Annotated in this window: 51 protein-coding genes (2 of these 51 running past the window's edge); 44 read left to right on the top strand and 7 right to left on the bottom strand. The window is 68.9% G+C overall.

From position 1 onward, the window contains the following. Positions 1 to 349, top strand: the 3' end of a protein-coding gene (locus tag F4Y45_10570; protein ID MXY24952.1) for a hypothetical protein. It extends 881 nt beyond the left edge of the window; 349 of the gene's 1,230 nt are visible here — the last part of the coding sequence; its start codon lies beyond the left edge, outside the window; the stop codon is at positions 347 to 349. Positions 350 to 383: 34 nt separating this feature from the next. Here the strand turns inward: F4Y45_10570 and F4Y45_10565 are convergent, their stop codons facing one another. Genes F4Y45_10565 through F4Y45_10555 form a run of 3 tightly spaced genes read right to left on the bottom strand, consistent with a single transcriptional unit; the run spans position 384 to position 5,090 of the window. After that, positions 384 to 1,709 carry a class I SAM-dependent methyltransferase gene (locus tag F4Y45_10565; GenBank protein MXY24951.1) on the bottom strand — a complete coding sequence of 442 codons (1,326 nt, stop codon included), beginning with the start codon at positions 1,707 to 1,709 and terminating at the stop codon, positions 384 to 386. Between the two features lie 44 nt (positions 1,710 to 1,753). Continuing rightward, positions 1,754 to 3,235, bottom strand: a complete 1,482-nt coding sequence (locus tag F4Y45_10560; GenBank protein MXY24950.1) for a mucin-5B — start codon at positions 3,233 to 3,235, stop codon at positions 1,754 to 1,756. 7 nt (positions 3,236 to 3,242) lie between these two features. Next, complete coding sequence (locus tag F4Y45_10555) at positions 3,243 to 5,090, bottom strand: PQQ-binding-like beta-propeller repeat protein (GenBank protein MXY24949.1); 1,848 nt, start codon at positions 5,088 to 5,090, stop codon at positions 3,243 to 3,245. Between the two features lie 105 nt (positions 5,091 to 5,195). Here F4Y45_10555 and lpdA point away from each other — a divergent pair, with 105 nt between their 5' ends. Then, positions 5,196 to 6,647 (top strand): dihydrolipoyl dehydrogenase, encoded by a 1,452-nt coding sequence (gene lpdA, locus F4Y45_10550; protein ID MXY24948.1) that lies wholly within the window; start codon positions 5,196 to 5,198, stop codon positions 6,645 to 6,647. Between the two features lie 73 nt (positions 6,648 to 6,720). Here the strand turns inward: lpdA and lipA are convergent, their stop codons facing one another. After that, positions 6,721 to 7,641, bottom strand: coding sequence for a lipoyl synthase (gene lipA / locus F4Y45_10545; GenBank protein ID MXY24947.1), 921 nt, complete (start codon positions 7,639 to 7,641; stop codon positions 6,721 to 6,723). 131 nt (positions 7,642 to 7,772) lie between these two features. Here lipA and pckA point away from each other — a divergent pair, with 131 nt between their 5' ends. The 33 genes from pckA to holA all read left to right on the top strand — a co-directional run bounded on the left by pckA (position 7,773) and on the right by holA (position 44,086). Next, positions 7,773 to 9,362 (top strand): phosphoenolpyruvate carboxykinase (ATP), encoded by a 1,590-nt coding sequence (gene pckA / locus F4Y45_10540; GenBank protein MXY24946.1) that lies wholly within the window; start codon positions 7,773 to 7,775, stop codon positions 9,360 to 9,362. 71 nt (positions 9,363 to 9,433) lie between these two features. Next, positions 9,434 to 10,873 carry an Asp-tRNA(Asn)/Glu-tRNA(Gln) amidotransferase subunit GatB gene (gene gatB, locus F4Y45_10535; protein MXY24945.1) on the top strand — a complete coding sequence of 480 codons (1,440 nt, stop codon included), beginning with the start codon at positions 9,434 to 9,436 and terminating at the stop codon, positions 10,871 to 10,873. A gap of 138 nt (positions 10,874 to 11,011) precedes the next feature. After that, the gene (locus F4Y45_10530; protein MXY24944.1) at positions 11,012 to 11,257 is read left to right on the top strand and encodes a hypothetical protein; all 246 of its coding nucleotides are present in this window, start codon (positions 11,012 to 11,014) and stop codon (positions 11,255 to 11,257) included. Then, complete coding sequence (locus tag F4Y45_10525) at positions 11,208 to 12,656, top strand: DUF4147 domain-containing protein (protein ID MXY24943.1); 1,449 nt, start codon at positions 11,208 to 11,210, stop codon at positions 12,654 to 12,656. The genes F4Y45_10530 and F4Y45_10525 overlap by 50 nt, the downstream gene beginning before the upstream one ends. Before the next feature lie 19 nt (positions 12,657 to 12,675). Continuing rightward, the gene (gene rnr, locus F4Y45_10520; protein MXY24942.1) at positions 12,676 to 14,490 is read left to right on the top strand and encodes a ribonuclease R; all 1,815 of its coding nucleotides are present in this window, start codon (positions 12,676 to 12,678) and stop codon (positions 14,488 to 14,490) included. Beyond that, entirely contained in the window at positions 14,256 to 16,493 is a 2,238-nt protein-coding gene (gene selB, locus F4Y45_10515) for a selenocysteine-specific translation elongation factor (GenBank protein ID MXY24941.1), read from the top strand. The genes rnr and selB overlap by 235 nt, the downstream gene beginning before the upstream one ends. A gap of 35 nt (positions 16,494 to 16,528) precedes the next feature. Next, a complete protein-coding gene (gene lpxA / locus F4Y45_10510; protein ID MXY24940.1) occupies positions 16,529 to 17,779 on the top strand; it encodes an acyl-ACP--UDP-N-acetylglucosamine O-acyltransferase in 1,251 nt (416 codons plus the stop codon). 17 nt (positions 17,780 to 17,796) lie between these two features. Continuing rightward, on the top strand, positions 17,797 to 18,645 hold the full coding sequence (locus F4Y45_10505; GenBank protein ID MXY24939.1) for an LpxI family protein: 849 nt from the start codon (positions 17,797 to 17,799) through the stop codon (positions 18,643 to 18,645). A gap of 4 nt (positions 18,646 to 18,649) precedes the next feature. Continuing rightward, the gene (locus tag F4Y45_10500) at positions 18,650 to 19,618 is read left to right on the top strand and encodes a Gfo/Idh/MocA family oxidoreductase (GenBank protein ID MXY24938.1); all 969 of its coding nucleotides are present in this window, start codon (positions 18,650 to 18,652) and stop codon (positions 19,616 to 19,618) included. A 550-nt stretch (positions 19,619 to 20,168) separates the two neighbouring features. Next, entirely contained in the window at positions 20,169 to 21,311 is a 1,143-nt protein-coding gene (locus F4Y45_10495) for a menaquinone biosynthesis protein (protein MXY24937.1), read from the top strand. Then, complete coding sequence (mqnC, locus tag F4Y45_10490; protein ID MXY24936.1) at positions 21,308 to 22,555, top strand: dehypoxanthine futalosine cyclase; 1,248 nt, start codon at positions 21,308 to 21,310, stop codon at positions 22,553 to 22,555. Before F4Y45_10495 ends, mqnC begins: the two co-directional genes overlap by 4 nt. Next, positions 22,552 to 23,790, top strand: a complete 1,239-nt coding sequence (locus F4Y45_10485; protein ID MXY24935.1) for an amidohydrolase family protein — start codon at positions 22,552 to 22,554, stop codon at positions 23,788 to 23,790. The genes mqnC and F4Y45_10485 overlap by 4 nt, the downstream gene beginning before the upstream one ends. Then, complete coding sequence (locus F4Y45_10480; GenBank protein MXY24934.1) at positions 23,784 to 24,641, top strand: 4-hydroxybenzoate octaprenyltransferase; 858 nt, start codon at positions 23,784 to 23,786, stop codon at positions 24,639 to 24,641. Before F4Y45_10485 ends, F4Y45_10480 begins: the two co-directional genes overlap by 7 nt. A gap of 22 nt (positions 24,642 to 24,663) precedes the next feature. Beyond that, positions 24,664 to 25,263 (top strand): UbiX family flavin prenyltransferase, encoded by a 600-nt coding sequence (locus F4Y45_10475; protein MXY24933.1) that lies wholly within the window; start codon positions 24,664 to 24,666, stop codon positions 25,261 to 25,263. Then, positions 25,260 to 26,039, top strand: a complete 780-nt coding sequence (ubiE, locus tag F4Y45_10470) for a bifunctional demethylmenaquinone methyltransferase/2-methoxy-6-polyprenyl-1,4-benzoquinol methylase UbiE (protein ID MXY24932.1) — start codon at positions 25,260 to 25,262, stop codon at positions 26,037 to 26,039. The genes F4Y45_10475 and ubiE overlap by 4 nt, the downstream gene beginning before the upstream one ends. Positions 26,040 to 26,063: 24 nt before the next feature. Beyond that, entirely contained in the window at positions 26,064 to 27,302 is a 1,239-nt protein-coding gene (locus F4Y45_10465) for a hypothetical protein (protein MXY24931.1), read from the top strand. A gap of 108 nt (positions 27,303 to 27,410) precedes the next feature. Next, positions 27,411 to 28,397, top strand: a complete 987-nt coding sequence (gene miaA / locus F4Y45_10460) for a tRNA (adenosine(37)-N6)-dimethylallyltransferase MiaA (GenBank protein ID MXY24930.1) — start codon at positions 27,411 to 27,413, stop codon at positions 28,395 to 28,397. Further along, entirely contained in the window at positions 28,394 to 29,470 is a 1,077-nt protein-coding gene (locus F4Y45_10455; GenBank protein MXY24929.1) for a deoxyguanosinetriphosphate triphosphohydrolase, read from the top strand. The genes miaA and F4Y45_10455 overlap by 4 nt, the downstream gene beginning before the upstream one ends. Before the next feature lie 97 nt (positions 29,471 to 29,567). Next, positions 29,568 to 30,170 (top strand): DUF177 domain-containing protein, encoded by a 603-nt coding sequence (locus tag F4Y45_10450; GenBank protein ID MXY24928.1) that lies wholly within the window; start codon positions 29,568 to 29,570, stop codon positions 30,168 to 30,170. 5 nt (positions 30,171 to 30,175) lie between these two features. Then, a complete protein-coding gene (locus F4Y45_10445; GenBank protein ID MXY24927.1) occupies positions 30,176 to 30,358 on the top strand; it encodes a 50S ribosomal protein L32 in 183 nt (60 codons plus the stop codon). A gap of 28 nt (positions 30,359 to 30,386) precedes the next feature. Then, entirely contained in the window at positions 30,387 to 31,403 is a 1,017-nt protein-coding gene (gene plsX, locus F4Y45_10440) for a phosphate acyltransferase PlsX (GenBank protein ID MXY24926.1), read from the top strand. A gap of 41 nt (positions 31,404 to 31,444) precedes the next feature. Beyond that, positions 31,445 to 32,350 (top strand): ACP S-malonyltransferase, encoded by a 906-nt coding sequence (gene fabD, locus F4Y45_10435; protein MXY24925.1) that lies wholly within the window; start codon positions 31,445 to 31,447, stop codon positions 32,348 to 32,350. Further along, the gene (fabG, locus tag F4Y45_10430) at positions 32,347 to 33,087 is read left to right on the top strand and encodes a 3-oxoacyl-ACP reductase FabG (protein ID MXY24924.1); all 741 of its coding nucleotides are present in this window, start codon (positions 32,347 to 32,349) and stop codon (positions 33,085 to 33,087) included. The genes fabD and fabG overlap by 4 nt, the downstream gene beginning before the upstream one ends. Positions 33,088 to 33,101: 14 nt before the next feature. Further along, positions 33,102 to 33,344, top strand: coding sequence for an acyl carrier protein (gene acpP / locus F4Y45_10425; protein MXY24923.1), 243 nt, complete (start codon positions 33,102 to 33,104; stop codon positions 33,342 to 33,344). Positions 33,345 to 33,376: 32 nt separating this feature from the next. Continuing rightward, positions 33,377 to 34,618: a beta-ketoacyl-ACP synthase II gene (gene fabF, locus F4Y45_10420; protein ID MXY24922.1), complete on the top strand. Its 1,242-nt coding sequence runs from the start codon at positions 33,377 to 33,379 to the stop codon at positions 34,616 to 34,618. Positions 34,619 to 34,632: 14 nt separating this feature from the next. Further along, positions 34,633 to 35,406, top strand: a complete 774-nt coding sequence (locus F4Y45_10415) for an electron transfer flavoprotein subunit beta/FixA family protein (GenBank protein MXY24921.1) — start codon at positions 34,633 to 34,635, stop codon at positions 35,404 to 35,406. Beyond that, positions 35,406 to 36,407, top strand: a complete 1,002-nt coding sequence (locus F4Y45_10410) for an electron transfer flavoprotein subunit alpha/FixB family protein (protein MXY24920.1) — start codon at positions 35,406 to 35,408, stop codon at positions 36,405 to 36,407. Before F4Y45_10415 ends, F4Y45_10410 begins: the two co-directional genes overlap by 1 nt. Beyond that, positions 36,404 to 38,083, top strand: coding sequence for an electron transfer flavoprotein-ubiquinone oxidoreductase (locus tag F4Y45_10405; protein MXY24919.1), 1,680 nt, complete (start codon positions 36,404 to 36,406; stop codon positions 38,081 to 38,083). The genes F4Y45_10410 and F4Y45_10405 overlap by 4 nt, the downstream gene beginning before the upstream one ends. Then, positions 38,080 to 38,796: a lysophospholipid acyltransferase family protein gene (locus F4Y45_10400; protein MXY24918.1), complete on the top strand. Its 717-nt coding sequence runs from the start codon at positions 38,080 to 38,082 to the stop codon at positions 38,794 to 38,796. The genes F4Y45_10405 and F4Y45_10400 overlap by 4 nt, the downstream gene beginning before the upstream one ends. Positions 38,797 to 38,798: 2 nt before the next feature. Beyond that, a complete protein-coding gene (locus tag F4Y45_10395; protein ID MXY24917.1) occupies positions 38,799 to 39,839 on the top strand; it encodes a histone deacetylase in 1,041 nt (346 codons plus the stop codon). 105 nt (positions 39,840 to 39,944) lie between these two features. After that, on the top strand, positions 39,945 to 42,503 hold the full coding sequence (locus F4Y45_10390; protein MXY24916.1) for a leucine--tRNA ligase: 2,559 nt from the start codon (positions 39,945 to 39,947) through the stop codon (positions 42,501 to 42,503). Positions 42,504 to 42,531: 28 nt separating this feature from the next. Then, entirely contained in the window at positions 42,532 to 43,107 is a 576-nt protein-coding gene (locus F4Y45_10385; GenBank protein ID MXY24915.1) for a hypothetical protein, read from the top strand. Then, a complete protein-coding gene (gene holA / locus F4Y45_10380; GenBank protein MXY24914.1) occupies positions 42,983 to 44,086 on the top strand; it encodes a DNA polymerase III subunit delta in 1,104 nt (367 codons plus the stop codon). Before F4Y45_10385 ends, holA begins: the two co-directional genes overlap by 125 nt. On the opposite strand, the gene rpsT is transcribed toward holA, so the two are convergent. Both rpsT and F4Y45_10370 read right to left on the bottom strand, forming a co-directional pair. Then, complete coding sequence (gene rpsT, locus F4Y45_10375; GenBank protein ID MXY24913.1) at positions 44,083 to 44,355, bottom strand: 30S ribosomal protein S20; 273 nt, start codon at positions 44,353 to 44,355, stop codon at positions 44,083 to 44,085. The genes holA and rpsT overlap by 4 nt on opposite strands. 36 nt (positions 44,356 to 44,391) lie before the next feature. Next, positions 44,392 to 44,862 carry a DUF411 domain-containing protein gene (locus tag F4Y45_10370; protein ID MXY24912.1) on the bottom strand — a complete coding sequence of 157 codons (471 nt, stop codon included), beginning with the start codon at positions 44,860 to 44,862 and terminating at the stop codon, positions 44,392 to 44,394. Between F4Y45_10370 and F4Y45_10365 the strand changes: the two genes are divergently transcribed. The 9 genes from F4Y45_10365 to F4Y45_10325 all read left to right on the top strand — a co-directional run bounded on the left by F4Y45_10365 (position 44,745) and on the right by F4Y45_10325 (position 56,313). Continuing rightward, positions 44,745 to 46,520, top strand: coding sequence for an NAD(P)/FAD-dependent oxidoreductase (locus F4Y45_10365; GenBank protein ID MXY24911.1), 1,776 nt, complete (start codon positions 44,745 to 44,747; stop codon positions 46,518 to 46,520). The two genes, F4Y45_10370 and F4Y45_10365, sit on opposite strands and share 118 nt — an antisense overlap. A gap of 7 nt (positions 46,521 to 46,527) precedes the next feature. Beyond that, on the top strand, positions 46,528 to 48,324 hold the full coding sequence (gene peaA, locus F4Y45_10360; protein MXY24910.1) for a quinohemoprotein amine dehydrogenase subunit alpha: 1,797 nt from the start codon (positions 46,528 to 46,530) through the stop codon (positions 48,322 to 48,324). Beyond that, positions 48,321 to 49,871, top strand: coding sequence for a quinohemoprotein amine dehydrogenase maturation protein (peaB, locus tag F4Y45_10355; GenBank protein ID MXY24909.1), 1,551 nt, complete (start codon positions 48,321 to 48,323; stop codon positions 49,869 to 49,871). Before peaA ends, peaB begins: the two co-directional genes overlap by 4 nt. After that, a complete protein-coding gene (locus tag F4Y45_10350; protein MXY24908.1) occupies positions 49,849 to 50,244 on the top strand; it encodes a quinohemoprotein amine dehydrogenase in 396 nt (131 codons plus the stop codon). The genes peaB and F4Y45_10350 overlap by 23 nt, the downstream gene beginning before the upstream one ends. A gap of 43 nt (positions 50,245 to 50,287) precedes the next feature. Continuing rightward, entirely contained in the window at positions 50,288 to 51,382 is a 1,095-nt protein-coding gene (locus tag F4Y45_10345) for a hypothetical protein (GenBank protein MXY24907.1), read from the top strand. A 22-nt stretch (positions 51,383 to 51,404) separates the two neighbouring features. Continuing rightward, on the top strand, positions 51,405 to 53,150 hold the full coding sequence (locus F4Y45_10340; GenBank protein MXY24906.1) for an ABC transporter ATP-binding protein: 1,746 nt from the start codon (positions 51,405 to 51,407) through the stop codon (positions 53,148 to 53,150). 147 nt (positions 53,151 to 53,297) lie between these two features. Further along, a complete protein-coding gene (locus F4Y45_10335) occupies positions 53,298 to 54,023 on the top strand; it encodes a hypothetical protein (GenBank protein ID MXY24905.1) in 726 nt (241 codons plus the stop codon). A 334-nt stretch (positions 54,024 to 54,357) separates the two neighbouring features. Further along, complete coding sequence (locus F4Y45_10330; GenBank protein MXY24904.1) at positions 54,358 to 55,053, top strand: S8 family serine peptidase; 696 nt, start codon at positions 54,358 to 54,360, stop codon at positions 55,051 to 55,053. Positions 55,054 to 55,173: 120 nt separating this feature from the next. Next, positions 55,174 to 56,313 carry a hypothetical protein gene (locus F4Y45_10325; protein MXY24903.1) on the top strand — a complete coding sequence of 380 codons (1,140 nt, stop codon included), beginning with the start codon at positions 55,174 to 55,176 and terminating at the stop codon, positions 56,311 to 56,313. Positions 56,314 to 56,327: 14 nt separating this feature from the next. Here F4Y45_10325 and F4Y45_10320 read toward each other — a convergent pair whose 3' ends face one another. Then, positions 56,328 to 57,671, bottom strand: the 3' portion of a protein-coding gene (locus F4Y45_10320) for a DEAD/DEAH box helicase (GenBank protein MXY24902.1). It continues 1,716 nt past the right edge of the window; the window shows 1,344 of its 3,060 coding nt (coding positions 1,717-3,060); its start codon lies off the right edge, out of view; its stop codon occupies positions 56,328 to 56,330.

The raw sequence follows: 57,671 nt of genomic DNA, 5'->3' as shown, positions 1-57,671 counted from the left end.
TCCCTGCTACGAACCCCTGTCGTTCCTGCCGGTGCCGCGGGGGGAGCCCATCGACTGGTCGCGTCCCGACGAGAGGGAGCGGGCGGCGCGTATCGCGACGCGGCAGATCGACGAGACGCTCGTCTGGGCGCTGGAACTACAGACCGATCCCTGGCTCACGGACGCCGGACAGGGTTTCCTCCTGGTGTTCCTGTGCTCGTTCAACGAATGGCATGAGGGCCACCAGTTCGAGCCGATGAAGGACGCGGCCGACCTCACGCCGGGTGAACGGGCGGTCGGCTACCACAACCCCGAGGACGGCGCCTACCGGCTGCGTCACCTCGCCGATCGCCTGGCGCGCGTCGTGTAGGCCGTCGCGGGTGGCGCCCCGCGTGTCGCCCGGGTCAGAGGACGGTCAGGGGCACTTCGGCCGTCGGCGACCCGCGCTCGCCGAACCAGCAGACGTGTTCGGCGATGACGTCGAGGACGATCCGGTATTCCCCGGGCGTTTCGATAGCGGGCAGGACGAGGTTCAGCGTCACCTGCCCGCCCGGCGCGACATCGTGGGGCAGTGGTGTGCGGGACCAATCCGCGTCGATGCCGGCGCGGGCGGCGGCGTGGTGGAGCTGCGCGCCAAGCTGGGTGGCGCCGCGGCGGTCGGGCGCACCCGACAGCCAGCGCGTATCGCCGGTGTTGGTCAGCCCCACGCGAAGCTCCAGGGGCTCCCCGGCCGTCACCCGGACGTCTTCCACCGCCGGCTCGATGCGTGCCCGCGGGTTGTCGGGGCTGCGGGTCGTGGGTTGGTATTCGCCCTTGTAGAGCACGATGTAGGTCGACGACTGCATCGCGGTCGCCAACAGCGCCCAGTAGTGGCGCAGTTCCCGTCCCGCGAGAAAATCGGGCAGCCGGGAGGCCGGCACCTCGATCGACAGCGGCAGGTCGATGGGGACCACGGTCATCCGGCTGAATCCGCAGGCAAGGGCGCGCGGTTCCAGCTCCGCGACGTCGATGTCGTTCTCCAGCACGTCCCAGGTGTCCATCTCGCGCCGGCTCTCCTCGGTGCGGCTGTGCCCGGCGGCCGGCTCTCGCATCGCCACGACGCCGCCGTCATTGAGGACACGCGCCATCTCCCGGAGGATCTCCTCCTGGTTCGGGATGTGATGGAACGCGTCGTACAGGATGATCCGATCCACGTGGCCATCCGGCAGCGGGATCCGGTGACCGTCGTAGGGCAGGAACTGTGGATCGAGATCCCAGTTGACGAGGGGGTCGCGCTGGAAGAGCTCGCGTCCCATCTCGAGCGCGGCAGGGGACACGTCGACCGCGATGGTCGGACAGCCGTACCGGTTGAGGAAGTGGAGCAGCCAGCAGGTTCCGGCCCCGAGCTCCATCACCACGTCGCCCGGCGCGAGACGGAGCCAGTGGGCGAGTACGCCCATGTCGAACAACCGGCGGGCGAAGTGTTCCGTGTCGGTGTAGGGCTTGCCGAGCAGGAAGGGTAGATCCTCGTGTTCGGCGAAGTAGCGGTCGGAGGCGGCGTTGAACGTGTCGGTGCGGGCGATCATCTGTTCCGGCGTGAATCGCGGGTGCGCGGCGGGCGGTTGGTTCAGCCATTTCGATACGTAGAGCCGCTCGAAGATGACGTTCAGCAGTCTCTGGACGCGGAGTGATCGCTTCGCCAGCCACTCGGCAATGGCGACGATGAGGTTGGCGAGAAACTGCGCCTTCATGGGGACGGTGCGCGAGAGCGTACTACAGAGGTCGCGCCCGGCCGTCAGCGTGTCTCGTCGGGGTCGGGGAGGCGCGGGATGGGTGGTGTGACGTCGACCTGCGGCACGTACAGCCGGACGTCGGTCAGGCTGGCGCGTCCCTCGTAGGCATTCGTGTAGGGATCGCCGATCACGAAGTAGTCGGGATAGGCGGAACCGGCCGGCCACTGATCGGGCCAGGTCATGCGGCCCCAGGCGTCGTCCTGCACGAGATCGGCGTTGAATCGCCCGTCGTACTCGCCGGCCGTCACGTTGTAGTGCCAGATGGGCGCGTCGCCCACGACGAACGGCCGGTGGAAGCGGAGCGTCGTACGGCCGACCCGCGCGAAGTTGCCGCTCGTTTCCAGCGTGTAGCCGGTGGCGCTCCGCTCAATCGCGAAGGTGTAAGTCGCCTCCGGCATCAGCTCCGGCTGCAGCTCGGCGGCCGACGAGAGATACGGCTCGGCAAGTCCCCCGGAACAGCTCGTCATGAACCACTGCGAGCTGCTGACGAGGGAGCCGCGCCCCGGGCTCCAGTTGGGCAGGCCGTTTATCCAGACGTTGACGGTGTTGAAGCTGCTGTCGCGGTACGCGTAGTACGTGTTGGTCATCGGGTCGCAGACCCGGCCGCCGGATCCGCTCCCGATACGGTCCGGATGCTGCGCGAAAGCATCCATCAACACCTTCCGGTGGTAGTGCCAGAAGTGGTTGTTTCGGGGGACCGGATCGGGGAAGTCGACGATCGCCAGGAAGTGAAACCCGTTGTAGCCGTAGGGGCCGGCGCGGACATCCTGCCACTCGCAGTAGGGGGCGGAAGCGTCGCCGGACCAGCCCCGCGTCCGTGAACCCTCGCCCCATGGATGCTGCGTCTTGCAGCCGGCTGTCCCGTAGCCGTTCACGCGTCCGTCGTATTGGAGCGAGCCATTCCGCTTGCCGCCGAAGTCCAGGGTCGTGAGCGTGTATTCGATGCGGTAGCGCCGGGGCAGGGCGCGGGTCGAGCGGACGATGGCCCCGCCGGTGTGGTCCGGCACGTTCAGGACGGCGACCGGCACGCCGTTCCGGATCTCGGCAGTAACGGACGGCGGTGCCTCGATCACGCCATCGCGGTTCCAGTCGCGACCCGACAGCGAGATGGTGAGCCAGTCGTCCTGGCCGGCCGGGAACTCCTTTCGGTACGTCGCGAACGAATTGAGCGCGGCGGTCCATGCCGGCCCGTAGTCGTTCCGGTACCACAGGCCGGCGTCGTCGACGATGGTGTCGAACGGCTCGCCGTAGCCGTCCCAGATCCAGGGCGTGACGTCGTCGTTGAGCGGGGTGGAGAAGTCCTCCGCGTAGAGCAGGGTCCAGGCCGTGTCTTCTTCGCCCCCGCTCGTGACCGGCGGAGGCTGGCCTGCGGTGGTCGCGCCGGGCGCGCCGTGCAGCAGCAGGGCACACGCCGCCGCGACAGCCGTGCCGGCGGCCAGACGCCGCCGGTTGGATTGATGCGCCACGCCTCCGGTCCCGCGCACGCCGCGGTTACCTTGTTGGCTCCGGCTGCGGCTGGGGTGGGGGTGGGGACGGGATGGCACTGGTCGGAAGAGCGAACGCCCGGTACTCGGCGCTCGACGGAGGACCCATTCGGCCGCCGCCCGCCGCGATGACCACGAACTGGCGTCCTCCCGCGGCGTAGACGGCGGGTGTCGAGAAACCGCCGGCCGGCAGGTCGGCCTGCCACAATTGGACGCCGTCGCGGGTGTCGAACGCGCGGAGCCTGGCGTCGGGAGTCGCCGCGATGAAAACGAGGCCGCCCGCCGTGACGACCGGGCCACCGAAGTTCTCGGCGCCATAGCCCGCGCCCTCCAGCGACGGATAGTCGCCCAGCGGTACCTGCCAGTCGAGTGCGCCGGTCGCCAGATCGATGGACGTGAGCGTTCCCCACGGCGGCGCGTTGCCGGGCAGGCCGTCCTGATCGCGGATGCGAGTCCGGCTGTCCAGCGAGTAGTCGGCGTCCGGGTTGGCGGCCTGGGTGATCCTGACGATGCCGCCGATCTCCTGTGCGTTGATGATCAGGCGGTTTGTTGCCGGGTCGAACGCGGCGCCTCCCCAGTTCGCACCGCCGGCGTAGGCGGGGTAGAGCAGGCTCCCCTCGAGGCTGGGCGGCGCGAGAGGCCGCCGGTCGAGTCGCTCGATGACCGCGCGAACGTACTCGCGCGCTTCCGGGCTGCGGGCCGTCAGCTCGAACCGCTGGCGGGTGAAGGCGATTGCCGATTGCGGCTGGGTGGGCGAGGCGCCCTCTCCGAGGACACGGCTCTGCGCCGCGTCGACCTCGGTGACCTCGAAAACCGGCCGGCCCGTTTCCCGGTCGAAGACGAAGAGCTGCCCCGTCTTCGTCGGTAGGGCTACCGCGTCGATCGCCGCGCCGTCGTGTTCCACCTGCACCAGCGTCGGCGGCGACGGAAGGTCGCGATCCCACAGGTCGTGCCGCACGACCTGGTAGTGCCACCGCAGGGAGCCCGTCCGCACGTCCAGCGCGAGAAGCGTGTTGGCGTAGAGATTGCTGCCCTGCCGCGTGCGGCCGTCGAAATCCGGGGTGGCGGATCCGGTCGGCGCGAACAGCAGTTCGCGATCGGCATCGAGCGCCATTCCGGTCCAGACGTTCGCCCCGCCGCCCGTCGCCAGCGCGCCGTCGGCCCACGTGTTCGCCGCCAGCTCCTCCGGGCGCGGGATGGCGTGGAAGCGCCACACGAGTGAACCGTCGACGGCGCTGTAGGCGGAGATCGAGCCCGGCAGCGCATTCCGATCCTCGCTCGTCGTGAAGCCGAGGACGATCAGATCCTCGAAGACGATGCCGGGGACTGTCACCGTGAGCGGCCCGGACAAGCCGTCCGGCATCAGGTCGAGCGCGCCGTTGTCGCCGAACGTCGGGACGGGGCGGCCGTCGGTGGGGTCGAGTGCGATCAGGTGGCGCCCGGCCGTATAGAACAGGCGCGTTTCCGCACCCCATTCCCACCACATGAGGCCCCGCTGGTGAGTCTGCCCCCGATCGGCGTCATGGCGCCACAGCTCCTCTCCGGTCGCCGCGTCAAGGGCGAACGCCACGAGCCTCGGCGACAGGCCGTACAGGACACCGTCCACGACGAGCGGACTGGTGTACATGAGGGAAACGCCATCGCGCAGCTCGCCGGAATCGTAGCGCCACGCCGTTTGCAGCTGGTGGACGTTGTCACGGGTGATCTGGTCGAGCGGCGAGTAGTGCCGGCGCCCGGGGTCTCCCAGGTAGGTTCGCCAGTCCGCCCCTTGCGCGTCCGCAACCGCGGGCAACAGCAGCAAGGCCAGCAGCGGCAGGCGGAAGCGCGGGACAGCCCGGACTGTCGGACGCGACACGCGCCCATCCTACTTCCACGGGCTGCCAGGTGTGAGACCCCGCCCGCCGCCGGCGAGAGATAATTTGGTCGTGGAGGGCCGAAGATCGGCCGAGGGGAGAAGACGTTGCAGACACGAGTGGCAGTGATTGGGGCGGGTCCGGGAGGCTACGTGGCGGCGTTTCGCGCGGCCGACCTGGGCATGGCGGTGACGCTGGTCGACGAGGCGCCGAAACCCGGCGGGGTGTGCCTGTACCGCGGGTGCATGCCGTCGAAGGCGTTGCTGCATGCGGCGCGCGTCGTCAGCGAGGCGCGCGAGGCGGAGCGGTGGGGGATTGCGTTCGGCGAGCCGGCGATCGATCCGGCGCGGCTGCGGGCGTGGAAGGACGAGGTGGTGGCGAAGCTGACCGGGGGGCTGGCGCTTCTGGCCAGACAGCGGGGCGTAACGTGCGTGCAGGGCCGCGGCGCGTTTGCCGACGCGGCGACCTTGAGCGTCGGGCCGGCCGGTGCTTCCGCGACCGGAGAGGCATCCCGCGTTGCCTTCGATCACGCGATCATCGCGACCGGATCCCGGCCGACCCGGCCTGGGCCGCTCGCCCTGGACGATCCGCGCGTGCTCGATTCGACCGGCGCGCTCGATATCGACCGGATTCCGAAGTCGCTGCTCGTCGTCGGCGGCGGCTATATCGGCCTGGAACTCGGGACGGTCTACGCGGCCCTCGGCGCCGACGTCACCATCGTCGAGATGACGGGAAGCCTGTTGCCGGGGGCGGACGCCGACCTGGTGCGCGTGCTCGCCCGGCGGATGAACCGAATCGCGGCGGCCGTGCACGTCAACACCACGGTTCGCGGGCTGACGCCGCGGCCCGACGGGATAGAGGCGGCGCTGTCCGGATCGGCCGCGGGCGGCGGCGCCTCCGCCGGCGGCGGCCCGCGCGAGTGGACGGAACGGTTCGACGCGGTGCTGGTCGCGGTGGGACGCACGCCCAACTCCGGCATCGAGGGTCTTGACCGGACACGCGTCGAGCGGGACGAGCGAGGGTTCATTCGTGTCGACGCCCAGCGGCGCACCGCCGAGCCGGCCATCTTCGCGGTAGGCGACGTCACCGGCGAGCCGATGCTGGCCCACAAGGCGTTTGCGGAAGCGGGCGTCGCGGTGGAGACGATTGCGGGGCGGAACGCCGCGTTTGCGCCGCGCGCGATCCCGGCGGTTGTCTTCACCGATCCGGAAGTGGCGTGGTGCGGGCTGACCGAGATGCAGGCGGCGCGCGAAGGCCGAGACGTCCGGGTGGCGCGGTTTCCCTGGGGAGCGTCGGGGCGGGCGCTCACGCTCGACCGGCCGGAGGGGGTCACCAAGCTGGTGATCGATCCCGGCACGGAGCGCGTGCTGGGAGTCGGAATCGCGGGAGTCGGCGCCGGGGAGTTGATTGCCGAAGGCGTGCTGGCGGTCGAGCAGGAGCTCCGGGCGTCGGAGTTGGGTCAGGCGATCCACGCGCACCCCACGCTGTCCGAGACGATGGGTGAGGCGGCCGAGGCGTTCTTGGGCCAGAGTGCCCACATCTACCGGCCGAAGCGGTAGCGCGTCCTGACGGGACGCGTCGCGCCGTCAGGACGCGTTGGGAGTTTCGCCAGCGAGACTCCTGCGCGGTTTGCTAAGCCGTGGCGGCCTGGTACGAGTCGGCCTGCTCGTGCGCGTGGTAGGAGCTGCGTACCAGCGGACCCGATTCCACGTGACGGAAGCCGATCTTCAGGGCGTGGCGCTTGAGGTCCGCGAATTCGTCGGGGTGGTAGTAGCGCGCGACGGGCAGGTGGGCGGGGGAGGGGCGGAGGTACTGGCCGATCGTCAGGATCTGGCAACCCGCCGCCCGCAGGTCGGCGAACGCGGCCAGCAGTTCGTCCGTCGTCTCGCCGAGGCCGACCATGACGCCGGACTTGGTCGGCACCTCCGGACGGCAGCGCCGCGCGTGGTCGAGCAGGCCCAGCGCCCAGCGGTAGCGGCCGCCGGGGCGCGCCGTGCGATAGAGACGCTCGACCGTCTCCAGGTTGTGGTTCAGGATGTCGGGCCCGGCGTCGAGAACCGCCTCGATCGGCGCCGGGCGATTCGAGAAGTCGGGGATCAGGACCTCGACGCGGCACCCTGGCGCCCGCTGGCGGATCGCGCGGACGACGGCGGAGAACGCCGATGCGCCGCCGTCCGGAAGGTCGTCCCGGTCGACGGAAGTGACTACGACATGGTCGAGGTCGAGCGCGAAGACCGCTTCCGCCAGCCGCTCGGGTTCGTCGGGATCGACGCGGCCCGGGGTCCCATGCTTCACGTTGCAGTAGCCGCACGAGCGCGTGCACGTGTCGCCCAGGATCATGAAGGTCGCGGTCCCATGCTGCCAGCACTCGCCGATATTGGGACAGCTCGCCTCCTCGCAGACCGTATGGAGGGACAGCTCGCGCATCAGCCCCTTGAGCCGCACGTAGCCGGGGCTGCCGGGTGCGCGCACCCGAAACCAGGGCGGTTTCCGTTCACGCGGGAGGTCCGGATTACGGGTGGGACGGCCGCGGAAGAAGGTGACGGGGGCCATCGCTCAGGATCGTAGCACGGGGCCTTCGGGGCGCCCGATAGCGGCCCCCGGTGGCGCCGCACCGGCCGGCCTGAAGGGAGGGTGGAGCCCGTTTGACTTGGTCAACAACGGGCCGCTATTGTAGGCCGTTTATGCCTGAGACGCTTGTGGCTCCCGTCCCCCTCCCGATTGCCAAACCCGGCCCAATCCACTGGAATCTGGGCACCGCGGCGCTCTACGAAGAAGCAGTTCGACGCGATGAAGGAACCGTCGCCGAGTCGGGTCCGATCGTTTGCATCACGGCCCCCCACACGGGACGCTCACCCAACGACAAGTTCCTCGTGAAGGAGCCGTCGACAGAGCGCGACGTCTGGTGGGGCAAAGTCAACCGGCCGATCGACGGGGCGGTGTTCGACGCGCTCTACGAGGAGACGATGGCGTCGCTCGACGGCAGGACGCTCTACGTGCAGGACTGCTTCGCCGGCGCCGATCCCGACTACCGGCTGCCGATTCGGATCGTGACCGAGCGGGCCTGGCACAGCCTGTTCGCCCGGACGATGTTCCTCGAGCAGCCGGCCGGCACCCCGCCCGGCGGGCATGAGCCACAGTTCACGGTCATCGACATTCCGTCGATGACCGCCGATCCGGCGCGTCACGGCACCAATTCAGGCACGTTCATCCTCCTCAACTTCGCCCGTCGCACCGTGCTGATCGGCGGCACGAGCTATGCCGGCGAGATAAAGAAGTCGATCTTCACCGTGATGAATTACCTGCTGCCGGCCCGGGGCATCATGTCGATGCACTGCTCGGCCAACATTGGCGCGGACGGCGACACCGCGCTCTTCTTCGGTCTTTCCGGCACCGGCAAGACGACGCTGTCCTCGGATCCCAATCGCGGCCTGATTGGAGACGACGAGCACGGCTGGAGCGATAACGGCATCTTCAACTTCGAGGGCGGCTGCTACGCGAAGACGATCAAGCTCTCGGAGGAGGCCGAGCCGGAAATCTACAGCACGACGCGCCGGTTCGGTACGGTGCTCGAGAACGTGGTGATGGACCCGGCGACCCGCCGGCTGGATCTCGACGACGATTCGATTACGGAGAACACGCGCGGCGCGTACCCGATCTCGTTCATCGACAACTGGGTCCCGTCGGGGCGCGGCGACCACCCGGCGAACATCGTGATGCTGACGTGCGACGCGTTCGGCGTGCTGCCGCCCATCTCGCGCCTGACGCCGGCCGGCGCGATGTATCACTTCCTTTCCGGCTACACCGCCAAGGTGGCGGGGACCGAGAAGGGGATCACCGAACCCAAGGCGACGTTCAGCACCTGTTTCGGCGCCCCGTTCATGGTGCACCATCCGACCACCTACGCGAAGCTGCTCGGCGATCGCATCGCTTCGAGCGGCGCCCGGGTCTGGCTGGTCAACACGGGGTGGACGGGCGGCGCTTACGGTGTCGGCAGCCGGATGAAGATTGCGCACACCCGCGCGATGATTTCGGCCGCGCTGTCGGGCGCCCTCGATGACGTGCCGTACGCGCCGGACCCGATCTTCAACGTCGACGTGCCGACCGCGGTGCCGGACGTGCCGAGGGAGGGGCTCCAGCCGCGTGCCGCGTGGAGCGACGGGGCGGCCTACGACGCGCAGGCGGTGACTCTCGCCGGCATGTTCGCCGAGAACTTCGCCGCGTTCGAGTCGGAGGCCTCGGACGACGTGCGGCAAGCGGGTCCCCGGGCCTAGGCCGCTAACCCGGCCCAGGCGGCGCGGTTTCGCCTCGCGGTCCGGCCGCCCGAGGCTGGCGACCTGGCGACATGACATTCGAACCGGTCATCGGCCTCGAGATTCACGCGCATCTCCTGACCGACACCAAGATCTTCTGCGGCTGCCGCACGGCGTTCGGGGCGCCTCCCAACAGCCAGGTCTGTCCCGTCTGCCTGGGGCTGCCGGGCGCGCTGCCGGTGCTGAACCGACGCGCCGTGAAGCACGCGGTCCGGGCGTCGCTCGCCCTGGGCTGCGACGTGCAGCCGGTTTCCATCTTTGCCCGCAAGAACTACTTCTATCCGGACCTGCCGAAGGGCTACCAGATCTCCCAGTACGAACAGCCGCTCGCCACCGGCGGCCGGGTGGCGTACGCCATCGACGGGGCGCCGCACGAGGTGCGCATCACCCGCGTCCACATGGAAGAGGACGCCGGGAAGTCGCTCCACGAGGGCTTTCCCGACTCGGAGCGCTCCACCTATCTCGACTTCAACCGAAGCGGCGTTCCGCTGATCGAGATCGTCACCGAGCCCGACCTGCGGGCTCCCGGCGAGGCGGCGCACTTCTTCGAGCACCTGCGCCGCATCCTGCTCGCCCTCGGCGTCAACGACGGCAACATGGAGGAGGGCAGCCTGCGGTGCGACGCGAACGTGTCGGTCCGCCCGGCCGGCGCGGAGCGGCTGGGCGTCAAGGTCGAGGTCAAGAACCTCAACTCGTTCCGCTTCCTCGAGCAGGCGCTGGCCCATGAAGTGGAGCGCCAGACCGGCGTGGTCGAGGGGGGCGGCAGGGTAGTGCAGGAGACCCGCCTCTGGGATACCGCGCGGCGCCGCACCACCGCGATGCGAAGCAAGGAAGAGGCGCACGACTATCGGTATTTTCCGGATCCCGACCTCCCGCCCCTCGTGGTGGACCCGGCGTGGGTGGATGCGCTGCGCGGGTCGCTGCCCGAGCTGCCGGAGGCGCGCCGGCAGCGCCTGATCGCGCGATACGCCCTGCCGCAGCAGGATGCCGCGCTGCTGGCGCACGACGGCGCGGTGGCCGACTACTTCGAGGCGGCGGCCGAAGCCTCCGGCAACCCCAGGGGCGCGGCGAACTGGATCATGGGCGAGTTGACGCGGCTTGCGAAGAGCGGGAACGTGAGCGTGCCCGCGGTGGGCGTTACGCCAGCGGCGCTCGGCGCGCTCGTGCGGATGATCGACGGCGGCAAGGTCAGCGGTTCCGCCGCCAAGGGCGTGCTGGAGCGGATGGCGCGGACGGGCGACGCGCCGGAGGCCATCGTCGAAGCGGAAGGATTGGCCCAGATCGGCGATGCGGGCGCGCTCGAGGGAGCGGTCCGGCAGGCGCTGGCGGACAATCCGGATGCCGTGCGGAAGTTCCGTTCCGGGAAGGAAGGCGCGCTCGGCTACCTGGTGGGTCAGGTGATGCGGGCCACCCGGGGCCAGGCAAACCCGCGCCTCGCCAAGGAAATGGTGCGCAGGGCTCTGCAGGAATGAGTTGGCGCGTATCTCGGTTTGACACTGCCGAGCCACGCTGTCTACACTGATTTATTCACCTTCCTTATGGCGCCAACTGACGTTGCGTTGCCCCGCGAGCCTGATGCCGGCGTTCCGCCAGCCTGGCTCCGCCAACCCATGTCCGTCCGGATCAACTTCTACCGGGAGGAGTTGTTCAGGCATTGGCGCTGCCTGGAACAGCAGCGCGAGCACTACTCCGAGAAGGCAATCGGCGACGTTGAAACGGCGATCCTGAGGCTGATGCAGCGCGTCGACAGACTCTGCGAAGAAGACCGCGGTGAAGCGGTGGTTCGCCGGCTGCTCCAGACGATCGATGGCATCACCCGTCTCTCCACGTCGACCGACCGCAAGCCGCTCCATTGATTCTCCGGCTGACTCCGCACCCCGCTCCCCATCTCCGAGCCTCCATCTGACTCTCGCAACCCTTAGACAGCAGGCGCGCCGCATCGTCGACGCCGGCATTGCCGCGGCTGGCGCAGGGCGCCTGACGGCGCGCGCGCTCGTTACGCCGGCGGTTGCCGCCGCGTTGGGGCGCCGCGCACCGATCGTGATCGCCGCCGGCAAGGCGTCCGCCGTGATGGCGCGGGCGTTCGTTGCGTCGCGGGGGGGCGCGTCGGCGGGCCCGGACGTCGCCGTCCGCGGCATGATTGCCTCGCCGCAGGCGGGCGCTCCAGCGGGTGGGCTGGAGTGGTTCGACGTCGGTCATCCGACTCCGACCGCGGGCAGCGCCGCGGCCGGCCGGCGGGCGCTGGAGCTGGCCGCGAGCGCCGGCGACGACGAGGTGGTCGTCCTGCTGCTGTCGGGCGGCGCCTCGGCCGGACTGGCCGCTCCGGTAGAGGGGATCACGCTGGAGGACAAGGTGGCGGTCACGACGCTGCTGTTGCGCGGCGGCGTCGCGATAGACGACCTCAACTGCGTCCGCAAGCACCTGTCGGCCATCAAGGGCGGGCGTCTCGCCGTCGCGGCGGGCGGCCGTGTGGTCACCCTGGCGATCTCCGACGTGGTCGATCCCACCCCGGATGATCCGGCCGTGATCGGATCGGGGCCGACGACCCCCGACCCGACGACGTTCGCCGACGCGCGGGCCATAGTGCGGGCCGCCACCGCGGCGACTGCGGCCGCCGGTCCGGCCGGGGGACTGGACGCCATGCCGGCCGCCGCCCTTGACGCTCTCGATCGAGGCGTTCGGGGCGAGATTCCCGAGAGCCCGAAACCCGGCGATCCTCGGCTTGCCGAATCGTCGTATCACCTGGCCGGCAGTCGCCGCGAAGCGATCGATGGGGCGGCGGCCGAGGCGAGAGCGCTCGGTTTCACCGTGCTCCGAATCGACGAGCCGGTCACCGGCGAGGCCCGTGACGTCGCCCTGCGGCACGTCCAGCACGTGGCGCAACTGGCCTACGAGCAGCCGCGTCCGTGTTGCGTGCTGTCAGCCGGGGAGACGACCGTCCGCGTCAGGGGAAGCGGCAAGGGCGGTCGGAATCAGGAGTTCGCGCTGGCCGCCGCTTTTCATCTGACACGTCGTTTTCCGCAGGCGGTCCTCGCGAGTGTCGGGACCGACGGCATCGACGGGCCGACCGAGGCCGCGGGTGCGCTGATCGACACCATGACACCGACGCGCGCCGCCGACGCGGGGCTTCAACGCCCCGAGATCTACCTGGCGGCGAATGACTCGTTCTCCTTTTTCGACGCGCTGGGCGATCTCATCCGCACCGGCCCGACCGACACCAACGTCGGCGATCTCCAGGTAGTTCTGATCGCGTGACGGTGGTTGCTCCTACGTAATGATTTCTACCGATCGATTGCTCGATACTCTCCGCGCGCGGATCCCGGAACCGGTCACGCCGGCCGAACTGGAAGCGCACCTGGGGTTGCCGCCGCACGGGCGTGACGGACTCGAGGAGAGCCTCCGGACCCTCGTCGCGCGCGGCGCGCTGATCCGCCTCGACGAGAAGCGCTATGCGCTGCCGGGGGTGGATGTCCGGATCACGCTGGAGAAGCACGGGATCCCGGACGACCACGACCCGGCCGCGGTCGAGGAAGCGAAACGCCTGGGGACGGCGGTACGGAAGTCGGATTTGAAGGACCGGACCGACTTCCGCGCGCTGCCGACCGTGACCATCGATGGTGAGACGGCGCGCGATTTCGACGATGCGATTACGCTGGAGCCGCTCTCGCGGGGTCGCGTCCGCCTGGGGGTCCACATCGCCGACGTGGCGCACTATGTTGCCGAGGGCGGCGCGCTGGATCGCGACGCCCGCGCGCGCGGCACGTCGGTCTACTTTCCCGATCGCGCCGTTCACATGCTGCCGCCCCCTCTCGCCACCGGCCTGTGCAGCCTGAGGCCGGGAGTGGATCGGCTGGTGCAGTCGTGCCTGATGGAACTCGACCGCCGCGGCAAGGTGGCGCACTACGAGATGCACGACGGCGTGATCCGGAGCGACGAGCGGATGACGTACACCGACGTCGACGCGATCCTGTCGGAACCGGCCTCACCACAACGCCGCAAGTACCGGAAGCTGATCCCGTTCTTCGAGCAACTGGCCGGGCTGACCGGCGTGCTGACGAAGCGCCGGCGGGCTCGTGGGGCAATCGATATGGACGTTCCGGTCGCCACTTTTCAGCGGGACGACGAGGGGCGGGTGGCCGGGATCGTCGCCGATCAGCGCACGACCGCGAACCGGATCATCGAGGAGTGCATGCTGCTCGCCAACGAGACGGTGGCGGCGCACCTGGAGCGGACGCGTATGCCGTCGCTGTACCGGGTGCACGAACCGCCCGATCCCGAGAAGGTGGAACGGCTGGACACCTTCGCGCGGTCGCTCGGCCACAGCTTGGGCGCGCCCTCCGATCAGGTGACGCCGGCGCACTTTCAGAGGCTGCTGGACCGAATGCGCGGCCAGCCGGCGGAACGGGCGGTCGGCCTGCTGACCCTCCGCACCATGCAGCGGGCGCGGTACGACGCGGGCAACCTCGGGCACTTCGGTCTCGCGTCAGGCTCGTACACCCACTTCACCTCGCCGATCCGCCGTTATCCCGATCTGGTGGTGCACCGGGCGCTCCGCGCATCGCGCGCCGGCGGCCTGACCGCGAAGGAGCGCCGCGAACGCCTGGCGGAGTTGCGGGAGCTCGCGAAGCAGACCTCCGAGCTGGAACGGCGGGCCGAGGATGCGGAGCGTGAGGTGGTCCGCTGGCAGCAGAGCCGCTTCATGGCGGACAAGGTCGGCGACACGTTCGCCGGCTACGTCATCGGCGTCACCGGCTTCGGCCTGTTCGTGGAGCTGGTGGAGCCGTTCGTCGATGGCATGGTGCACATCTCCACCATGGCCGACGACTACTACCGTTTCGACGAGGCTCACCACCTGTGGCGGGGGGAGGGCAGCGGGCGGGTGTACCGTCTGGGCGACCGCGTCGAGGTGCAGCTCGTGCGCGTGGATCGGGATCGCCGTCAGATGGAGCTGGCCTTGACGGAGATACTCGAGTCCGTCTCGCGCCGGCGCGACGGCCGGGCGCCCCGCCCCCGGCGGCGGCGGATCGATCGTCCCCCGACGGATCGCCGGCCCCGGACGCGCCGGCGGACGGGCGTGGGGCGGCGTTAGCAGCCCATGGTGAAACCCAGCGTAGCACCGAGAGCGGCGTGAAGCATCTCGTGGTCGGAACGGCGGGGCACATCGACCACGGGAAGAGCGCGCTGGTGCGAGCGTTGACCGGGATCGATCCGGATCGGCTTCGCGAAGAGAAGGCGCGCGGCATCACGATTGACCTCGGCTTCGCCCGGTACCAGGAGGGGGCCACCGGCCTGGCGTTTGTCGACGTGCCGGGGCATGAGCGGTTCGTCCGCAACATGCTGGCGGGAGTGAGCGGTATCGACAGCGTCGTTCTGGTCGTGGCGGCGGACGAGTCGGTGATGCCGCAGACCCGGGAGCACTTCGACATCTGCCGGCTGCTCGACGTGGCGGACGGCGTCGTTGCGTTGACGAAGGCGGACCTCGTCGACGCCGAAACGATCGAGCTGGTGCGTCTGGAGGTGAGCGAGCTCGTGGCCGGCTCGTTTCTCGAGGGGGCGCCGGTCGTTCCGGTGTCGTCCCGCACCGGCGAAGGCCTGGACAGTCTGCGGCGCGTGCTGGCGGAGCTGGCCGACGGCGCGGCCGGCCGCCGGGACGACGGGATTCCCCGACTGCCGATCGACCGCGCGTTCAGCATGAAGGGATTCGGCACGGTGGTGACCGGTACGCTGGTCTCGGGCCGCATCGACCGGGACGCGGATCTGTTCCTTCTGCCGGGCGCCCGGCGCGTCAAGGTGCGCGGGCTGGAGGTGCATGGCAGGGCGCAGCCATCCGCGCACGCCGGTCAGCGGGCGGCGATCAACCTGGCCGGCGTCGGCGTCGACGACCTGCGGCGCGGCGATACGCTCACGGTTGCCGGCGGCCTGCTGGCGACCCGGCGAATCGATGCGCGCGTATCCCTGCTCGATGACGCGCGAGCATTGCGGTATGGCGCGCGGGTCCGCTTTCACCAGGGGACGACCGAAGTGATGGCGCGCGTCGCGTTGGGTGCGCTTAGTGCACCGGAGGACGGAGACGTCGACGGCGGCACGGACGGTCCGCCGTTGTTCCCGGGAACTCTCGATCCGGGCAGCTCGGCGTTCGCCCGTCTTCATCTTGAGCGGCCCGCCGCGCTGACGCGGGGTGACCGATTCGTGCTGCGCGCCTACTCACCGCCGCTCACTATCGGTGGTGGCGTCGTGCTCGATCCGGATCCGCCGCGCGGACGGCTTCGGTCCGCCGCCGGCGCAGGGCGGCTCCGCCGGCTGGATCGGATGGACGGCGATGGCCTGCGTCAGGCGGTCGAGCTGCGGGTGGACGAGGCGGGGGGCGCTGGCGTGACCGCCGAGGATCTGGCTCCGCGCGTCGGGCTCACGCAATCCGCGGTCACGAAGGTGCTGGGCGCACTGGTTGCCGGCCGCGCCGTGACGGCGGCCGACAATTGCTTCTTCGCCACCGAACGGGTGATGTCGGCGCGCGCGATGCTGCTCGATGCGGTGACCGCCTACCATCGCAAGGCGCCGCTCGAGCCGGGGCTTCCGCGGGAGATGGCGCGCTCCGGTCTCGGGACGCTGGCCGGACCGGAGCTGTTCGACCACGTCGCCGAGGCGTTGGCGACCGAAGGCGTGTTGGCGGCCGGGCGTCACCTGGCGTTGTCGAGCCACCGGGTCGTCCTAAGTGAGGAGGAAGCGCGCCTGAAGGACCGGCTGGCCGCGCGGTTCCGGGAGGAAGGGTTGTCGCCGCCCGACGTGGTCTCGCTGCCCGAGTTGCTCGGCGCGGACAGGGAGGCGATCGACCGGATGATCGCCCTCCTGGTACGGGAGGGCATTCTGGAGCGGCTGGGTCCGCTGCTGTTTCACCGCGACGTGCTCGACGTGGTGCGGACGGAGGTGGGCGCCCTGAAGGCTTCGGCGCCGGCGGGGGAGACGGCCCGGGTCGATATCGCCTGGTTCAAGTCGCGGTTCGGGATCACGCGGAAGTACGCCATACCGCTGCTCGAGCACCTCGACCGGGCGCGCATCACGCGGCGTGTCGGCACGGGGCGCATCGTCGTCTGATACACTCCCCATCGGTCAGTAAGCCCCCAGGTCCCGTGTCTCTCGACATTCCCGTTCTCCTCGACCGGCTCCGGCATCGCTACCCCTCGCTCCTCGTCGACCGCGTCGTCGAGTACGAGCCCGGCCAGCGCGTGACCGCGGTCAAGAACGTGACGGTGAACGAGGAGTATTTCCAGGGACACTTTCCCGGCAACCCGCTGATGCCGGGAGTCATGATGATCGAGACATTCGCGCAGGTGGCGACGCTGCTGCTGCTGGGTGACGAAGGCAAGGCCCCGACCGGCCGCACGGCGCTGCGCGGCGTCAACAACGCGAAGTTCAGGAAGCAGGTGCTTCCGGGCGACCGCCTCTGCCTGGAGGTGACGCTCCGAGAGCGGCCGGTGGGCGCCGCGGTCGCCTACTGCGTGGCGACGGTGGCGGGCCAGTCCGTCGCGGAGGCGGAGTTGCTGGTTGGCATCGAGGCGTCGACCCACATCGATCCGACGGCGACGGTCCATTCCGACGCGGTGCTCGGGCCGGATACGCGGGTCGGTCCGAACGCGATCATCGGTTCCGAAGTTCGGTTGGGCCGCGGTTGCCGAATCGGCGCCTCCGCGATCATCGCCGGCAACACGGAACTGGGTGACGACTGCCAGGTGTTCCCCTTCGCGTCCGTCGGACTCATCCCGCAGGACCTCAAGTACCGGGGTGAAGAAACCCGAGTCGTGATCGGCCACCGCAACGTGATCCGGGAATTCGTGACGATCAACCGGGGAACCCGGGGCGGCGGCGGACTGACCCTGATCGGCAACGATAATGTCTTCATGGCGTACGCGCACGTGGCCCACGACTGCACGATCGGCGATCGCAACATCTTCGCCAACGGCGCGACGATCGGCGGCCACGTCGTGGTCGAGGACGAGGCGACGATAAGCGCGCTGTCCGGCGTGCACCAGTTCTGCCGCGTCGGCCGGCAGGCGTTCATCGGCGGCGGCAGCGTCGTCACGATGGACGCCCTGCCCTACAGCCGCACCGTCGGCAATCGCGCGCGCCTGTACGGCCTGAACACGATCGGCCTGGAGCGGCGGGGCACCCGGCCAGAGACGATCGTGCAGTTGCGCCGCTCGTACCGCTACCTGCTGCAGTCGAAGCTGAACACGACTCAGGCGCTCGCCGCCATCGAAGCCGACCGGAGCCTCAACGTCGCGGAGGTGCGCGTTCTGGTCGACTTCATCCGGAGTTCCAAGCGTGGCGTCATCCTGCGTCGTCCGACGCGGCGTTACGAGCCGGTCGGAGTCGAGGAGTAGACGCACAGACAGTCCTGATGCGGATCGGCCTGATTGCCGGTAACGGCCGGTTTCCCTTTCTGGCGCTCGACGCGGCGCGCAGCCTGGGGCACGACGTAACCGTCGTCGCCATTCGTGAAGAAACCAGCCCCGACCTCGAAGCGGCCGCCGCCGACCGGCAGCCGGCCGCCTTCCACTGGGTGTCCCTGGGCCAGTTGGGCCGCTGCATCCGGATCCTGAAGGAAGCGGGGGTCACCCGTGCGTTGATGGCGGGGCAGGTGAAGCACACGAAGCTCTTCTCGGGCGTCGTGCCCGATCTCACCCTGCTGTCCGTGTTGCGCCGGCTCCGGGCGCAGAATACCGATGCGCTGATCTCAGCGGTGGCTGGCGTTCTGGAGGAGCATGGCATCGAGCTGGTCGACTCGACCCTCTTTCTCGCGCCGCTGCTTGCCGGCGACGGCACGCTGACCGTGCGGTCGCCCACCGCCGACGAGCGCTCCGACCTCGCGTTCGGCTACCGGATGGCCGACGCCATCGCGGGGTTGGACATCGGCCAGACGATCGTCGTCAAGGACCGGGCCGTCGTGGCGGTCGAGGCAATGGAGGGGACCGACGCCGTGATCGCGCGCGCCGGCCGTCTCGCCGGTCCCGGCGCCACCGTCGTCAAAGTAGCGAAGCCCAATCAGGACATGCGGTTCGACGTGCCGGTGGTCGGGGTGTCGACGGTCGAGGCGATGCGTGCGGCGGGCATGGGGGTCCTGTCGGTCGATGCGGGCCGGACGCTGGTGATTGACGGCGACCGCGTGTTCGAGGCGGCCGACGACGCCGGCATCGCCATCGTCGGGCGGCCGCAGGCCGACCGGCCCGCGGCGGCGGGTTCCGAGTGAAGGGATGGCTGACAGGGCTTTCCGCGCCGCGGTCGTCGGGGTCGGTTCCATTGGGCGGAACCACGCGCGGATCCTCGCCGCGCTGCCGGACGTGGAGCTCGTGGGCATCGTCGATGTCGATCAGGCGCGCGCCCGCGCCGTCGCCGCGGACGTCGGCGCGCCGGTGGTCGACGATGTTCGCGCGATAGAGCCACCGGTCGACGGTTGCGTGGTCGCGGTCCCGACGGCGGACCATTGCGCGGTTGCGGCGCCGCTGCTCGAGTCGGGTGTCGCGGTGCTGGTCGAGAAACCCATCGCCGCCTCGCTCGCGGAAGCGGACCGGTTGCTGGACGCGGCCCGGCTCTCGGGCGCGACGCTGGCCGTCGGGCACACCGAACGGCACAACCCGGCCGTCGCCGCGGCACTTCCCCATATCTCGGCCCCGCGCTTCATCGAAGTCCACCGCCTGTCGGTGTTCCAGCCCCGCAGCCTCGATGTCGACGTGATTCTCGATCTGATGATCCACGACATCGACATCGCGCTGGCGATGGTCGGCGAAGAACCGGCGTCCATCGAGGCCGTCGGGGTGCCGGTGCTGAGCAGCAGGATCGATATCGCGAACGTCCGGCTCCGTTTCCCGGACGGGTGTATCGCGAATATGACCGCGAGCCGGATCAGCCGCGATCGGGTTCGAAAGCTCCGGGTCTTCCAGCCGCATGCCCTGGTTTCCGTCGACTACGCGGAGCGGCAGGTGGAAGCGGTCACCGTGTCTCGTCCGGCGGACGGCGACCCGGCGATCAAGGTCCGCCACGTCGACTTTCCGGATGCCGAACCGCTGGAGCGGGAGCTGACCGACTTCGTCCGCTCGGCGCGAACCGGAGAGGCGCCGGGCGTGACCGGCGCCGACGGACGCCGCGCCCTCGCCGTGGCGCAACGGATTGCCGAGGCGCTACGGGCCGGTTCGGCCACCGTGTCCGTGGGTGTGCGCGCATGACCGACGCGGCGCTGTTCGACGCGCTGAGCGATCGGGTCGTGGCGGGCGAATCGCTGACGGCGGACGAAATCGGCGCGCTGGCCGATACGCGCGATGTCGTCCGGCTCGGCGCGCTGGCCGACGAGCGCCGGCGAGCGCGCCGGGGCGACCGGGTGACCTACGTCCGCGTGCTGGAGGTCTCCCTGACGGATCCGGACCTCGGCGCCGCGGCATCCGGGGCGGGGGAGATCCGCCTCGCCGGGCGTCCCGAGACCGAGTCGGCGGCGTTGGCGGGAGTGGAACGAACCGTCGCGGCGGCCGGCCGGACGCCGGTGACCGGCTTTGCTCTCGATAACCTCGTCGACTGCTGCGGCGGCGATACCCTCCGCTTCGACCGCTTCGCCGCCGCCCTGGGCGGCGCCGGCCTGGCCGCCATTTCGGAGGCCGTGGTGGAACGGACCGACCGTCCTGACTGGATCGGCCGGGCGCGAGACGCCGGCCTGCCGATCGCCCGTCTGACGGTGCACGATCCGGCCGCCTCCGGCATCGCTCTCATCCGCCGGGTCGCGGAATGGGGAGGAGGCGCACCGGCGCAGGCTTTCGCGCCGCTGCCCCGGCGGCTGACGGCGAAGCCGACCACCGGATACGAGGATGTCCGTCAGGTTGCGTTCTCGCGGCTGCTGGTCGACAATATCGATTCGATTCAGGTGGACTGGCGGCTGTACGGCCCGCAATTGGCGCAGGTGGCTTTGGCTTTCGGCGCGGACGATGTCGACGGCGTCTCTCCCATCGACGACCCGGCGGAGGGCGCGAGGCGGATGCCGGTGGTCGAGATCCGGCGACAGATTCGGGCGGCAGGGCTCGACCCGGTCGAACGCGACGGGTGCTTCGTAGCGCTTGCGACAGACGACAAATGAGTGTGATTCGCCTTGGCGCCGTCGAATACCTGAACGCCCGTCCGCTGGTGCATGGCCTCGAGGCGCGCTCCGACCTGTTCTCGATTCAGTACGACGTGCCCGCTCGCGTGGCCTCGCTGCTGCACAGCGGCAGGATCGATCTCGCGCTGATTCCGTCCATCGAGTATCTCCGCGGAACCCACTACCGCGTGGTTCCCGACATCGCCGTCGCCTCGGACGGGCCGGTGGCGTCGGTAGCGCTCTTCACCACGCGGCCGCCGACCGCCGTCCGCTCGATCGCGGTCGACGCCAGCTCACGCACGGCGGCGGCGCTGCTTCGTATCCTCTGCGCGCAGTCGTTCGACATCGAGCCGCAACTGCATGCGATGCCTCCCGACCTGCCGACGATGCTCAAGCGTTGCGACGCGGCGCTGCTGATCGGCGACGTCGCCCTCTTCACCGAGCACGAGACGGTGGTCGATCTGGACAAGATCGACCTGGGGGAAGAGTGGATGGCGCTGGCCAACCTGCCGTTCATCTGGGCGTTCTGGGCCGGGCGGCCCGATGTCGTGACGCCGGCCCACATCGACGCCCTGCGCGAGGCGCGCGCGGCAGGGTTGGCGGCGCTTGACGAGATAGCCTCGGCGCACGGGCCGAAGGACGAGGAGCAGGCGGAGATCGCGCGCGCCTATCTCCAGGAGAACGTGCAGTTCGCGATGAACGAGGAGGGTCGCGCCGGCTTGAAACGCTTCTATGCGGAAGCGGTTGATCTGGACCTCGTGCCGGAGACCCACGCCGTTCGGTATTTCGAATCATGACGGGGGTCGCGGCAGCGGATCGCGCGGCGGCCGCCCGGGCCGCGGCGCGGCTGCTCGACGGCGGGCGAATCGGCGCCGCCGAGGCCCTGTCCCTCTACCGGGCGCTGCCGACGCACGAGCTGGGTGCGTTGGCCGACCGGGTGCGTGCCGGCCGCCACCCCGACGGCATCGTCACCTACATCATCGACCGGAACGTCAACTACACGAACGTCTGTGTCGCGCGCTGCAACTTCTGCGCGTTCTATCGCAACGTCGGCGCGGCCGACGGTTACGTCCTGGGGTTCGACGAGATCTTCGCCAAGATCGACGAGACGATTGCCGTCGGCGGCGTGCAACTGCTGCTGCAGGGGGGACACAACCCCGACCTGCCCCTCGACTGGTACGAGGATCTCTTCCGGGCGATCAAGGACCGGTACCCCCGCTTCCGCCTGCACGCGCTCTCGCCGCCCGAGGTAATCCACCTGTCGCGGTTGTCGAACCTGCCGGTGCCGCGCGTGATCGACCGGCTGGTCTCCGCCGGTCTCGACAGCATTCCCGGCGGCGGCGCCGAAATCCTGGTCGACCGGGTCCGGAGGTTGCTTCACTGCGACGGCAAGGCGACCGCCGATGAGTGGATCGCCGTGATGCGGGCCGCCCATCGCGCCGGACTCCGGACGACCGCGACGATGATGTACGGCACGGTCGAGACGCTCGAAGAACGGATAGAGCACCTCCTTCGGATCCGGGAGCTGCAGGACGAGACGGGCGGCTTTACCGCGTTCATCACCTGGAGCTTTCAGCCGGATCACACGGAGCTGGCGAGCGCTCGCCGGATCGATCCCGCTACCTGCGTGGAGTATCTCCGCACCCTGGCGCTCGCCCGCCTCGTCCTCGACAACGTCGACAACCTGCAGGCTTCCTGGGTGACGCAGGGCGGGAAGGTCGGGCAGTTGAGTCTCGCCTACGGCGCCAACGACATGGGCAGCGTGATGATCGAGGAGAACGTCGTCCGGGCCGCCGGCGCCGCCTACTGCATGGACGAGGTGGAAATCGTCCGGAACATCGAGAATGCCGGCTTCGTGCCGAAGCGTCGGGACATGGAGTACGCCGTGCTGGGCGATCCGTTCTTTCGCGAGCAGGCGGTGCCGCGCATGACGGAGCTGGCGACGGCGCGCGCACCCGGTGACGACTCCGTGCCGGTGGAGCTGAGCGGCTACGAGGCGCGCAGCCGCGGCGGCAAGCAGCAGCGAGCCGGCGCTCCATGAGCGCGGGGCGGAAGGTCCGCTACCGCGCCCGCTGGATCCTGCCAATCGTCGCGCCGCCGGTCCGGGACGGCTGGGTGGACGTCTTCGGCGACGCAGTCCACGCCGTCGGGGGGGCGGCCGCCGTTCACCCCGCCGATCCGCTGGCCGAGGAGATCGACCTGGGCGACGTCGCCCTGCTGCCCGGGCTGGTGAACGCGCACACCCACCTGGAGCTGTCGGGACTTGACGACGCTTCCCCGCCGGCGGACTCGATGCCGGCCTGGGCGCGCGCCCTCGTTCAACGGGTCGACGCCGATGGCGGCCTGCCCGCGGAAGCGATACCCGACGCCGTGGCGCAATTGCACGCCTGCGGCACCGTCCTCGTGGGCGATATCGGCAACACGCAGGCGGCGCTGCCCGGGCTCGCGTCGGGACGGGTCGACGCGGTGCTCTTCCAGGAGTGTCTGGGCTTCGAGGTGGGACCGGAAGAAGCGGAGGCGAGGGCCGGTCGTCTGGCCGACGAGATTGCCGGGCGTGCGGCGGGCGCCGGCGGCGACCGTCTGATACTGCGCGGCGCGGCGCATGCTCCGTATTCGGTTTCGCCGGCGCTCTTCCGGGCCCTGGTGGCTCGACTCCCCGGCCCGCGCACGGTGCATCTGGCCGAATCACGGGAGGAGATCGACTTCCTGCGCGACGGCCACGGGCCGTGGCGCGAGTTCCTTCAGTGGCGCGGCCGCTGGAACGCGGCGTGGGAGCCGCCGGGAACGGGTCCCGTCGACTATCTCGAGATGCTCGGATGGTTGCGCGACGACACGCTGGTCGTGCATGGCGTGCAGCTTCGTCCGGACGATCTGAAGCGGCTCGCGGCGGCGGGGACGACGCTGGTCACCTGCCCGCGGAGCAACCGGTGGACCGGGGCCGGCGAGCCGCCGGTCGCCGACTTCTACGCTTCCGGTGTCCGGGTCGCGGTCGGAACCGACAGTCTCGCAAGCGCGCCCGACCTCAACCTCTTTTCCGAACTGGCTGCGCTGCATCGACTGGCGCCGGCGGTCCCGGCATCGCGCCTGCTCCGGAGCGCAACGCTCCACGGCGCGGCCGCCCTCGGGCGGGGAGAGACCCTGGGGGCCATCGCGCCGGGCCGGCGCGCAGCCCTCGTGGCGGTCGCTCTGCCCGGTTCCCTGGACGATGTGGAACAATACCTGGTGGGCGGGATCGAGCCGGAGCAGATAGCCTGGGTCGAGGCGCACCGATGCTGACGCGACTCCTCACCTACGGATCGTTCGTCCGCTTCAGCCACACCGTGTTCGCGTTGCCGTTCGCGCTGACCGGCGCTCTGCTGGCGAGTCAGGTGGCCGAGCTGACGTGGCGGCGCGCCGGCTGGATCGTCGTGGCGATGTTCACGGCCAGGACCGCCGCGATGGCGTTCAACCGGTTGGTCGATGCCCGTTTCGACGCCCTTAATCCGCGGACGGCGGGCCGCGAGATTCCGCGCGGGCGCGTATCCCGCATCGAGGCGGCGGCGATTGTCGTGGTGGCGTCGGCGGCGTTCATCGCCTCGACATGGCCGCTCGGCATGCTGTGTTTCGCGCTCTCGCCGCTCGCGCTCCTGATTGTCTTCTGGTACTCCCTCGCGAAGCGCTACACCACGTATACCCAGCTCTTTCTCGGCCTGGCCCTGGCGATCGCACCGGTCGGCGGGTGGCTTGCGGCGGGAGGGCAGTTCTTCGCCTCGCCGCCCTGGCTGCTGGCGCTGGCGACCGGCGCGTGGGTGGCCGGTTTCGACGTGATCTACGCCTGCGAGGACCTCGATTTCGATCGGCGGCAGGGACTCCGTTCGATTCCCGTGCGCTTCGGCGTCGAGCGTGCGCTTCACCTGTCGCGCCTGTTCCACCTGGTGACGGTGGCGGCGCTGGCTTCGCTCGCCTGGCTGATGCCGCTCGGGCCGATCTACGTGTTGGGGGTGACGGCGGTAGCGCTACTGCTCGCGTACGAGCAGTCACTCGTCAGCGCCTCGGATCTGTCGCGGGTGAAGCAGGCGTTCGAGCTGAACGGCTACGTCGGTATCCTTTACCTCATCGCGACAGCGGCGGCGCTGCATGTCCGGTAGATGACGCATGCCTGACAGGCCGATGCGCGTGGTGGTAGGCGTCACGGGCGCGAGCGGGGCGCTCTACGCCGTCCGGACCCTTGCCGCCCTGATCGACGCCGGCGCGGAGGTCGACCTGGTGGTGTCGGAGTACGGACATCGCCTGCTGCACGACGAACTGGGTCCTGACGTCACCGTTGAGGGGTTGCCCGTCTATCTGGCCTCGCGCTACGGCGTCTCGCCGCCCGCGGGTCCCGCGTTCGCCGTCCATCGCAACCGGGACGCCGGCGCCTCGATCGCCAGCGGCAGTCACCGGTGCGACGGGATGGTGATCGTGCCGTGTTCGATGAAGACACTGGCCGGAGTCGCGCACGGGCTGTCCCGCAACCTGATCGAACGCGCCGCCGACGTCATGCTGAAGGAACGCCGCCGGCTGGTGATCGTGCCGCGCGAGACGCCGATGAGCCTGCCGCAACTGCGCAACCTGGTGGCGTGCGCCGAGGCGGGCGCGCACCTGCTGCCGGCGATGCCGGCGTTTTATCAGCAGCCGCGCACGCTGGACGACCTCGCGGATTTCATGGCGGGGAAGATCCTCTCCGCGCTGGACATCGAGCATCAGCTCTATCCCGCCTGGACCGGATGATTGACGGCGCCACGGACAGGTCGGCCGCCGGTCCCGCGCTCGACAAGTCGGCCGGGCAGATCGCCGGCATGTTCGATGCCATCGCCGGCCGTTACGATCTGCTGAACCATGTCCTGAGCGCCGGGTTCGACCGGCGCTGGCGCAAGCTGGCGGTCCGGGAGCTGGCGCTGACGGGAAACGAGACGGTCATCGACGCGTGCACGGGTACCGCCGACCTTGCGATCGAGTTGGCCCTGGGCGCGCCGGATGGATCCCGGGCCTCTCGAGTCGTCGGGATCGACTTCGCCGGGGCGATGCTGGCGCGCGGCCGGACGAAGTTGGCGCAGCGGGGGCTGGGCGGGCGCGTGCAGCTCGTTCGCAGCGATGCGACCCGGTTGCCGATGCCGGATGGATCGACCGACGCCGCCACGGTCGCCTTCGGTATCCGCAACGTCGAGGATCCGTACCGAGCACTGGCCGAACTGCACCGGGTCGTCCGGCCGGGAGGGCGGATCGCGGTTCTGGAGTTCGGCATGCCCACGGTCCCGGGTCTCCGCGCCCTCTATGCCTGGTACTTCCGCTCCGTCCTGCCGGCCCTCGGGCGCCTCGTTTCCCGTCACGACAGCGCCTACGCCTACCTGCCGGCGTCGGTGGGCCAGTTCCCGAGTGGCGACGCGTTTCTCGGGCTGCTGCGGGCGTCGGGATTCGAAGAGGTTGCGGCTCGCCCGCTGCATTTCGGAATCGTCTATCTCTACACCGCGGTGCGGCCCTCCACGGGGAGGGCTATAATCGATTGACGGTCGGGCGGGTCCGGACGCACCATGATTTTCGACTTCGAGGGCCGCTACGCCGACACGCCGGGACTTGATCCGGCAATGTCGTGGCGAGAGCAGTCGCTGCTTTCGCTCTTCATTCATCTCTTCGTTCTCGGCCTCATGGTTTTTGTCCCGCAGATGGAGTGGGTTCGCGAACTCGAGGCGGCGCGCGAGGCGCGCCTCGCCGAACTGGCCGCACAGCAGGCCCAGGCCCAGGCGGAAGCGGAGGCGATGGCCCTTGCGCTCGCCGCTCCTCCCGACCGCACGTTCGTCTTCATCCAGCCCCTCGTGGAGATTGAACCGGAAGAACCGTTGCGTCCCGATGCGCCACTGTCCGACCGGGATCGCGTTGCGCAATCGCCGACCGCCTCGGACGATCCGCTGAACCCCTTGCCGAACGCGGAGGGGAACTCCTCGAACTTCGTTCTCTCCGAGGATCCGCAGCCGGGAATCAACCCCGACCCGCGCGGCGTGCTGACTGAAGCAGAGACTCCTTCGGATGCCGATCCGCCGGAAACCGTGTCGGCGGCCGAGGCGGCGGAGCCGATCGACGACCCGGTGGAAGACGCCGAAACGGCCGACGCGACGGCGGGGAGTGATGGAACGGCCGACGCTCCGGTGGAAGAGCTGGTGGAGGAACCGTTGGAGGCGGAGGAGGAGCTCGCGGACGCGGAAGACACGGAGATCGATGGCGAGGACGCCGAAACGCCGGATCGCGATATAGAAGCTCTGCTGGCGGAAGGCGCCCTGCTGTTGCCGGGATCGCGCCGCGCCGAGCAGCCCAACGATCCGGATCCGTTGGATCCGAGGATGAGGCGTCCACAGGACGGCCTTGTGGGGCGCGCCATGCGCAACCTCGATCGCTACGGGCTGCGTGAGAGCTTCGCCAACCGCCGCGGCGATACGGGCCGGTTCGGCCCGGAGATTCAGTTCGACTCGCGCGGCGCCGACTTTGGACCGTGGATCCGCCGGTTCATTGCCCAGGTCCGCCGGAACTGGTTCGTGCCCTACGCGATCATGTCGCGGTCGCTGCATGGCAACGTCGTCCTGACTTTTCACATCCAGCGCAACGGATCGATGACCGACCTCACGCTGGTGAAGCCGGCCGGGATCGACGCGTTCACCAATTCCGCGTACAACGCCCTGGCAACTTCCAACCCGACGCAACCGCTTCCGGACGACTATCCGGGCGACTCCTGCTTCTTCACCGTCACCTTCTACTTCAACGAATCACCGCCGGTCTGACCGCCTGGAGCAACTCATGAGCTTCATGCCTCTTCCGACGAACAGGCAGTTGATTGGCCTGGTGCTGCTGTTGGCGGGAATGGTCGTCTGGATCCTGTACCGGTGGTCATGACCGGTGCATCGCACCGTCCCCGTCTGATCGCCATCGTCGGTCCGACCGCCACCGGCAAGAGTGCGCTCGCGGTCGCGCTCGCGGCACGGCTGGGCGGCGAGGTGGTGAGTTGCGATTCGACGGCCGTCTATCGCGGGTTCGACATAGGCACCGACAAGCCGCCCCTCGCATCGCGCGGGGGCGTCCCGCACCATCTCATCGATGTCGCGGATCCGACCGAGCGCTATTCCGCCGCCCGCTACGTTCGCGAGGCTTCCGCCGCAATTCGCGCTATCACGGGCCGCGGGCGAATGCCGATCCTCGCCGGCGGCACGGGCCTGTACTTCCGCGCCCTGACGCGCGGCCTGTTCGACGGCCCGGGCCGGAACGAAGCGGTGCGCTGCCGGCTCAACGGGGTCGCGGAGCGGCGGGGCGACGCCTGGCTACACCGCATGGTTGCCCGCGTCGATCCCGCTGCGGGCCAACGGATTCAGCTCCACGACCGGAAGCGGTTGATCCGGGCCCTGGAGGTGTACTTCCTGACGGGCCGCCCGCTCACCGAGCATTTCGCCGCGACCCGCCGGCCGCTGTCGGAGTACGATCTGATGACGTTCGGCCTGCGGCTTCCTCCGGCGGAGACGGCGCGCCGTGTTTCGGAGCGGGTCGACCGTCAGTTCGATGGCGGTTTGCTCGACGAGATCCGCTCGATGCTTGCCTCGGGCCTGCCCCCGTCGGCGCATCCGTTCACCGGTCTCGTGTATCGCCAGGCCCTGGAGCATCTCAATGGGGTGCGCGACGAGGCGGCCACTCGCGCGCTGATTACGCAGGAGAACCGGAGGTACGCCCGCCGGCAGCTCATCTGGTTCCGGAAGGAGCCGAACGTGCACTGGCTGGCGCATCCCGGAGACCGCCCGGAGGCGCTCGAGGAGGCGCTGGCGCAGGTCGACCGCCCCGAGATGACGCTGACGATGCGCGGGAGCTTGGAAGGGCGCGCCAGCGCATGACTACGGCGCAGGAGTCGTCGCTCCGGACCAGTCTCGAGATGCGGGAGGCGGCGACGCTCTGCCCGGCCGCCTCGTTCAGTAGCCGGACGCGCGGCAGGCTGCGCCCGGAGCCCGAAGATCCAGTGCGTCCGGCGTTTCAGCGGGACCGCGACCGGATCATCCACTCGAAGGCGTTCCGCCGGTTGAAGCACAAGACGCAGGTGTTCTTCGCTCCGGCGGGCGACCACTACCGGACGCGGTTGACGCATACGCTCGAGGTGTCGCAGATCGCGCGAACCATCGCCAAGGCGCTTCGTTTGAACGAGGAGTTGACCGAGGCGATTGCGCTCGGGCATGACCTGGGCCACACGCCGTTTGGCCACACCGGCGAGCGGGTGCTGAAGGCGCTTTGCCCGGGGGGCTTCAACCACTACGAGCAGAGTCTCCGCGTGGTCGACGTGATAGAGCACGACGGCGAGGGACTCAACCTCACCTGGGAGGTGCGGGACGGCATTGCACGGCACTCGAAGGGAAAGGACGGCTTGCCGGTCGGGGCCGCGCCGGACCAGCGCGCGTCCACCCTGGAGGGCCAGGTGGCCCGGGTCGCCGACATCATTGCCTATGTCAACCACGACATCGACGACGCGGTGCGGGCCGGACTGCTGCAGCCCCAGGGCCTGCCGGCCGAACCGATTCGCGTGCTGGGCGGCAGATCGTCGGAGCGGATCGGCCGCATGGTGACCGACGTCGTGCGCCGCACGCAGGAGCGACTCGAGTCCGGCGCGCCGGAAGTGTCCATGAGCCGGACGATGCTGCAGGCGACGGTCGATATGCGCACGTTTCTCCACGGCGCGGTCTACGAGAACGCCGCCGCCGCCGGTGAACTCCGGAAGGCGCACGACATCCTGGCCGGTCTGTGGGGGAAGGTGCGGGAGGCCCCGGACCGGTTCCTCGATCCCCGCACGGTAGAGCGCGAGGGGGTCGACGTAGCCGCGAAGGACTTTCTGGCCGGGATGACCGACCGCTACGCGGTGCGGCTGTTCGAGTCTCTCTTCGTCCCGCGCCCCTGGGGGGGCGTCGGCTGGGACACCTGATCCCGCGGGTTCCGGCCGCCGTCAGCCGGCGCCGTTGGAGGTCGGGGCTTCCGAGGTGGTAGAATTGGCGGTTCTATCTTCAGCCGGAACGTTGACCATGCTTCACGATGCGCGGGCTGCCGGCAAGGCGCCGGAGGTATCCGAGCAGTTCGATCTCCGCGACGTGCGCGGCCAGATCGAACCGCTGGAGCGGTCCTTTCCGGCGTCTTCGTTCGCTGGCGCGGAGGGCGAGCGGGATGAGTACACCGTGGCGGCTCCCGTCGTGCTCGAGTTGCTGATCCTGAAGGATGGTGATCGTTACCGGCTCTCGGGGCCGCTCCGGACAACGGTCGAGCGGAGTTGCAGCCGGTGCCTGAAGCCGTTCCAAGTCCCGACCGTCCTCGACATTGACGTTCGCTACCATCCGCAGCGCGCGAACACGGGCGACGGAGAACACGAGATCTCGGATGACGACCTGTCCATCGCGTACTACCGCGACGACCAGATCCACCTGGGAGACCTGGTGCGCGAGCAGCTCCGGCTGGCGTCGCCGATGAAGCCACTCTGCAACGACGACTGCCGCGGCCTCTGCCCCGTCTGCGGCGTAAACCGGAACGAGACGACGTGCGATTGCGTTGCGTCGTGGCATGACCCGCGGTTCGACCGGCTCCGGACGCTTCGGCCGACGCCGGCCCGGGCCGCACTGATGAAGAAGGCCTGATTCCCATGGCGAATCCGAAACGACGGCATTCCAAGACGCGCACGGCCAAGCGCCGGGCGCACGACGCGCTCCCGCCAGTTCAGTTGAAGCGCTGCCCGCAATGTCACGAGTTGCAGCTGCCGCATCGCGTCTGTCCGCACTGCGGCTATTACGGGGACCGCCAGGTGCGTTCCGTAAAGGAGTCGTAGTCCTCCCGGCAGGACGCGCGCGGACAGGATGCGCATTGCCGTTGATGCGGTGGGGGGGGATCACGGACCGCGAAACGTGGTGGCCGGAGCCCTCGTTGCGGCGCGCCATCTCGGATTCGGACTTACCCTCGTCGGCCCCCGGCGCGTGATCGAGGACGAGTTGCGCCGCCATCCCGAGGCGAACGCGATCGACGTGCGGGTGGAGCCGGCTCCGGACGTGATTGGGATGGACGAGGGACCCGCGGCGCTACGGCGCAAGCCGGGCGCCTCGGTCCGGGTGGCGGCTGACGCGGTGGCGCGCGGAGAGGCCGCGGCATTCTTCAGCGCGGGCAACACGGGGGCAACGCTCGTCGCGGCCCACGCCGCCTTCGGCATGCTTCCCGGTGTGGACCGACCCGCCCTCGCGGTTCGGATCCCGACGCGCCACGGCGATGCGGTGCTGCTTGATGTCGGCGCCACCGTCGAGGGCCGGGCGCAGCACCTGGTGCAGTTCGCTTCGATGGGAACCGTTTTCTCGCAGGCGGTGCTCGGAATCGAGAAACCGCGGGTGGGCCTGCTGTCCATCGGTGAAGAGGCGACGAAAGGAAATGACCTGACCCGCCACGCCCACCGCCGGTTGCAGGAGAGCGGTTTGCATTTCATCGGGAACGTGGAGGCACGCGACCTGTATGCGGGCACGGCGGACGTCATCGTCTGCGATGGCTTCACCGGGAACATCGCGCTGAAGGTGAGCGAAGGACTGGTCGAGATGGTGGAGACGCTGTTGCACGACGAATTGCGGCGAACGTTCACAACGTCGCTCGGCTACCTGCTGTCGCGCCGCGCGTTCCGCCGTTTTCGCCGCCGGGTCGACTATTCGGAGTACGGCGGCGCGCCGCTTCTGGGCCTGGCGCGCCTCGCCATGGTGGGTCACGGGCGTTCATCGGTCAAGGCGGTCCGCAACGCGCTCGCCCTGACTCACCGATTCGTCCGACAGGACCTGGTTCATACCATCGGCGCACGGATGCAGGCGTTGGCGCCCAGCGCCCCGGGGCGTGCATCGTGATTGCCTTTGTCTTTCCGGGGCAGGGCTCGCAGCAGGTCGGAATGGGCAGGGAACTGGCCGAGACGTTCGACGTCTGCCGGGAGACGTTCGCGGAAGCGGACGGGGCGCTCGGCGAGCCGATCAGCCGCCTCTGCTTCAACGGTCCGGAGGAGCAGCTCACATTGACCGCCAACACGCAGCCGGCGATTCTCGCCATGAGCGTTGCCGTCGATCGTCTGCTCCGGAACCGGGGGCACGAGCCGGCGTTTCTGGCGGGGCACAGCTTGGGGGAATACTCGGCCCACGTCGCGGCCGGCACCATCGGGTTTGCCGACGCCCTGCGCATCGTCCGCCGCCGCGGCGAGTACATGCAGGCCGCGGTCCCGGTGGGCGAGGGAGCGATGGCGGCGGTGATCGGGCTTGGCCGCGACGGGGTCGAGCAGGCCTGCCGCGAGACGGCGGACGGCGAGGTGGTCAGTGCCGCCAACTGGAACGCCCCGGGACAGGTGACGATCGCGGGCACGGCAGCGGCGGTCGCGCGGGCCGGGGCGCGCGCGAGAGAGTTGGGCGCACGCCGCGTGATGCCGTTGCCGGTCAGCGCGCCGTTCCATTGCGAGCTGATGCAGCCGGCCGAAGCGCGGTTGGCGCCCGAGCTGCGCGCGCTGGTGTCGGCGACTCCGTCCGTGCCGGTAGTGGCGAACGTTGATGCTGAACCGAAGCGAAGCGCTCCCGACTCGATAGAGGCCCTGGTGCGGCAGGTGAGTGCGCCGGTGCAGTGGACGTCGGTCGTGGAACGGCTGGCGGCCGAGGGGGTCACGACGCTGATCGAGGTGGGTCCCGGACGGGTGTTGAGCGGTCTGGCCCGGAAGATCGACCGGTCGCTGACCGTCGCGAACGTGCAGGATCCGAGTAGCCTCGAGAAGGCTGAAGCGGCCCTGGCCGGCGGTCGGGTAGGGGCGGTCGGATGAGCGATCTCGCCGGCCGCGTGGCGCTCGTCACTGGCGCCTCGCGGGGGATCGGACGGGCCATTGCCCTTCACCTGGCGTCGGCGGGCGCGACGGTGGTGGCGGGTGCGAGGGCGGACCACGCCGGCGCCGTGCAGCGGCAGATCGAGGAAGCGGGCGGCGTCGCGGTGGCGATCACGCTGGACGTGACGGACCCAGCGTCGATCGGGGCTGCCGCCAGGACCGCGCTCGACCGCTTCGGACGCGTGGATGTCCTCGTGAACAACGCCGGCATCGTGCGGGATCAGTTGTTGATGCGGATGAAGGCCGAGGAGTGGAATGCCGTGGTGGCGACCAATCTGACGGCCGCCTACCAGTCGTGTCAGGCGGTGCTCCGGCCGATGCTGAAGCAGCGCTCGGGCCGGATCATCAACATTGCTTCGGTCGTCGGCCAGTCGGGAAACCCGGGTCAGGCGAACTATGCGGCGTCGAAGGCGGGACTGATCGGCTTCACGAAGTCGCTGGCGCAGGAAGTTGCCTCACGGGGCATAACCGTCAACGTCGTGGCGCCCGGAATGATCGAAACCGACATGACCGCCGCGCTCGATGAGCGGGCGCAGGCGGCGCTGAGAGAGCGGATTCCGATGGGCCGGCTCGGGTCGCCGGAGGAGGTGGCAGGTGTCGTCCGGTTTCTTGCCTCGGACGAAGCATCGTATATTACAGGGCAAGTCATCGGGGTCAACGGTGGGATGTACATGTAGGGAGGCTGGAAAGCATGGCGGTCGCTGACAAGGTCAAGAACATCATCGTGGAGCAGTTGGGGGTGGACGAGGAAGAGGTGACGCCGGATGCCTCTTTCGTCGACGACCTTGGCGCCGACTCGCTCGATACGGTCGAACTGGTTATGGCGTTTGAAGAGGAGTTCGGTCTCGAGATCCCCGACGGGGACGCGGAGAAGATTACCCGCGTGAAGGAGGCCGTCGACTACATAGAGTCCCACGCCACAGGTTCCAGGTAGGTTCGGCCGGTTCACCGACGGGAGCATTACCTGTGGCAAGGCGCGTTGCGGTCACCGGCGTCGGCCTCGTGTCGTCGCTCGGCGTCGGGACCGACGCGAACTGGGAGGCTCTGCTGGAGGGGCGGTCCGGCATCCGGACCATCGCCAGCTTCGACGCTTCCGCTTTCGCGTCGCGGATCGGGGGCGAAGTGCGCGGCTTCGACCCGCTCGCGTTCCTGACGCGGAAGGACGTCCGCAAGATGGACGTCTTCATCCAGTACGCGATCGCGGCGTCGGAGTTCGCCGTGCAGGACGCCGGCCTGTCCACCGAGGAGCCCCTCGGTCCGGACGTCGGCGTCTTCATCGCGTCCGGAATCGGCGGATTCAGCACGATCGAGCGCGAACACCGCGCGCTGCTCGAGGGCGGGCCCCGGAAGATCTCACCCTTCTTTATTCCCTCCGCCATCATCAATCTGGCGGCGGGGCAGGTGTCGATCCGGTTCGGAGCGCAGGGACCGAATTCGGCGACCTGCACCGCGTGTTCGGCCTCGGCCCATGCCATCGGCGACGCCTACGAGATGATCCGGCGGAGCGACGCCGACGTGATGATCGCCGGGGGATCCGAGGCGTCGATCACGCCGATGGGAGTGGGCGGGTTCGCCGCCATGCGGGCCCTCTCGACACGCAACGACGAGCCGGAGCGCGCCTGCCGGCCGTTCGACAAGGACCGCGACGGCTTCATCATCGGCGAGGGTTCGGGAGTCCTGATTCTCGAGGAGCTGGAGCGCGCCCGCGCGCGCAATGCGTCGATCTATTGCGAGCTGGTCGGCTACGGCATGTCGGCCGATGCGTTTCACATGACGGCTCCGGCCGAGAACGGCGACGGAGCGTTCCGGGTGATGCGGAATACGCTGCGCTCCGCGGGGGTCGAACCGAACGTGGTCGACTACGTCAACGCGCACGGCACGTCCACGCCTCACAACGATCGCATCGAGACGCTGGCCATCAAGCGCTGCTTCGGTGAACACGCGTCGTCACTCGCGATTTCGTCCACCAAGTCCATGACCGGCCACCTGCTGGGGGCGGCCGGCGGGCTGGAGGCCGGGATCACCGCGCTCGCGGTTCGCCACCAGGTGGCGCCCCCCACTATCAATCTGGAGAATCCCGACCCGGACTGCGACCTCGACTACGTGGCGAACGCCAGGCGCGAGATGCCGATCACCTACGCGCTGTCCAACTCGTTCGGGTTCGGCGGCACCAACGCCAGCCTGCTGCTACGCCGGTACGACGGCTGATCCCACGGAGTCCGATGAAGATCGCGGTTTGCCTGAAGCAGGTCATTACGCGCGACTGGCCGCTCCGCGTTGCGGAGTCGAACACCTGGGTCCGCGATAGCGACGCGACGTACGAGATGAACGAGCCGGACGCCTACGCGCTGGAAGAGGCGCTCCGGTTGAAGGAACGTCTCGCCGGCGACGACAGCGAGGTGGTCGTCTGCTCGGCCGGGCCGGCGCGGGCCACGCAGGTGATTCGGGAGGCGCTTGCCCGCGGCGCGGACCGTGCAATCCATGTCGAGAGCGACGCGCTGGCGGAAGCCGATGCCGGGGTGATGGCGGGGGCGCTGGCCGACGCTATCCGTGACGAGGGGTTCGATCTGGTGCTGACCGGCCTGCAGTCGGACGACCAGGGCTTCGGACAGACCGGCGTGGTCCTGGCGGAACGCCTGGGCCTGCCGCACGCGACGATCATCATGGAGGTGGAGGCCGGTGGAGAGGGATCGCTCCGCGTCAAGCGGGAACTGGAGAGCGGCTGGTTCCAGTGGGTGAGCCTGCCGCTGCCAGCGCTCCTGACGATTCAGAGCGGCATCAACCAGCTTCGCTACGCCACGCTCCGGGGGATCATGGCGGCCAAGCGGAAGGAGATCCGCAAGGTGACGCCGGAGCTCTCCGGCGTCGGCGGACAGCGGATCCTACGGATGTACGCGCCGGAGAAGTCCGGCGACACGCACCTGATCGACGGCGCGCCCGCGGAGGCGGCGCGTGAGCTGGTGCGATTGCTTCGCGAGGAGGCGCGCGTCCTGTGATCCTGGTTGTCGGTGAACAGCGTGACGGCGCGGTCAATCCCGCCACTTGGGAAACGGTGGCGGCGGCGCAGCAGATCGCCACGAGCGACGCGGCGCCCGCCGGGCCGATCACGGTCGCGCTGGCCGGCGCGGGGGCATCTCTCGCGTCGTCGGCGGCGGAGCTGGCCGCGGCGGACGTCGACGGAGTGCTCGCGATCGATCACGCGGCGCTCGAGCCCTACACCGCCGACGGCCTCACCACCGCCTACGCGCAGGTGATCGGCGGCGTCTCGCCGGACCTCGTGCTCTGGCCGCACACGTACCAGACGCGCGACTACGCACCCGCTCTGGCCGCCCGGATCGGGCGCCTCCTGATTCCCGACTGCATCGGAGCCAGGGCGCACGACGGCGCGACGGTCTTCGTCCGCCCAATGTTCCAGGGGAAGTTCGTCGCGGATGTGGCGCCGGAGGGTCCGCCGCCGCACTGCGCGACCATCCAGATCGGCGCGTGGCGCGCCGACAGCGCGCGCCGCGGCGACGCACCGGCGCCGGTCCGCGCGGTCGAGGTGCAACTGGACGCGGCGGCCATCCGCCAGCAGCCGGAAGCGCCGTTCAGGGAGGCGAAGCAGGCGGTCGACCTGACCCAGGCGGAGCGGATCGTTGCGGTGGGCCGGGGCATCAAGGATGCGGAGCACCTGCCGCTTGTCCAGGAGCTGGCGCGCGCTCTCGACGCCGAGGTGGCGGCCTCCCGACCCATCTGCGACGCCGGCTGGCTGCCGATGGATCGGCAAATCGGCAGTTCCGGCCAGACCGTGGCGCCCGGACTCTATCTGGCGCTGGGCATCTCCGGCGCCATTCAGCATCTGGTCGGCATGAAGGGGGCGCGCACGATCGTCGCCATCAACAAGGATGCCGACGCCCCCATCTTCGAGGTGGCGCACTATGGCATCGTCGGCGACCTGTTCGAGATCGTGCCGGCGATTCAGGCGGCGCTCGAGGGTGGAGACGCCGGGGGAGACTGACCCTGGATCCGATCGAGCCGGATCGCGACACGCTCGAGGTCGACGTCCTGATTGTCGGCGGCGGACCGGCCGGCCTCGCCGCGGCATATCGGCTGGCGCGCCTCAGCGCCGAAGCGGGAGGCGAGCCCCTCGCGATCGCCCTGCTCGAGAAGGCGCGCGCGCCGGGCGCGCACATGCTCTCGGGCGCGGTCCTCGATCCTTCGGCCCTTCACGACCTGATCCCCGACTGGCGGGAGCGGAACGCACCGCTCGAGACCCCGGTCGCGCGCGACAGCATCTACTTCCTGACCGGCCGTCGCGCCATCCCGTTTCCCTTCACGCCGCCGCCGCTCCGCAACCACGGCCACTACGTCATCTCGCTCAACCGCTTTGCGGCCTGGCTGACGGATCAAGTGGAGGCGGCGGGTGTCGATGTCTTTACCGGTTTTGCGGCGTCGGAATTGCTGTACGACGGCGACCGCATCGTCGGGGCGCGGACCGGCGACCGGGGCATCGCGAAGGATGGTTCCCGCCGGCCGACATTCGAGCCGGGCGTCGACATCCGCGCGCCGGTGACGCTGCTCGCCGACGGCGTGCGGGGCAACCTGACCAAGACGCTGATCGCGCGGCTCGGCCTCGACACCGATCGTCAGCCGCAGACATACGCCATCGGCATCAAGGAGTTGTGGGATGTCGATCCGGAGCGTCTGGCTCCCGGTTCGGTGATCCACACGATGGGCCACCCCCTGCGTTTCGAGGAGTTCGGCGGCGGGTTCATCTACGCTTTGCCGGAGGGGCGGCTGTCGGTCGGCTTCGTCGCCGGGCTCGACTACCGCGATCCGCTGTTCGATCCGCATGTCGCCTTTCAGCGGTTCAAGCGGCACCCGCTGGTTGCCCGGCTGCTCGACGGCGGGCAGATGGTGCGTTACGGCGCGAAGGCGTTGCCGGAGGGGGGCTGGCACGCCATCCCGAAGTGCCACGCCGACGGCGCACTCATTCTGGGAGATGCCGGCGGATTCCTCAATTCGATGCGGCTGAAGGGTATTCACCTCGCGATGCGAAGCGGGATGGCGGCGGCCGAGGCGGCATTTGCCGCCATCCGGGCGGGTGACGTCTCCGCATCCCGGCTTGCCGGGTACGATCGGCTGATTCAGGAGGGGCCGATCCATCGCGAGCTGTACCCGGTCCGGAACGTCCACCAGGCATTCGGAGCCGGCCTCCTGCCCGGGCTGGTCTTTTCCGGGCTGTCGCTGCTGACCGGCGGCTGGTGGCTGCGCGACCCGATCCCGTCGCATGCCGGGCATGAACGGATCCGGACGGTGGACGACTATTACCGCGGCCGGCAGGCGCCGGAGGCGCCCGGCGTGCCGATTGACCGGACGCTGACGTTCGACCGGCTGACCAACGTCCACTATTCCGGGACGCGCCACGACGAGAACCAGCCGTCGCACCTGATCGTCCATGACACGGACATCTGCCGCACGCGCTGCATTGAGGAGTACCGGAATCCCTGCACGCGGTTCTGCCCCGCCAACGTCTACGAGATCGTTGATGCCGGCGCCGGTGAGGGGAAGCGGCTGCAGGTCAACGCATCGAACTGCGTGCACTGCAAGACGTGCGACATCATGGATCCGTACCAGATCATCGACTGGGTACCGCCGGAGGGGGAGGGCGGCCCGCAATACGAAGGAATGTGACCGAAGGGCCGGCGCGCCACGACGATACGCCAAGACGGCTGTCGTTCCGCCAGCGGACGATGGCGCGGCTGATCGGCGCGCTCGGAGCCCCGGTCGTCGACGCCATCTGCCGGACGCTGCGATGGCGCGTCGAAGGGATGGAGCACCACGACGCGATCGTCGCGTCGGGCCGCCAGCCCGTCCTCGCCTTCTGGCACGGCCGTGTCCTGCACGCCACCTGGTTCTGGCGCGGGCGCGGGATCGTCGTGATGATCAGCGAGAATTTCGACGGGGAGTGGATCGGCCGGCTGATCGAGTGGTTCGGCTATCGGACGGCCCGCGGATCGTCGTCGCGCGGCGGCGCGCGCGCCATGGTCCGGATGCGCCGCCTGAGCGTGGACGGCGCGCCGACCGGGTTTGCCGTCGACGGACCGCGCGGCCCGGCGCGTTCGGTACAGCCGGGTGCGGTCTGGCTCGCCAGTCTGACCGGCCAGCCGATCCTGCCGTTCCATGCCGAGTCGGATCGCTATTGGACGATCCGGAGCTGGGACGGCACGCAGGTGCCGAAGCCTTTCGCGCGAACTGCCATGGTGATTGGCCCGCCGATCTACGTCCCGCGCCGTCCGGACGATGATGTAATGGAGGAGAAGCGACGAGAGCTGGCGGACTCTCTCGCGGCTCTGGCCGAACGCGCGACAGTCATGGCCCGGGCGCCGGCACGGGAGACAAACTGACGATGGCACTCGCGGACGTGTTGCTGATCGCCTCGTCCCGTTTCGTGGAGCACGAAACGCCGCCGGGCCACCCGGAACGCCCGGCGCGCGCGGAGGCAATGACCCGCGCCGCCGACCGGTGGCGGTCACAGGGCGGCACGATCGCCGAGCCCGAGGCGGTGGCCGACCAGGCGCTTGCCCGAGTGCACGCCGCGGACTACCTCGGGAGCATCGCCGCTACCTCGGGGCGGAGCGTCCGCCTCGATCCCGACACCTACACGTCGCCCGAGTCGGAGACGATCGCGCGCCTCGCGGCGGGCGCCACGATTGCGGCGGTCGACCACGCACTGGATCGGAACGCCCCCGGCCTGGCCTTTGTCCGGCCGCCGGGCCACCACGCGGAGCGGGCGCGCGCGATGGGCTTCTGTCTCTACAACAACGCGGCGGTGGCGGCGGCGCATGCCCGATCGCGAGGCGCGGCGCGCGTGGCGGTCATCGACTACGACGTCCATCATGGCAACGGCACCCAGTGGATCTTCTATGACGATCCGAGCGTGCTATACGTCTCGACGCACCAATACCCCTTCTATCCCGGCACCGGCGCCGCGGACGACGTGGGGCGGGGTGACGGCGCCGGGGCAACCCTCAATATTCCTCTCGCCGCCGGGGCGACCGACGCGGATCAGGATCTTGTCTTTCGCGACGTCGTTCTACCCGTGCTAGGCGCCTTCGGCCCGAATCTTCTGATCCTCTCGGCCGGATTCGACGCGCACGCCGCCGATCCGCTCGGCGGCATGCGCCTGACCGTCGACGGGTTCCGCACCCTCAACCGGCGGCTGCGCGGGTTCGCCGCTGCGCACTGTGATGGCCGCTTCGCGGTGGTGACCGAGGGCGGCTATGACCTCGACGCGCTCGAGGCGTGCCTCGACATGACTCTCGAGACCTGCGCCGAAGAGACGCCGGCGTCCGTCCCGCCCGCGGCCGGGCCGACCGGGACCGCCGGCGCCGTGCTTGCCTCAGTCAAGCAGGCCCAGGCCGCGTACTGGCCCTCCCTCGGGTGGTAGGACCGCCCTTCGGGCCGCCCGCGCGGTCGAGACTGTAGACTATCGATCAGGAACCCGATCGGGAGCCGGCCATGGCGCCGGCCCCGTACCCTGGTGAGCTTCTTCGTGCGCGACTACGACCCCCAGGCGATAGATCGGAAGTGGCAACAGCGCTGGCGCGAGAGCCGCGCCTTCGAGGTGGTGGAGGACCCGGCCCGGGATCCGTTCTATTGCCTCGTGATGTTCGCTTATCCCTCCGGCCACGCCCATGTTGGTCATGTCCGGAACTACATGATCGGCGACGTCGTCGCCCGAATGAAGCGGATGCGCGGGTACAACGTCCTCCATCCCTTCGGATGGGACGCCTTCGGCATGCCGGCCGAGAACGCGGCAATCAAGAACCGGACCCATCCGGAGACGTGGACGCGCGAGAACATCGCGCACATGAAGGATCAGTTGCAGCGACTCGGCATCAGCTACGCCTGGGAGCGGGAGCTTGCGACGTGCGATGCGGACTACTACCGCTGGAACCAGTGGATCTTCCTCCGGATGTACGAGCGGAATCTCGCCTACCGCAAGAAAGCCTCCGTGAACTGGTGTCCCGACTGCCAGACGGTCCTGGCGAACGAACAGGTGGTGGACGGAGGCTGCTGGCGTTGCGGGGCAACCGTCGGCCGGCGCGAGCTGGCGCAGTGGTTCTTCCGGATCACGCAGTACGCCGACGAATTGCTCGACGGGATCGAGACGCTCGATCAATGGCCCGACAAGGTCCTGACGATGCAGCGGAACTGGATTGGCCGCTCCGAGGGAGCGCGCGTGCAGTTCGCGCTGGCGGAACCCGACGGGACGGCGGACGGGGATGGGGAACCGATCGAAGTCTTCACGACGCGCATCGACACGATCTACGGTGCGACGTTCGTACTGCTGGCGCCGGAGCATCCTCTGGTGGAACGGATTGCGGCGGGGCGGACGGACGGCGAGGCCTTTCTCGAGCGCGTGAAGCGGTTCCGGGCGCTGGATCGGACGGCCCGGCTGACCGGTCAGATCGACAAGGAAGGCATCGATACCGGACGCGTCGCGATCAACCCGTTCAGCGGCGAGGCGGTGCCCATCTGGGTAGCCAACTTCGTTCTCGCGGAGTACGGCACCGGGGCGATCATGGCGGTGCCGGCGCACGATCAGCGGGACTTCGAGTTCGCCAGAAAATACGGGCTTCCGGTCCGCGTCGTGATTCAGCCGTCGGGGCAGACGCTGCCGACGGGCGACCGGCTGGAAGCGGCGGTCCCGGAGTACGGCCGGCTGGTCGACTCGGGCGACTATACGGCTCTGGACAGCGCCGAGGCGCGCGGGAAGATGGCCGCGGCGGCGGAGGCGGGCGGCTTCGGTCGGGGCGAAGTGCAGTTTCGCCTCAAGGACTGGGGGATCTCGCGCCAACGCTACTGGGGCACGCCCATCCCCATCGTCTACTGCGACAGTTGCGGCGTTCAGCCGGTGCCCGACGATCAACTGCCGGTGGAACTGCCGCAGGTGGAGCTGTTCAGCGGACAGGGTGACTCGCCGCTGGCCCAGGTCGAGTCATTCGTCAACACCACGTGCCCGGGTTGCGGCGGCGCAGCGCGGCGCGAGACCGACACGATGGACACGTTCGTCGATTCATCCTGGTATTTCTACCGCTATTGCGATCCGTCCAACGCCGGCGCCGCGTTCAATCCGGAGGCGGTCCGCTACTGGGCTCCCATCGACTTCTACTGCGGCGGGGTCGAGCATGCCATCCTCCACCTGATTTACTCCCGCTTCTTCTGCCGCGTCCTGCGCGATTTGGGATTGCTCTCGCACGATGAACCGTTCACGCGGCTGCTGACGCAGGGCATGGTCCTGAAGGACGGCGCCGTGATGTCGAAGTCGAAGGGCAATGTCGTCGACCCGGACGAGATGATGTCGAAGCATGGGGCCGACGCGCTGCGCCTGTACGAGACCTTTGTCGCGCCGCCGGAGAAGGAGATTGAATGGACCGACGCCGGACTCGAGGGAAGCGCCCGTTTCCTGGGACGCGTCTGGCGCCTCGTGATGCCGTTCGCAGAGAACTTCCGCGCGGCGTCCGGGCCGGTGTCGTTCGACAGTGTGACGCTCGACGATGACGAGCGGACCCTTCGGCGAAAGACGCATCGGACGATTGCGCGGGTTTCCGAAGACCTCGATCCCCGCGTGCATCTCAATACGGCGGTCGCCGCGCTTATGGAACTGGTCAACGAGCTGTACTCCTTCTGCGAACGGCGGAAGATCGGTCCCTTCGCCCCGAAGAACGGCGATCCCGAGGCCGGTCCGTCGGCGGCCGCGCTAGCCGTCCTGCGGGAAGCGATCGAGGCGCTGGTGTTGATGCTGTCTCCTTTTACCCCGCACGTGGGTGAAGAGCTGTGGGAAGCGCTGGGCTACGCGGACGGTGTTGCGGCAGCGGGCTGGCCGGTGGCGGATGCCGGTGTGGCGGCGGGGGAGACGGTGGTCGTGCCGGTGCAGGTGAACGGCAAGGTGCGGGCACGCGTGACGGTTCCGACTGACGCGTCCCGGGCGGAGCTGGAACGTCTCGCGCTGGAGACTTCGCAGGTTCAGGCACACACCGAAGGCAAACGGATCGATCGGGTCCTCGTTGTGCCGGGCCGAATGGTTAGCATAGTGGCGAGAGGCTGAACCGTCCCGTTTGAAGGACTTGACCGTGATGACCACTGAATTCCAACGTTCCTGTCGTCGCTTCGTCATCGCGGCGGTCGCCGCGATTGCCGTAGCCGGGGCCAGCATGTTCGCGGCCGGCTGCGGCTATACGCTGGCGGGGCGCGGGTCGTTCCTGCCCGACTACATTGAGACTGTCGCAATCCCCACCTTCGAGAACCGGACCGCGGTCTTCGACGTCGAGCAGCTGCTGACGCAGGAGGTGCGCACCGCATTCATCGGCCGCGGCTCCTACCGCGTGCAGACCGGTACCGCCGGCGCGGATGCGTCGCTCATCGGCGCCATCACCAACATCCGTATCGAACCCGCCAGCTTCAACGCGGACCAGCAGGCGTCGCGCTACATCTTCACGCTGATCGCCAGCATCGAGTTCCGCGACCTTACGACCGGCGAGGTTATCTGGGACAACGCGCAGTTGCAGTTCGCCGACGAGTACGACGTTGCCTCCGGCACCGGTGACGTCGCCAGTCCGTCCACTTTCTTCGGCCAGCGGAACAACACGGTGGAACGTCTCGCGACCGACTTCGCGGACACCGTCGTCAGCTCTATCCTCGAGGCGTTCTGAGGAGCCGTTGCCGGAGCTGACGCCCGCCGCTTTCCGTGCGCGACTTGCCACGGGCGGCCCGGGCTCCGTCTGCCTGCTGTTGGGAGACGATGCGGCGGAGAAACGGGCGCTGATCGAGGCGACCGTCGCCACGATCGACGAGGGCATCCGCCTCTTCAACGTCGACCGGTTCCAGGGGGACGAGACAACGATTCCGGAAGTGCTCGACGCCGCCCAGACCCTCCCGATGATGGCGGCGCGACGCGTGATCGTCGTCCTGCATGCCGAGCACGTGCTGCAGCCGAAGCGGGAGAGTCAGGCGGCGACGGAGGGTCTCTCGGCCCTCGAGGCCTACCTTGAGGAGCCGGCGCCGCACGCGACGGTATTGCTCGAGGTCGCGGATCTGGACGAGCGGCGTCGCGTCTTCAGGCGGATCAGCGAAGCAGCGGATGTGGTGCGGTGCGGCGATCTGGCCGACGCCACCGACGCCGGAGACTGGATTGTGAGGCGGCTGAAGGAGATGGGCCGGGAGGCGGAGCCCGCGGCGGTGCGGCTGCTGGCGGCCGTGGTGGGCTCCGACGCCAGCGCCCTGCGCGGTGCGCTGGACCGACTCTCGCTCTACGCGGCGGACGCTCCCAGAATCACGGTCGAGGACGTCCGGACGGTAGTGGGGGCATCCGTAGCCGGTCCGGACGACGACTGGGCGGTCGCGCGGGCGATAGAGCAGCGGGACACGCGCCGCGCCCTCCGGGAAGTGGGCCTGGCGCTCGAAGCCGGCGCCGTCCCGTACATGGTGCTGGGGCAGCTCGCCTGGGTGGCGCGGAGCCGTCTCGGCCCGACGCGGACCGGCCCGGCGATTGACGCCGTGTTTCGCACCGACCGGGCGCTGAAGCAGTCGGGCGGCGATCCGCGCGTGCTGCTCGAGCGGCTGGTCGCCGAGTTGTGCGGCGGGAGGGGACGGGCGCCAGCCGGGGGCGGCGGTCCGCGGGGGCGCCGCTAGGAGCCGTCCGCGTTCCGCAGGCGCCTGGCGAGGCGCGACTTGTGGCGGGCGGCGGCGTTCCGGTGAATAACTCCCTTGCCGGCCACCGTATCGATCAGGGCGTTGGCGGAACGGACGGATTCACGGAGCTCCGCCGCATCGCTTCCGGCGTCCATGTCGCGACGCGTTGCCCGGATGGCCCGGCGCATCCGGCTCTTGAGCCGGCTATTGCGCTCCTGCCGCTCCAGGCTCTTGTGGTGGGCCTTAAGGGCTGACTTGTGGTTGGCCATAAACGCGTAATGATACCGATTCGTGCAGCGGTCCGTCTACGGGCCGTGCGTCGCCCAGACTTCCATCCCGCCCTGGCGATCGAACGCGATTACGTCATACCGCTCGTGACGCGAGGGATCCGGCATCTCCATCCCGGGTGAGCCGAGGGGCATTCCGGGCACCGCAAGGCCCGCGACGCGCGGCCCCTCGCGGAGCAACCGCAGGATATCGGATGCCGGCACATGGCCCTCGATCGCGTAGTCATTCACGACCGCCGTGTGGCACGACGAGAGCTCCGGCTGGATTCCCAGCCGTTGCTTGAGCGGAACAACGTTCGGGACGTCGGTCACCGTTACCTTGAATCCGTGCTCCCGCAGGTGGTCGACCCAAATTGCGCAGCAGCCGCAGGTTGGCGTCTTGTAGACGTCGATCGCGTGACCGGTCTCGCTCTCCTGGGCGCCAGCCAGCGTCCATCCGGATACGCCTACCGCCAAGGCAACCGCCACACCCATCAGTGTCCGTTTCATGCAGTGTCTCCTTGGACAGCATTATATGCTCGCCGGGCGTGGCAGAGAGCATTGCGCCCACCCGCCCGGGCTCCGATCGCGAACCGGCGCCCGGAGGAGACGGGGACGGCCCGGTCGACGTCGCGATCATTGGTGGCGGTCCCGCCGGCTCATCCGCGGCGCGTCTGCTCTCGGCCTGGGGGCATTCGGCCCTGCTCCTGGCGAAGTCCGAGGCCGGGACTCCGTCGCTCGCCGAGTCGCTGCCGCCCAGTTGCCGGAAGGTGTTCGAGGCGATCGGCGTCCGGGAGGCGGTTGAGAGGGCGGGTTTCGTCACGACGGGCGGCAACACGGTTTGCTGGGGCGCCGGCCCACCCCGCGTGGCGTCGTTCGGGGGCGGACGCGTCGGGTATCAGGTGCTTCGCCGGGACTTCGATCGCCTGCTTCTGGACGAAGCGCGGAGAGCGGGCGCGATAGTCCGGACCGGCGTTACGGTCCGGCGGGTGGCGAACGGCCAGGACGGCCCGATGGTGGTGGCCGGCCGGGACGAGCGGGAACGCGCCGTGACGGCCTCGGCGCGCATCGTTCTCGACTGTTCCGGCCGAGCCGGCGTCATCGCCCGCCGTCATCGTACGCGCCTGCAGGCGGCGGAGACGACGCTCGCGCTGGTCGGCATCTGGCGGCGCGATGGCGGCGGGGCGTTCGCCGGACCGGCATCCGCGTCCGGCGTCGAGCCCGGTGGGGAGCCCGGGGACGCTTCGCATACGGTCGTCGAGGCATACGCCGACGGATGGGCATGGTCGGTACCGCTATCCGAGCGGCGGCGTTACGTGACCGTGATGGTCGATCCCCGGACTACCGAAACCGACCATCCGGGATCCCTCGCCGCGCGCTACCGGGCCGAAGTCGGCAAGACGGTTCATCTGGCCCGCCTTGCCGCCGGCGCCTCACTCGAAGGGGAGCCTTGGGCCTGCGACGCCTCCCAGTACGGCTCCCGCCGCTTCGGCGGGCCCGGCTATCTGCTGGTCGGTGACGCCGCCACCTTCATCGACCCGCTATCCTCGTTCGGGGTCAAGAAGGCGATGGCGTCGGCCTGGCTGGCCTCGGTCGTGGCCAACACCTGCCTGCTGCATCCCACCCGTGCGGACCTGGCGCTTCGTTTCCACGCCGAGCGGGAGCAGGAGGTCTGGGACGCGTACCGCCGGCAGTCCTCCGAGTTCTTCGCCCAGGTGTCGCAGCATGAGTTGCATCCGTTCTGGAGCGACCGTTCGGATCCGATGGCAATGGACGGTGTCCGCAGCCGTGCCGGCGGGCCGGATGCGGTCGAAGCGTTTCGCCGCGATCCCGCGGTCCGTTCCGCGTTCGACGCGCTGCGCCGCGCGCCCTCGATTCGCTTGCGGCCGACCGATGCGGTCCGTACGACGTCGGCGCCGGCCGTCGAGGGACGGGAGATCGTGGCCGACGCCTGCCTGTCGCTCGATGCGGGAAAGGCTGGCGCCATCGCCATTCGATACCTGCGGGGGGTTGATCTTCTGGCGCTGATGGAGATTGCGGAGAGCCGGACGGAGGTGCCGGACCTGTACGAGGCGTATTGTGGATCGCGCGCACCGGTGGACCTGGCCGATTTTCTCGGTGCGCTGGCCGTGCTCCTGGGACGGGGCGTGTTGCGCAACGAAGCCTGAGCGCGGCATGGGGCCGAGGCGGTCGATCCGAACCGGAATGTGTGCTACAACAATCCCACGGATGTCTCTCTCACGATTCCCACTCTCCGGGCACGGAGCGGGATCATGTGCGGTCGCGCTGGCCGCCGCGGCGCTCATCGCCGGAGCCGCGCCGGTGTCGGCACAGAACGACGCGTCGGGCGGCGGACTGCCCGACGGCGGGATTCCCGTCGCCAGCGACCTCGTCCACCGGGTCTGCGGCGACTGCCATCCCTCGGACGAGCAGGGGCGGATGAGCCGCATTTCCTATCAGCGGACGTCGCCGGAGGGGTGGCAGCAGACCATCCGGCGCATGGTGCTTCTGAACGATCTGCAGATCGAGCCGGCGGACGCCCGTGAGGCGGTTCGATACCTGGCGACCCATCATGGCCTGGCGCCGGAGGAGGCGCGTCTCGGGGCCTTCGAGGTGGAGCGCCGGAACATCGATTTCTTCTACCAAGCCGATCCCGAGACGCAGGAGACGTGCAACCGCTGCCACTCGATGGGCCGCGTGCTGAACCAGCGGCGGACCCTCGAGGAATGGGGGTTGCTGACCGCCATGCACCGCGGCTACTACCCGTTCGCGGATTTTCAGTCGTTCACCCGGAACGTCGATTCCCGAGGGGAAGGGGCGGATGGGGGCGACGACGCCGATGAGCGGACCGCGGTCGAGCGCGCCGTGGCCCATCTGGCGGAGGCTTTTCCGCTGGATACGACGGAGTGGACGAGCTGGTCGGCGAACATGCGCACGCCGGTTCTCGACGGAACGTGGGCGCTAGTCGGTCACGAGCGCGGCCAGGGTCCCGTGTACGGCACCCTGACCGTTGCGTCGGACCCGTCGGCGCCGGACGAGCTGGATACACGGACCAGCTACCGCTACCCGTCACGCGACGTCGAGGTCACCCGCACCGGCGAGGCGCTGATCTATACGGGTTATCAGTGGCGCGGCCGCTCCACGAGCCCCGGGCAGTTCGAGGCGCGGGAAGTGATGTTCCTCTCGCGCGACCGCGAGGAGATTACGGGACGCTGGTTCACCGGCGGTTACGACGAGCGTGGCATCGACGTGACGCTGCGGCGTGTCGGCTCGGAGCCGCTGATCACCGGGGTCTACCCGCGGTCCGTGCCGTCCCGGGCGGGCGACGTCACGCTGCAGCTCTTCGGCGCCAATCTCCCCCAGCCGCTCGACGCCGCGTCGATCGATCTCGGTGCGGGCCTGACCGTGACCGCCGTCAGCGAACCGTCCGCGACGTCCGCGACGCTCGCCGTCACGGTGGACGCGGAGGCCCGAATCGGCGCGCGCGACCTGTTCATCGGTTCCGCCTCGCTGACCGCGGCGGTGACTGTCTTCGACGAGATCCACCGGCTCGACGTGACCCCGGCGACCGGGCTGGCGCGTGTCGGGGGCATCGTGTTTCCCAAGCAGTACGAGTACTTCGAGGCGCGCGCCTGGCACGATGGGCCCGATGGGGAGTCGGGCACCGACGACGACCTCGATCTTGGAATGGTCGATGTGGACTGGAGTGTCGAGGAGTACGCGGTCACCTACGACGACGACGACACCGCCTTCGTCGGTACGCTCGGCGAGGACGGCGCGTTCGAACCGGCCGTCGACGGACCGAATCCGGAGCGGAGCGGCAACCGCAACAACGTCGGCGACGTCTGGGTCGTGGCGACGCTCGCGGCGGAGCCGGTCAGCGGCGTCGAGCTGGAGCGTCCGCTCAGGGCCCGGGCGCACCTGCTGGTGACGGTGCCGGTGTACCTGCGGCGCGGGGAATCGGGACCATGACCGCGCGTCGTGACGAGTTCGCTGGAAGTCCCGCTGGCGCTGACGCGAAACATCGGCGCGTTGAGTTCCTTTCCCTCGGCGAGTGCCATCCCTTCGAGGCGGCGGGTCGCCGGTTCCTCTATCTCGTGCCGAGCGCGGCGGTATTCGCGCTTGACGAGACGTCGGCCGCCGTGGTCGACGCGCTGAGCGCTGGGCGCCTCGCCCCGCCGGACCTCTTCGGCCGTCTCGCGGGGCGTTTCGCCCTCCCGGAAGTCGAGGCGACACTGGCCGAGCTGGCCGGCGCCCGCGTGATCGTGCCGATTGAGCCCGGCCCGCCGGCCCCCGCGCCGAAGCCCGCACCGAACATCATCCCGCTGAAGCCGATTCCGTTGTCGACGTTGGTCGTCAACGTCACGAACCGCTGCAATCTCGCCTGCACCTACTGCTACGAGTACGGCGAGGACCGGATTGCCGAACCGACGGCCGGCGGCATGCCGAAGCTGATGAGCGAGGAAACGGCGCGGGAGAGCGTCGACTTCATGATCGAGCGTTCGGGAAACAGCCCGGTCGTGCGGCTTACCTTCTTCGGCGGGGAAACGCTGCTGAACTTCGCCGTGCTGGAGAAGACGATCCCGTACGCGCGCCACCGCGCGGCGGAGGTGGGCAAGCGGGTCGAGTTCAGCCTGACGACGAACGGCACGCTGCTGCGCCCGGAGGTGATCGAGTTTCTGGCCGACAACGACGTCGGGGTGACGATATCCATCGACGGCCCGAAGGAGATGCAGGACAAGTTTCGCGTGTTTCACGACGGACGGGGGAGTTATGACGTCGTCGCGCCGAAGGTGCGCGAGTTGCTCCGACGCCACCGGTCGCGGCCGATCGGCGCGCGGGTGACGTTGACTTCCGACGTGCTCGACATCACTCGGATCTACCGGCATCTCACCGAGGACATCGGATTCTGGGAGGTCGGCTTCGCGCCGGTCACGACGTCGCCCGGCCGCGCTCACGCCATCGGAGATAGTGGCTTCGATTCCATGCTGGCGCAGTTCCGCGAGCTGGGCCGGGAGTTCCTGCAGGCTGCGCTCGAAGGCCGGCACCACGGCTTCAGCAACGTGGCCGACACGATCGAGGAGCTCCACAAGGGGGCGAGCAAGGCGCTGCCGTGCGGGGCGGGGCTCGGACTGATGGGAGTCGCAACGAACGGCGACGTGGCGCTTTGTCACCGGTTCGCCGGGTCCGGCGACCACAAGCTGGGGACGGTGCGGGAGGGCGTCGACGAGTCCGCCCAGGAGGCGTTCCTCGACGCCCATCACATAGACCGGAAGACGGACTGCCGGACGTGCTGGGCGCGTCCCCTTTGCGCGGGTGGCTGCTACCATGAGGCGTACACGCGCTACGGGACCACGCAGGCCCCCAACCTGCACTATTGCGAATGGATACGCGGATGGACGGAGACCTGCCTGGAGATCTACGGCGAGATCGCCGAGCGGAATCCGGCGTTTCTCCGGCGGTTCGATGGTGGTGACCCGCCTGCTGAGGTGAACGATGACGCATCTCCGACCCATTAACCAGAAAGCCGCCCGGATCGCCGAGGGCTTCGCCGAGGCGCGGCCTCACGCTGCCGGGGCGGCGGGCGCGTCCCCGGGGCAGCCGGAGGGCCGCGTGGTGGCGTTGCAGGAGGGGAGCAGCGGGCCACCCAAGCCGGAGGGGCCGCATATTCCGCTCGGATGCAGCTTCGTCTTCTCGCCAGGATGGGAAGCCGACCGGAACGGCGGTGCGGCCGGGCTGTGCCAGCCGGTCGAGCGCGACCTGTTCGACTGCCATCTGGGTTGTTTCTGGCCGGCGCAGGTGCCGGATCAGTTGAATCACGCGCCGGACTGGACGGCCAAGTGTGCGGCCGCGCAGAAGGACTGGCGAAAGATTGACCTCATCTTCCCCTGAGGGCTTCGCGTCGCGAGGCCGGCCGGGGCCGAGCGCCCTGGCCGTGGCGCTTGCGCTGGCGGCGCTCGCGCTGAGCGTCGCGACGCTGGCGGCGGCGCAATCCGCCGAGCCGATGTCGGCCGGCGACGGCACCCTGTATCTCGGGGCCTACCCGAGCCGGATCTTCGTCATCGACGAGGCGACGACCAGCGTCGTCGACGAGATCGAGGTGCCGCACGGTGCGCCCCGCTCGATGGTCGTCTCCGAAGATCGGGAACGCTTCTACTTCCTCGACCCGACCATGGAGCATCTGACGACGGTCGACATCGCCTCGCGCGAGGTCACCGACTCGTTCAACTTCAGCGACGGGAACCGGCGCGTCCGCATTCGTTCATTCCGCGTGGCCCCCGACGGACGCACCGCCATCCTCAACCTCGACACCGCCGTCAAGCATCTCGACCGCTTCGAGATCGAGCCGTACCGGCTGGTGCGGGTCGACATGGCGACGCACGAGATCGTCGAGGAACTGCCGTGGCCGACGGAGGAGCCGTCGCCGAGCGCGCGGATGCTGTTCTCGCCCGACGGCGACTATCTCTACTTCTTCGGCCGTGACGTTCTCATCCTGGAGACGGAGGGCTTCACCGAAGTCGACCGCTGGTCGTTGCGCGAACCGCTCGAGCCCGGGCTCGGCCGCATCGATTTCGGCTTCTCGACCGACCTCGTGTACGAGGAGCCCGGGTTCTTCACCGGCCTCTTCACGCTGCACGACGACGCGCAGGATCGCGAGCTGATGGGGGTCGCCCGGATCGACCTGCCCAATCGGGACGTCGACTTCTACACGCTGGGGCCGGCGACCGGAATCCAGTTCGCCCTGGCGCCCGGGCGGCAGACGGCCTACGGGCTGGCAAGCCGGATCGAGGGCTACGAGTTCTGGACCTTCGACCTGGAGCAGCGGCGCGTTGGCTTTCGCCGCCAGATCGCGGGCCGCCCACGCATGGCCGTCGACGTCAGCACGAATGGCGAGGTGCTCTACATCTCGTCGGCGGGCGAGACAATCGACTTCTACGATACGGAGTCGTTCGACTACCTCGGGACCCTGACCCTGGACGGCGACATGACGTCCGGGCTGATCGTGATGCCGTCGTCGCCGGCGCCGTGAGGCGGCCCCGGAGACGGCCCGCATGCTCGACCCCCAGTTCAGACGCGCGCTGGCCTATGTCGCGCCGTACTGGCGGCGTCTGGCGCTGGTGGTCATCCTCGGCCTCGCGAGCACCCTGGCCGCCCTGTTCGTTCCCCTCCTGTCGCGGAACCTTGTCGACGACGCGCTGCTGGCCGGCGACCGCACGGTGCTCATGCGGGTGGTTGGCCTGTTCGTCGGCCTGACCGTCCTCGGCTTCCTCCTCAACGTGGTCAGCGGTCTCCGCTACACGCTCGTGTCGGCGGAGATCCTGTTCGACATGCGTCTCGACCTGTACCGCCATCTGCAGCGGCTCTCGCCCCGCTTCTACACGCGCACGCGGCTGGGCGACATCGTCTCGCGGCTCAACAACGACATCGGCGAAATCCAGCGCGTCGCGGCGGAGGCCGCCCTCGGGTGGATTGGCAACATCCTCTTTCTGGTCGGGTCGGTCGGGTTCATGATCTTTCTCGACCTGCGGCTTTTCCTCGCGGGAGTCGCCGTCCTGCCCCTCAGCATTTGGGCACTGGTCGTTTACCGGCGCCGGCTGGAGCGTCGCGTCGCGACCTTCCGCGAACGTAGCGCGGACATCGGCAGCTTCCTGATCGAAACGCTGTCGGCGATGCGGCTCGTCGTGACGGCGAACGCCCAACAGCGGGAGACCGGCCGCTTTGGTGACCGGAACCAGGCGTTCATCGACGCGTTGATGGCGATGCAGCGCGTGACCTATCTCGCGGGCGGATTGCCGGGGGTCCTGCTGTCGGTGGGGATGGGCGCGGTGTTTCTGTACGGCGGCTTCCGTGTTCTCGACGGCACGCTCACCATGGGTACGCTCGTCGCCTTCATGGCCTACCAGACCCGGCTCATGGGGCCGGTCCAGGCGCTGATGGGGCTCTACGCGAGTCTGGCCACCGCCCGGGTGTCGCTGGCGCGGGTCAACGAGATTGCCGATGCGCCGATCGAGGTGGAGGAAGCGCCGGGGGCTTCCGCGCCCGCCGGCGTGCGAGGTCACGTCGAATTCGATGGGGTGAGCCTGTCGTTCGACCGTGGCGCGCCGGCGCTCGATAACGTGTCCTTCACCGTCGCGCCGGGCGAGACGGTGGCGATCGTCGGCCGCAGCGGCGCCGGAAAGTCGACGATCGCCGACCTCCTGCTGCGGCTGCTCGATCCCGACGAGGGAGCGGTTCGGCTCGATGGCCACGACCTGCCGACCCTCCCGCTGGCGTTCCTCCGCCGGCACGTGGCGCTGGTGGAGCATGCCCCGTTCATCTTTCACGCATCGATGGCGGACAACCTGCGCTATGCCCGGCCGGACGCCGATGCCGGCGAAGTGGAGGCGGCCGCGCGCGCGGCTGGAATCCACGACTTCATCGCCGGGTTGCCGGAAGGCTACGACACCGTCCTGGGCGAGCGGGGAGCGGCGCTGTCGGCGGGGGAGCGGCAGCGTGTTGCGATCGCGCGCGCCCTGCTGGCCGACCCGAGCGTGCTCGTGCTCGACGAGGCGACCGCGTCGCTGGATCCGGTCGCCGAGCGGCATGTGATCGACGGCTACGAGGCCATCATGCGGGAGCGGACTACCTTGATCATCACGCATCGCCTGGAGCTCGCCCGCCACGCGGACCGCGTCGTCGCCCTGGACGGCGCGAGCGTGGCGGAGATCGGCCCGCCCGAAGACCTGCTGGCGCGGGGCGGGGCTTTCGCGCGCCTGTTCGCGGGGCAGGCGGTGGGACCGAAGACGGCACGAGCTTGATCGCTCCACACAGTGCATGAGTGTATAGGGATACCTGCGTCACTTCGCAGTCGGCACGCTGTTACCGGATTCCGCCGGGAGGCCGTATACCATTTGCTAGGCACATTAGGTATATGGTATATGTCATATTACAAAGGAGTGAGTGGAATGACGAGTACCGAACGCCGCGCGTCCGTATACGTCCCATGGCGGACGTTTGAGAATGCGATCAAACAGCTCGCCGACGAGATGCCAAGCCGTGTTGACCGAACGGTCTTCCCGAGCATGTCTGGTGGGCTTCAGAACCAACTGCTCGCTGGATTCCGGTTCCTTCGGTTGATTGACGACCACGACGAGCCCACGGAACAACTGAAGAAGCTGGCTGTGTCGGACGAGTCGAAACGCCGGCAGGTTCTGAAGGACATACTCGAAGAGCGGTACTCGGAACTCTTCGCACTAGACCTCAAGAGGGCGACACCAGCACAGCTTGGTGAAGAGATGGCCAAGTCTTACGACGTGACCGGCAGCACCAAGGAGAGGGCTGAACGGTTTTTTCTTGCGGCCGCCGAGTACGCGGGGATTGAGGTGTCTTCACGGCTTGGGAAGTCGAAACGAAAGAGGAATGGCAACGCGACGGCGCCAAAGCCTCGTGCAGCCGGTGCTCGTCGTCAATCGAAGCATGGGGGCAAGCGGCAGGCATCGGGCGCAACTGAGTCGATTCGGGTTGTCGAACTCCGTAGCGGTGGGACGATCAAGATCGTCACATCCCTCAACATCCTCACGCTCGAAGCTGCCGACCGAAACTTCGTGGGGGAGCTCATTAGCAAGTTGGACGAATACGAGACGGGCAACCAACTCGCTGATGGACATGGCGAGGAAAGCGCGGGGGGGTGATGATGAGAATGGTCTAGCCTCCGCCGCCTCGGCTCGCCGGCGACGGAGGCCACAACCAAGAAGGGGTCATCTCGGTGGCGTGGTCGAAACGGCGCGAGATTCCCCCGTGGCGGGCACCCTTACCCAATCGGTGCGCCGTGCGAGGATTGCTGTCTTCAGCATCCCCGACGTTAGCAACCGGGCACCACAACGCTTCTTCTGCCTCAATCGGAGTATCTCACATTCCGGTCCTCTCGGCGGTTTGGGGGATCTGTGATCCACCGTAGATTCGGAAGAATGGAGGGCGTGGAATCAGGTTGGGCGCATCCGCGTATTGTGTGTCGTTTGAGAGCTCATGATGGTGTCTACGCGATCAAGTGAGTTCTCGGTCGGCGTGATCGACAGCGGTATCCACGCCGGCCATCCGCATGTCGGCGCGCTGGTGGAAGGCGCCGGCTTCAGCCGCGACGGCATGACCCACGAGGACGTGGTCGACCGGCTGGGCCATGGCACCGCGGTCGCGGCCGCCATCCAGGATCTCGCGCCGGCCGTGCAGGTCTGCCCGCTCAAGGTCTTCGACCGCACGCTCGACACGTCCGTCGAGGCTCTCGTAGCGGCTATCGAACGGGCCGCCAGTCTCGCGCTGCCGCTGGTCAACCTGAGCCTCGGCACGACCGATGGATCGTGCGCCGCGGCGCTTGCGGCCGCCGTCCGGCGCGCAAACGCGGCCGGCGCCATCGTAGTGGCGGCCGGTTCGGATCGGAGCGTGGACTGGTTGCCTGGGACGCTCGGTTTGGAGGGCGTGCTCCGCGTCGAGCTGGACTGGTCGTACCCGCGCGGCACGTACGCCGTCGCGGGGCCTCCTGATGCCCCCGTATTCCTGACGTGCGGCTATCCCCGTTCCATCCCTGGCGTCGATCCGGAGCGCAACCTCAAGGGGCTCAGCTTCGCAGTGGCGAACATGACCGGCACGGCGGCGGGTCTGATGATGGAAACCGGCGTCCGCGACTTCAGCGCGCTGGTGGAAACGCTGCGCCGGCGCACGGGATAGCGCGCCCTGCCGGGCGCGCCGTAGAAGTTCTGCGCCAGCGAAGCTTCCGACGCGCCGGCTTCACTACGGTGCGCCGGCCTCCAGGCCGGCACGGCGCGCGAACTCTGTATACTCGCCCGCATGCGTTACACCACTTCCGTCGTCGCCGTGTTGCTGGCGGGGATCCTCGGGGTCGTTGCCCCCGCGCAGGAGCCGGAGCCGGACCCGGGTCCGATCGGGCCCAGCCCTTACGATGTGGTCCCGGGCTGGCACAAGCCGTTCGCCTCGGAGGGCTTCGCTTTCGGCGGGAACTCGGGCGTTTTCGTCGAGTCGCCCGACCGTATCTTCATTTCGCAGCGCGGGGAGACACGGTTGCCCGACCCGGTCCCGCCGGAGTTCGCCGGCTATGCCGGTTCCATCGGGATCAATGTGTTGGGCGACGCCGAACTTCGCACGTGGCAGAACTGCCTGATGGTGGTCGACGCGGACGGCAATCTGATCGAGGTGTGGGATCAGTGGGACCACCTGTGCGCGGATTCGGACGGCCCCGGTCCCCATCGGGTTCGGATCAGCCCCTACGACCCGGAACGCCGCGTGTGGGTGATCAACGAGACCCGGCACCAGATCTTCGTGTTGTCCAATGACGGCAGCGAGCTGATCATGACGCTTGGCGAGAAGAACGTCGGCGGCGACGACGAGACCCACTTCGGCCGGCCCCAGGATGTCGCCTTCCTGCCCGACGGTCGGGTGCTGGTGGCGGACGGGCTGGACAATCACCGCATCATCATTCTGGACAGCGAGGGGCGCTACCAGACGGAGTTCGGCGGGTTTGGCACCGAGCCGGGCCGGTTCAACGGCATCCATGCCCTGGGCGTGGGCCCCGACGGCCTCGTCTTCGCCCTCGATCGGGCCAACGGCCGCGTCCAGAAGTTCCGCATCTCGGACGACGCGTCAGGCGAGTACCACCCCGAGGTCGACCATCTCGCCACGTGGTCCGGCTTCGGCCTGCCCCTCGACATCATCGTCGGCGAGGACCATCTGTGGCTCTCGGATCTGCGGCCGCTCAAGTTGGTGAAGCTCGATTTCGACGGCAACCGTCTATATACGTGGAACGTGGAGACCGAAGGACCGACGGCTTTCCTCGAGGTGCACACGTTCTCGGTCGATTCCGACGGCAACCTCTACGGCGGCGACAACCAGCACGGCCGGACCCAGAAGCTGGTGCCGAAGACCGACGCCGATCCCGCGTTGCTGATCCGTCCGCCTTTCGTCGCGCGCTGACGAGACGACGGGTTTCACCCGCCGAGCGCGTCTCCGAACAGCTTTGGCAGGCAGTCCGCGTCGTTCAGGAAGTACACGCCGTCCCGCTCCCAGGAGTCCCGCGGGCGCAGCTTGTCGCCGATCCGCTCGGGCGGCGTAACCGACAGCACGTAGGCGTGCAGGCGCAGATCCGGGTCGGAGGCCCGCACGCGTTCCTCTATCCGCTTGATCTCGGAGTGCAGCCTCACCTTCTGCCGCTCCCGCGGCCCGTAGTGGACGAGACCCTTCGGGTCGAGGAAGATGACGTGCTGGTCGGCGCCGTCGAGCAGCCACACGATGAAGTCCGGGTAGTAGGCGTAGTCGTCGAAGAACGACACCCCCCGGCCGCGCGTGAGGTTGCGGATCAGGTACAGCTCCCGGCCTTGCAGGCAGGGATCGATCCGCTCGGCGAGATCGTTCAGCGCCTCGACCACCGCCTTCTCGGTCCCGTCCAGGGCGACCGGCTGGATAGTGATCTTGCAGTCCCTGTCGGCGTGCAGCAACGGATAGTAGGCGTGCGTCTTGACGTTGAGCACAGTGAGCTTCAGATGGTAGCGGCGGCCGTCCACCAAGTGATCCGCGAGTTGGCGCACATCCTCGATCAGCCGGGTCTCGGCAGCGTCGACGGATAGCCGGTATTCGCGGATGTTGTTCGGGTCGTTCTCGTCCAGTTCGACGACCTCGATCCGGTCGCTCTCCCACCGCCGGCGCCGCTGCCGCCAGAACCCGGCCGCGTATTCGGCGATGAGCTCCGTGGCGATCCCTTCGAGCGCGCGAACGTCCTCGAACCGCTTCACAAGCATCCGTTCCGCCGGTGCGTGAAGCTCGTACCATGCGTCGCTCTCCAGAAGCCGGTCGACCGTCTCCGGCCGGATGACCAGGTTGTGCCAGCCCATCCGCCACTTGCGCGCCGCCAGCGCGTCCCGGATACGGGTCCGGTCGAACAGCGCGACGTGACCGGGTTCGAGTTTGACGGGCCTCCGCGAGGCGTCCTCAGTGTCCTTGGCGCTGCCCGAAGCGACCGCCTGCACTTGCGAGTGCAGGTCCATCTCCACTGACGGCGGACTGTCGTCGCTCCCGGGGTCCGGCAGCACGGGGCGACCGTCGGAATGCTCGTACTTCAATCCCTCCCGGAGCCGGATCAGCTTGAGGGTCTTCTGCCTCCCGACGTTCCAGGCGACCGGGAGCGTGACGGTTTCCCGATCGACGCGCATGCCCTCGGCCTGCAGCAGGTCCCGGAACGTCTGCATGTAGTTGGCCCGCAGCCCGAAGATGTACAGCGTCTCCAGCTCCTGCAATCCGCCGCTGTCCGCCGGCAACACGGCGCCGCTCTCGCCGTG

This window comes from Acidobacteriota bacterium (genome assembly GCA_009838525.1).
Classification (GTDB): Bacteria; Acidobacteriota; Vicinamibacteria; order Vicinamibacterales; family UBA8438; genus VXRJ01.
The sequence above is the reverse complement of the archived record's forward strand: the minus strand, read 5'-3'. Positions and strand labels throughout refer to the sequence as shown.

Bases quoted from the DNA above. Each gene is read 5' to 3' on its own strand.
- F4Y45_10565 (MXY24951.1), bottom strand. From the start codon at position 1,709: ATGAAGGCGCAGTTTCTCGCCAACCTCATCGTCGCCATTGCCGAGTGG.
- lipA (MXY24947.1), bottom strand. From the start codon at position 7,641: ATGGCCCCCGTCACCTTCTTCCGCGGCCGTCCCACCCGTAATCCGGAC.
- pckA (MXY24946.1), top strand. From the start codon at position 7,773: ATGCCTGAGACGCTTGTGGCTCCCGTCCCCCTCCCGATTGCCAAACCC.
- gatB (MXY24945.1), top strand. From the start codon at position 9,434: ATGACATTCGAACCGGTCATCGGCCTCGAGATTCACGCGCATCTCCTG.
- F4Y45_10530 (MXY24944.1), top strand. From the start codon at position 11,012: ATGTCCGTCCGGATCAACTTCTACCGGGAGGAGTTGTTCAGGCATTGG.
- F4Y45_10525 (MXY24943.1), top strand. From the start codon at position 11,208: ATGGCATCACCCGTCTCTCCACGTCGACCGACCGCAAGCCGCTCCATT.
- rnr (MXY24942.1), top strand. From the start codon at position 12,676: ATGATTTCTACCGATCGATTGCTCGATACTCTCCGCGCGCGGATCCCG.
- F4Y45_10505 (MXY24939.1), top strand. From the start codon at position 17,797: ATGCGGATCGGCCTGATTGCCGGTAACGGCCGGTTTCCCTTTCTGGCG.
- F4Y45_10500 (MXY24938.1), top strand. From the start codon at position 18,650: ATGGCTGACAGGGCTTTCCGCGCCGCGGTCGTCGGGGTCGGTTCCATT.
- F4Y45_10495 (MXY24937.1), top strand. From the start codon at position 20,169: ATGGGGAGGAGGCGCACCGGCGCAGGCTTTCGCGCCGCTGCCCCGGCG.
- mqnC (MXY24936.1), top strand. From the start codon at position 21,308: ATGACGGGGGTCGCGGCAGCGGATCGCGCGGCGGCCGCCCGGGCCGCG.
- F4Y45_10485 (MXY24935.1), top strand. From the start codon at position 22,552: ATGAGCGCGGGGCGGAAGGTCCGCTACCGCGCCCGCTGGATCCTGCCA.
- F4Y45_10480 (MXY24934.1), top strand. From the start codon at position 23,784: ATGCTGACGCGACTCCTCACCTACGGATCGTTCGTCCGCTTCAGCCAC.
- F4Y45_10475 (MXY24933.1), top strand. From the start codon at position 24,664: ATGCGCGTGGTGGTAGGCGTCACGGGCGCGAGCGGGGCGCTCTACGCC.
- ubiE (MXY24932.1), top strand. From the start codon at position 25,260: ATGATTGACGGCGCCACGGACAGGTCGGCCGCCGGTCCCGCGCTCGAC.
- F4Y45_10465 (MXY24931.1), top strand. From the start codon at position 26,064: ATGATTTTCGACTTCGAGGGCCGCTACGCCGACACGCCGGGACTTGAT.
- miaA (MXY24930.1), top strand. From the start codon at position 27,411: ATGACCGGTGCATCGCACCGTCCCCGTCTGATCGCCATCGTCGGTCCG.
- F4Y45_10455 (MXY24929.1), top strand. From the start codon at position 28,394: ATGACTACGGCGCAGGAGTCGTCGCTCCGGACCAGTCTCGAGATGCGG.
- F4Y45_10450 (MXY24928.1), top strand. From the start codon at position 29,568: ATGCTTCACGATGCGCGGGCTGCCGGCAAGGCGCCGGAGGTATCCGAG.
- F4Y45_10445 (MXY24927.1), top strand. From the start codon at position 30,176: ATGGCGAATCCGAAACGACGGCATTCCAAGACGCGCACGGCCAAGCGC.
- plsX (MXY24926.1), top strand. From the start codon at position 30,387: ATGCGCATTGCCGTTGATGCGGTGGGGGGGGATCACGGACCGCGAAAC.
- fabD (MXY24925.1), top strand. From the start codon at position 31,445: ATGGGCAGGGAACTGGCCGAGACGTTCGACGTCTGCCGGGAGACGTTC.
- fabG (MXY24924.1), top strand. From the start codon at position 32,347: ATGAGCGATCTCGCCGGCCGCGTGGCGCTCGTCACTGGCGCCTCGCGG.
- acpP (MXY24923.1), top strand. From the start codon at position 33,102: ATGGCGGTCGCTGACAAGGTCAAGAACATCATCGTGGAGCAGTTGGGG.
- F4Y45_10415 (MXY24921.1), top strand. From the start codon at position 34,633: ATGAAGATCGCGGTTTGCCTGAAGCAGGTCATTACGCGCGACTGGCCG.
- F4Y45_10395 (MXY24917.1), top strand. From the start codon at position 38,799: ATGGCACTCGCGGACGTGTTGCTGATCGCCTCGTCCCGTTTCGTGGAG.
- F4Y45_10385 (MXY24915.1), top strand. From the start codon at position 42,532: ATGACCACTGAATTCCAACGTTCCTGTCGTCGCTTCGTCATCGCGGCG.
- rpsT (MXY24913.1), bottom strand. From the start codon at position 44,355: ATGGCCAACCACAAGTCAGCCCTTAAGGCCCACCACAAGAGCCTGGAG.
- F4Y45_10370 (MXY24912.1), bottom strand. From the start codon at position 44,862: ATGAAACGGACACTGATGGGTGTGGCGGTTGCCTTGGCGGTAGGCGTA.
- peaA (MXY24910.1), top strand. From the start codon at position 46,528: ATGGGGCCGAGGCGGTCGATCCGAACCGGAATGTGTGCTACAACAATC.
- peaB (MXY24909.1), top strand. From the start codon at position 48,321: ATGACCGCGCGTCGTGACGAGTTCGCTGGAAGTCCCGCTGGCGCTGAC.
- F4Y45_10350 (MXY24908.1), top strand. From the start codon at position 49,849: ATGACGCATCTCCGACCCATTAACCAGAAAGCCGCCCGGATCGCCGAG.
- F4Y45_10340 (MXY24906.1), top strand. From the start codon at position 51,405: ATGCTCGACCCCCAGTTCAGACGCGCGCTGGCCTATGTCGCGCCGTAC.
- F4Y45_10335 (MXY24905.1), top strand. From the start codon at position 53,298: ATGACGAGTACCGAACGCCGCGCGTCCGTATACGTCCCATGGCGGACG.
- F4Y45_10330 (MXY24904.1), top strand. From the start codon at position 54,358: ATGATGGTGTCTACGCGATCAAGTGAGTTCTCGGTCGGCGTGATCGAC.
- F4Y45_10325 (MXY24903.1), top strand. From the start codon at position 55,174: ATGCGTTACACCACTTCCGTCGTCGCCGTGTTGCTGGCGGGGATCCTC.